This window comes from Actinoplanes sp. NPDC048988 (assembly GCF_043197815.1).
In the GTDB taxonomy this organism is placed as follows: domain Bacteria; phylum Actinomycetota; class Actinomycetes; order Mycobacteriales; family Micromonosporaceae; genus Actinoplanes.
Genome location: NZ_JBICTW010000010.1, coordinates 57,026 through 114,192 on the forward strand (window position 1 = coordinate 57,026; position 57,167 = coordinate 114,192).

Annotated in this window: 45 protein-coding genes (2 of these 45 running past the window's edge); 28 read left to right on the forward strand and 17 right to left on the reverse strand. The window is 72.5% G+C overall.

Going from position 1 to position 57,167, the window contains the following annotated elements; genetic code table 11:
- Positions 1–420, reverse strand: the beginning of a protein-coding gene (locus ACGFJ7_RS27995; protein WP_360255399.1) for an NmrA/HSCARG family protein. 465 nt of this gene lie to the left of the window's left edge; only the first 420 of its 885 coding nucleotides appear in the window; it begins with the start codon at positions 418–420; the stop codon falls past the left edge of the window.
- Positions 421–561: 141 nt separating this feature from the next.
- On the reverse strand, positions 562–2,421 hold the full coding sequence (locus tag ACGFJ7_RS28000; protein WP_360255397.1) for an MFS transporter: 1,860 nt from the start codon (positions 2,419–2,421) through the stop codon (positions 562–564).
- Between the two features lie 479 nt (positions 2,422–2,900).
- On the opposite strand from ACGFJ7_RS28000, the gene ACGFJ7_RS28005 reads away from it, so the two are divergent.
- The gene (locus tag ACGFJ7_RS28005; RefSeq protein WP_360255395.1) at positions 2,901–3,659 is read left to right on the forward strand and encodes an AfsR/SARP family transcriptional regulator; all 759 of its coding nucleotides are present in this window, start codon (positions 2,901–2,903) and stop codon (positions 3,657–3,659) included.
- Between the two features lie 34 nt (positions 3,660–3,693).
- Here the strand turns inward: ACGFJ7_RS28005 and ACGFJ7_RS28010 are convergent, their stop codons facing one another.
- From ACGFJ7_RS28010 to ACGFJ7_RS28020, 3 genes are read right to left on the reverse strand one after another with little or no spacing between them, the layout of a single operon-like run.
- A complete protein-coding gene (locus ACGFJ7_RS28010; protein WP_392644625.1) occupies positions 3,694–4,629 on the reverse strand; it encodes an acyltransferase domain-containing protein in 936 nt (311 codons plus the stop codon).
- Positions 4,626–5,624 carry a methyltransferase gene (locus tag ACGFJ7_RS28015; protein WP_360255391.1) on the reverse strand — a complete coding sequence of 333 codons (999 nt, stop codon included), beginning with the start codon at positions 5,622–5,624 and terminating at the stop codon, positions 4,626–4,628. The genes ACGFJ7_RS28010 and ACGFJ7_RS28015 overlap by 4 nt, the downstream gene beginning before the upstream one ends.
- Before the next feature lie 15 nt (positions 5,625–5,639).
- On the reverse strand, positions 5,640–6,098 hold the full coding sequence (locus ACGFJ7_RS28020) for an anthrone oxygenase family protein (RefSeq protein WP_360255388.1): 459 nt from the start codon (positions 6,096–6,098) through the stop codon (positions 5,640–5,642).
- Between the two features lie 138 nt (positions 6,099–6,236).
- On the opposite strand from ACGFJ7_RS28020, the gene ACGFJ7_RS28025 reads away from it, so the two are divergent.
- Genes ACGFJ7_RS28025 through ACGFJ7_RS28050 form a run of 6 tightly spaced genes read left to right on the forward strand, consistent with a single transcriptional unit; the run spans position 6,237 to position 17,399 of the window.
- Positions 6,237–7,859 carry an FAD-dependent monooxygenase gene (locus ACGFJ7_RS28025; RefSeq protein WP_392644627.1) on the forward strand — a complete coding sequence of 541 codons (1,623 nt, stop codon included), beginning with the start codon at positions 6,237–6,239 and terminating at the stop codon, positions 7,857–7,859.
- 16 nt (positions 7,860–7,875) lie between these two features.
- Positions 7,876–8,955: a methyltransferase gene (locus tag ACGFJ7_RS28030; RefSeq protein WP_360255382.1), complete on the forward strand. Its 1,080-nt coding sequence runs from the start codon at positions 7,876–7,878 to the stop codon at positions 8,953–8,955.
- Positions 8,952–10,136 carry a methionine adenosyltransferase gene (metK, locus tag ACGFJ7_RS28035; protein WP_360255380.1) on the forward strand — a complete coding sequence of 395 codons (1,185 nt, stop codon included), beginning with the start codon at positions 8,952–8,954 and terminating at the stop codon, positions 10,134–10,136. The genes ACGFJ7_RS28030 and metK overlap by 4 nt, the downstream gene beginning before the upstream one ends.
- A 15-nt stretch (positions 10,137–10,151) precedes the next feature.
- Positions 10,152–15,557 carry a carboxyl transferase domain-containing protein gene (locus ACGFJ7_RS28040; protein ID WP_392644629.1) on the forward strand — a complete coding sequence of 1,802 codons (5,406 nt, stop codon included), beginning with the start codon at positions 10,152–10,154 and terminating at the stop codon, positions 15,555–15,557.
- Positions 15,554–16,462 carry a carbohydrate kinase family protein gene (locus ACGFJ7_RS28045; protein ID WP_360255375.1) on the forward strand — a complete coding sequence of 303 codons (909 nt, stop codon included), beginning with the start codon at positions 15,554–15,556 and terminating at the stop codon, positions 16,460–16,462. The genes ACGFJ7_RS28040 and ACGFJ7_RS28045 overlap by 4 nt, the downstream gene beginning before the upstream one ends.
- Positions 16,455–17,399 (forward strand): methylenetetrahydrofolate reductase, encoded by a 945-nt coding sequence (locus ACGFJ7_RS28050; RefSeq protein ID WP_392644631.1) that lies wholly within the window; start codon positions 16,455–16,457, stop codon positions 17,397–17,399. Before ACGFJ7_RS28045 ends, ACGFJ7_RS28050 begins: the two co-directional genes overlap by 8 nt.
- A gap of 18 nt (positions 17,400–17,417) precedes the next feature.
- On the opposite strand, the gene ACGFJ7_RS28055 is transcribed toward ACGFJ7_RS28050, so the two are convergent.
- A complete protein-coding gene (locus ACGFJ7_RS28055) occupies positions 17,418–18,974 on the reverse strand; it encodes a Na+/H+ antiporter (protein ID WP_392644633.1) in 1,557 nt (518 codons plus the stop codon).
- Between ACGFJ7_RS28055 and ACGFJ7_RS28060 the strand changes: the two genes are divergently transcribed.
- The 4 genes from ACGFJ7_RS28060 to ACGFJ7_RS28075 all read left to right on the forward strand — a co-directional run bounded on the left by ACGFJ7_RS28060 (position 18,973) and on the right by ACGFJ7_RS28075 (position 21,706).
- Positions 18,973–19,098 carry a hypothetical protein gene (locus ACGFJ7_RS28060; RefSeq protein ID WP_360255367.1) on the forward strand — a complete coding sequence of 42 codons (126 nt, stop codon included), beginning with the start codon at positions 18,973–18,975 and terminating at the stop codon, positions 19,096–19,098. The genes ACGFJ7_RS28055 and ACGFJ7_RS28060 overlap by 2 nt on opposite strands.
- Before the next feature lie 193 nt (positions 19,099–19,291).
- Complete coding sequence (locus tag ACGFJ7_RS28065) at positions 19,292–20,860, forward strand: methyl-accepting chemotaxis protein (RefSeq protein WP_392644635.1); 1,569 nt, start codon at positions 19,292–19,294, stop codon at positions 20,858–20,860.
- A gap of 38 nt (positions 20,861–20,898) precedes the next feature.
- Positions 20,899–21,189, forward strand: coding sequence for a hypothetical protein (locus ACGFJ7_RS28070; RefSeq protein WP_360255363.1), 291 nt, complete (start codon positions 20,899–20,901; stop codon positions 21,187–21,189).
- Between the two features lies 1 nt (position 21,190).
- The gene (locus tag ACGFJ7_RS28075; protein WP_360255360.1) at positions 21,191–21,706 is read left to right on the forward strand and encodes a GAF domain-containing protein; all 516 of its coding nucleotides are present in this window, start codon (positions 21,191–21,193) and stop codon (positions 21,704–21,706) included.
- A gap of 19 nt (positions 21,707–21,725) precedes the next feature.
- Here ACGFJ7_RS28075 and ACGFJ7_RS28080 read toward each other — a convergent pair whose 3' ends face one another.
- Positions 21,726–25,385 (reverse strand): SpoIIE family protein phosphatase, encoded by a 3,660-nt coding sequence (locus tag ACGFJ7_RS28080; protein WP_360255358.1) that lies wholly within the window; start codon positions 25,383–25,385, stop codon positions 21,726–21,728.
- 120 nt (positions 25,386–25,505) lie between these two features.
- Between ACGFJ7_RS28080 and ACGFJ7_RS28085 the strand changes: the two genes are divergently transcribed.
- Positions 25,506–26,036, forward strand: a complete 531-nt coding sequence (locus ACGFJ7_RS28085) for a GNAT family N-acetyltransferase (RefSeq protein ID WP_392644850.1) — start codon at positions 25,506–25,508, stop codon at positions 26,034–26,036.
- A gap of 69 nt (positions 26,037–26,105) precedes the next feature.
- Here ACGFJ7_RS28085 and ACGFJ7_RS28090 read toward each other — a convergent pair whose 3' ends face one another.
- From ACGFJ7_RS28090 to ACGFJ7_RS28100, 3 genes are read right to left on the reverse strand one after another with little or no spacing between them, the layout of a single operon-like run.
- Positions 26,106–26,252 (reverse strand): hypothetical protein, encoded by a 147-nt coding sequence (locus tag ACGFJ7_RS28090; protein WP_392644637.1) that lies wholly within the window; start codon positions 26,250–26,252, stop codon positions 26,106–26,108.
- 47 nt (positions 26,253–26,299) lie between these two features.
- The gene (locus ACGFJ7_RS28095; protein ID WP_392644639.1) at positions 26,300–27,127 is read right to left on the reverse strand and encodes a hypothetical protein; all 828 of its coding nucleotides are present in this window, start codon (positions 27,125–27,127) and stop codon (positions 26,300–26,302) included.
- Positions 27,128–27,136: 9 nt separating this feature from the next.
- A complete protein-coding gene (locus ACGFJ7_RS28100) occupies positions 27,137–30,985 on the reverse strand; it encodes a hypothetical protein (protein ID WP_360255354.1) in 3,849 nt (1,282 codons plus the stop codon).
- A gap of 258 nt (positions 30,986–31,243) precedes the next feature.
- Between ACGFJ7_RS28100 and ACGFJ7_RS28105 the strand changes: the two genes are divergently transcribed.
- From ACGFJ7_RS28105 to ACGFJ7_RS28120, 4 genes are read left to right on the forward strand one after another with little or no spacing between them, the layout of a single operon-like run.
- The gene (locus tag ACGFJ7_RS28105) at positions 31,244–31,501 is read left to right on the forward strand and encodes a hypothetical protein (protein ID WP_392644641.1); all 258 of its coding nucleotides are present in this window, start codon (positions 31,244–31,246) and stop codon (positions 31,499–31,501) included.
- A complete protein-coding gene (locus ACGFJ7_RS28110; protein WP_392644643.1) occupies positions 31,498–33,954 on the forward strand; it encodes a vWA domain-containing protein in 2,457 nt (818 codons plus the stop codon). Before ACGFJ7_RS28105 ends, ACGFJ7_RS28110 begins: the two co-directional genes overlap by 4 nt.
- A 15-nt stretch (positions 33,955–33,969) precedes the next feature.
- Positions 33,970–37,155 (forward strand): tubulin-like doman-containing protein, encoded by a 3,186-nt coding sequence (locus ACGFJ7_RS28115; protein ID WP_392644644.1) that lies wholly within the window; start codon positions 33,970–33,972, stop codon positions 37,153–37,155.
- Entirely contained in the window at positions 37,152–39,944 is a 2,793-nt protein-coding gene (locus ACGFJ7_RS28120) for a hypothetical protein (protein WP_392644646.1), read from the forward strand. The genes ACGFJ7_RS28115 and ACGFJ7_RS28120 overlap by 4 nt, the downstream gene beginning before the upstream one ends.
- 11 nt (positions 39,945–39,955) lie before the next feature.
- On the opposite strand, the gene ACGFJ7_RS28125 is transcribed toward ACGFJ7_RS28120, so the two are convergent.
- Entirely contained in the window at positions 39,956–40,081 is a 126-nt protein-coding gene (locus ACGFJ7_RS28125) for a hypothetical protein (RefSeq protein ID WP_392644648.1), read from the reverse strand.
- A 106-nt stretch (positions 40,082–40,187) separates the two neighbouring features.
- Here ACGFJ7_RS28125 and ACGFJ7_RS28130 point away from each other — a divergent pair, with 106 nt between their 5' ends.
- Entirely contained in the window at positions 40,188–41,681 is a 1,494-nt protein-coding gene (locus ACGFJ7_RS28130; protein WP_392644649.1) for a PAS domain-containing protein, read from the forward strand.
- Here ACGFJ7_RS28130 and ACGFJ7_RS28135 read toward each other — a convergent pair.
- Positions 41,635–43,170, reverse strand: a complete 1,536-nt coding sequence (locus ACGFJ7_RS28135) for a GGDEF domain-containing protein (RefSeq protein ID WP_360255336.1) — start codon at positions 43,168–43,170, stop codon at positions 41,635–41,637. The genes ACGFJ7_RS28130 and ACGFJ7_RS28135 overlap by 47 nt on opposite strands.
- Before the next feature lie 131 nt (positions 43,171–43,301).
- Here ACGFJ7_RS28135 and nhaA point away from each other — a divergent pair, with 131 nt between their 5' ends.
- From nhaA to ACGFJ7_RS28155, 4 genes are all read left to right on the forward strand, one after another.
- A complete protein-coding gene (gene nhaA, locus ACGFJ7_RS28140) occupies positions 43,302–44,585 on the forward strand; it encodes a Na+/H+ antiporter NhaA (protein ID WP_392644651.1) in 1,284 nt (427 codons plus the stop codon).
- Positions 44,586–44,683: 98 nt separating this feature from the next.
- Positions 44,684–45,079, forward strand: coding sequence for a hypothetical protein (locus tag ACGFJ7_RS28145; protein ID WP_360255332.1), 396 nt, complete (start codon positions 44,684–44,686; stop codon positions 45,077–45,079).
- Between the two features lie 20 nt (positions 45,080–45,099).
- Positions 45,100–46,212 carry a histidine kinase gene (locus tag ACGFJ7_RS28150; protein WP_360255330.1) on the forward strand — a complete coding sequence of 371 codons (1,113 nt, stop codon included), beginning with the start codon at positions 45,100–45,102 and terminating at the stop codon, positions 46,210–46,212.
- The gene (locus tag ACGFJ7_RS28155; RefSeq protein ID WP_392644654.1) at positions 46,209–46,868 is read left to right on the forward strand and encodes a response regulator; all 660 of its coding nucleotides are present in this window, start codon (positions 46,209–46,211) and stop codon (positions 46,866–46,868) included. Before ACGFJ7_RS28150 ends, ACGFJ7_RS28155 begins: the two co-directional genes overlap by 4 nt.
- 9 nt (positions 46,869–46,877) lie before the next feature.
- Here ACGFJ7_RS28155 and ACGFJ7_RS28160 read toward each other — a convergent pair whose 3' ends face one another.
- Positions 46,878–47,531: a response regulator transcription factor gene (locus ACGFJ7_RS28160; protein WP_360255324.1), complete on the reverse strand. Its 654-nt coding sequence runs from the start codon at positions 47,529–47,531 to the stop codon at positions 46,878–46,880.
- Positions 47,528–48,622, reverse strand: a complete 1,095-nt coding sequence (locus tag ACGFJ7_RS28165; protein ID WP_392644852.1) for a sensor histidine kinase — start codon at positions 48,620–48,622, stop codon at positions 47,528–47,530. Before ACGFJ7_RS28165 ends, ACGFJ7_RS28160 begins: the two co-directional genes overlap by 4 nt.
- A 210-nt stretch (positions 48,623–48,832) precedes the next feature.
- Between ACGFJ7_RS28165 and ACGFJ7_RS28170 the strand changes: the two genes are divergently transcribed.
- Genes ACGFJ7_RS28170 through ACGFJ7_RS28190 form a run of 5 tightly spaced genes read left to right on the forward strand, consistent with a single transcriptional unit; the run spans position 48,833 to position 52,883 of the window.
- Positions 48,833–49,366: an RNA polymerase sigma factor gene (locus ACGFJ7_RS28170; RefSeq protein WP_360255513.1), complete on the forward strand. Its 534-nt coding sequence runs from the start codon at positions 48,833–48,835 to the stop codon at positions 49,364–49,366.
- Complete coding sequence (locus ACGFJ7_RS28175) at positions 49,363–50,160, forward strand: hypothetical protein (RefSeq protein ID WP_392644659.1); 798 nt, start codon at positions 49,363–49,365, stop codon at positions 50,158–50,160. Before ACGFJ7_RS28170 ends, ACGFJ7_RS28175 begins: the two co-directional genes overlap by 4 nt.
- Before the next feature lie 19 nt (positions 50,161–50,179).
- A complete protein-coding gene (locus ACGFJ7_RS28180) occupies positions 50,180–50,980 on the forward strand; it encodes an ABC transporter ATP-binding protein (RefSeq protein ID WP_360255320.1) in 801 nt (266 codons plus the stop codon).
- Positions 50,977–52,281, forward strand: coding sequence for a hypothetical protein (locus ACGFJ7_RS28185; RefSeq protein WP_360255317.1), 1,305 nt, complete (start codon positions 50,977–50,979; stop codon positions 52,279–52,281). Before ACGFJ7_RS28180 ends, ACGFJ7_RS28185 begins: the two co-directional genes overlap by 4 nt.
- Positions 52,278–52,883 (forward strand): hypothetical protein, encoded by a 606-nt coding sequence (locus ACGFJ7_RS28190; RefSeq protein WP_360255315.1) that lies wholly within the window; start codon positions 52,278–52,280, stop codon positions 52,881–52,883. The genes ACGFJ7_RS28185 and ACGFJ7_RS28190 overlap by 4 nt, the downstream gene beginning before the upstream one ends.
- Positions 52,884–52,886: 3 nt before the next feature.
- On the opposite strand, the gene ACGFJ7_RS28195 is transcribed toward ACGFJ7_RS28190, so the two are convergent.
- A complete protein-coding gene (locus ACGFJ7_RS28195) occupies positions 52,887–54,047 on the reverse strand; it encodes a PQQ-dependent sugar dehydrogenase (protein ID WP_392644662.1) in 1,161 nt (386 codons plus the stop codon).
- Positions 54,048–54,157: 110 nt separating this feature from the next.
- Between ACGFJ7_RS28195 and ACGFJ7_RS28200 the strand changes: the two genes are divergently transcribed.
- Entirely contained in the window at positions 54,158–54,973 is an 816-nt protein-coding gene (locus ACGFJ7_RS28200; protein WP_360255311.1) for an SAM-dependent methyltransferase, read from the forward strand.
- Here the strand turns inward: ACGFJ7_RS28200 and ACGFJ7_RS28205 are convergent, their stop codons facing one another.
- Complete coding sequence (locus ACGFJ7_RS28205) at positions 54,974–55,522, reverse strand: hypothetical protein (RefSeq protein WP_360255308.1); 549 nt, start codon at positions 55,520–55,522, stop codon at positions 54,974–54,976.
- A gap of 48 nt (positions 55,523–55,570) precedes the next feature.
- Positions 55,571–56,221: a lytic polysaccharide monooxygenase gene (locus tag ACGFJ7_RS28210; protein ID WP_360255306.1), complete on the reverse strand. Its 651-nt coding sequence runs from the start codon at positions 56,219–56,221 to the stop codon at positions 55,571–55,573.
- 186 nt (positions 56,222–56,407) lie between these two features.
- Here ACGFJ7_RS28210 and ACGFJ7_RS28215 point away from each other — a divergent pair, with 186 nt between their 5' ends.
- Positions 56,408–57,167, forward strand: the 5' portion of a protein-coding gene (locus ACGFJ7_RS28215; RefSeq protein ID WP_360255304.1) for a SigB/SigF/SigG family RNA polymerase sigma factor. Its footprint extends 29 nt past the window's final position; the window shows 760 of its 789 coding nt (coding positions 1–760); its start codon is at positions 56,408–56,410; its stop codon lies off the right edge, out of view.

Here is a 57,167-nt window from a genome sequence, read left to right on the forward strand (position 1 = left end):
GGTCCACGGCACGCCGAGGCCGCGCAGGTGCTGCTCGACCCGGTGCTTGCTGTCGAACCAGCTGATGCCGGTGCCCTTGTCCGCGTTCGCGGCCGAGCTGTAGACCAGATGCCGCACCCCGGCCGCCGCGGCCGCGTCGAGCAGGGTGATCGCCTGGCGGGTCTCGCCGTCGGGGCCGGCCTCGAGCGGCGTGCCCATCGCGAAGACCACGTCGACGCCGGCCAGGGCGCCGGGCAGCGAGGCCGGCTCGGTGAAGTCGCCGGTCACCAGCCGGGCTCCCCGGCCGGCCAGCTCCCGCGCCGGCGCCGAGTCGGGCTTGCGGGTGAGCGCGGTGACGGTGTGCCCGTCGGCGAGCAGCCGGCGGGCGACGGCGCCGCCCTGAAGCCCGGTGGCGCCGGTGACCAAGACGCTGAAAGCCATGCGTGTCTCCTCCATGAGTGTTTGGGTTTCACTGTGGTCGCCGCCGGTCGCGGCCCACTCGACGCCGGCTAGGGCCGCCGGAGATGCACCGGCACCCGTTCCGGGGGAATGGAACGGGTGCCGGCGGGCGGGGCGTACGAATCAGGTCTTGTTGTCGGTCTTCGTCCAGTCCTTGCCGGTCTCGGCCTCGGGCCGGCCGCTGTCGGCGGCGGCGCCGCCACCGCCCCAGTCGCTCTTCCCGGCGTTGTCGCCGCCGCCGCCCCAGTCGCCGCTGCCGGCTTTGTCGCCGCCCCAGTCGCCGCTTTGCGTGGTGTCGCCGCCGCCCCAGTCGCCGTCGCCGCCGCCCCAGCTCTGCGGCGCCGGCTTGGGCAGGACGAAGACGAGCAGCAGGCTGAGCACCACGGCGCCGAGCGAATAGGCGGCGCCGACCAGCACGGCGTGGGTGAAGTTGTCGGCCACGGCGGCGTCGGCCGCCTCGGTGAACGCGGCGCCGACCGGACCGGCCTCGGCCGGCGGGCAGCTCGCGGGCACGGCCGTCGGATCGTCGGCGTTGCCCCGGTCGACGAAGCACTGCTGGAACCCCGCGACGCCCTGCTGGACCGCGTCCGGGCTCAGCCCGGCCGCCGCCAGCTGCCGTTGCAGCTGCGGGGTCACCTGCTCGGCCGAGGTCGCCGCGTGGTTGCCGAGGGCGCCGAAGAACGCGACGCCGACGACGGCCAGGCCCAGCGCCATACCGAGCCGCTGGGCGGTGTTCAGCACGCCGCTGGCCGCGCCGGCGTCCTTCCAGTGCACGCCGGACAGCACGATGTCGACGTTGGGCGAGATGACCAGCCCGGAGCCGAGGCCGCTGACCAGCAGGGAGGGCACCAGGGCCCAGCCCGACACGTCGACGCCGGCGCTGTTGATGGTGACGATGAGGCCGATGATGCCGGCCGACACCAGGCCGGCGCCGAGCGCGATCACCCAGCGGCCCATCCGGGCCGAGAACCAGTCGGAGAACAGGCCGCCGGCGAACGAGCCGACGGCGAACGGCAGAAGCACCAGACCGGCGTAGAGCGCCGAGCGGGCCAGACCGAGCTGCAGGTAGAGGGAGAGCACGAACCAGAGGCTGATGAAGCCGGCGAAGTAGGCGAAGCCGATGCCGATGCCGGCGCTGAACGTGCGCCCGCGGAAGAGGTTCAGGTCGATCAGCGGTTCCCGGTCGCGCCGGGTACGGCTCCGCTCGTACAGGACGAACAGCACGAACACCGGCACCGACGCGGCCAGCATGATCCAGGCCCATCCCGGCCAGCCGGCGGCCCGTCCCTCGACCAGCGGGAAGCTGAGCAGGAAGATGGCCGAGCCGATCAGCAGGATGCCGAGCGGGTCGAGCGAGCCGCCCCGGCCGCGGGCCTCGCGCAGCCAGGCGGCGGCCATCGCGATCGTGATGATGCCGAGCGGCACGTTGATCAGGAAGATCGGCCGCCAGCCGAGATCCTGCACGTTCCACTCGATGAGCAGGCCGCCCAGCAGTGGGCCGAGCGCCACCGCGACGCCGCTGACGGCGCCGTAGAGACCGTACGCGCGGCCGCGCTCCTTCATCGGGAAGGCGACCTGGATGACCGCGAGGATCTGCGGGTTCATCAGGCCGGCCATGGCGCCCTGCAGCACCCGCCAGACGATGAGGCTGACCGGTCCCTGCGCCAGGCCGCACAGTGCGGAGGTGACCGTGAAGCCGATCAGCGAGAGCAGGAACAGCTTCTTGTAGCCGAAGCGGTCGCCGAGGCGGCCGCCGGGGATGAGCAGCAGGCCGTACGCCAGCGCGTAGCCGGTGATCACCCACTCGGCGGCGTCGTAGCTGGCCTCGAGGTCCCGCTGCAGCGGCGGGATCGCCACGTTCACGATGGTGCTGTCGATCAGGATGATCAGCGCCCCCGCGAGGACCGCGGCCAGCGCGTACCACCGGCGCGGGTCGGGTGGTGCGGTGTCGGTCTGCCAGCTGGTGGCCGTGTCGTCTGCCATGGGAACCGCCCGATTCTGAGCGTGCGTCTTAGTCCAGTGCGATTACTCGCGTAAGAGTAATCGCGGAGGCGACGCCGGGCAAGCGGATCGCCGCCCGGCCGCCCGTCGCCGCCCGGCCGGCGGGTTGCCATAAATGCACTGTCGTCGATGCGACAAATGAAAGATCCAAACTGGATCCAAAGTAGACATGTCGTAATAGCCGAATCCTGTCCAGTTTTCCGGCATGCGAAGCGGGAGCCGATTTCGTGGTCACTAAATATTCGTTTAATACGGACAATATGATCGTCATCACGTGACCTGCGATACAGGTGGAGGGTCCGGCGGCGTCACGGCGCATGATCACGCTCAGTCTTTGGCGTTGCGCCCTCGGTGATGCTCTGCGTACGGTGGCTGGGTGTTTTGTTCCAGCTGACGGCTATTCATATAGCCGTGTGCGAGCAGTAATACGCGAGTCACGCGACCGTAACAAGGAGACCCCAATGTGGGAATTGAAAGTCCTCGGTCCGCTCGAAATCCGCTTCGAGGGGCGGGCCTGCAGATTGACCGCGCCGAAGATGCGGGAGGTCTTCGCTCTCCTTCTGCTGCACCCGAACGAAACCGTCAGCGTTCCCGCGATAATTCGCGAGGTATGGGACGAGGACGTGCCGTCGAGCGCCGTGACGACAATTCAGACGTACGTCTATCACCTGCGTAAGCGCTTGCGGCAGACGGCGCCCCACGACGACGGCTGCCGGCTGCTCACGCAGCATCCCGGCTACACGCTGCGGGTCCCGGACGCCGCCCTCGACCTCACCGAGTTCACCCAGCTCGTGGCCCGCGGCCAGGCCGACGCCGAGCAGGGCCGGCACGCCGGCGCGGTCGAGCACCTGCGGCAGGCCCTGCGGCTGTGGCGTGGCCCCGCCCTCGACGACGTCAGCAAGGGGCGGCAGCTGGAGACCGACGTGGCCCGGCTCGAGGAGGAGCGGATCCGGGCCACCGAGCTGCTGGTCGCGGCCGAGATGCAGCTGGGACGGCATCGCGAGATCGTGCCCCAGCTGCAGACCCTGGTCTCCAGCTACCCGCTGAACGAGTGGTTCCACGAGCAGCTGATCATCGCGTTGCACCGCTCGTCGCGCCGGGGCGACGCCCTGCGCGCCTATCAGAACGCCCGCCGCATCCTCGACGAAGAGCTCGGGCTCGACCCCTCACCCCAGATGGAGCGCCTTCAGCTCGAGGTGCTCGCCGGATCCACACACTGAAAAGGCCGTGCCGGACCGTGGCGGCGGTCCGCGCTCAGCTGCTCGTCAGCAGCCGGCTCAACTGCCGTGTCACGTCGCCCTGGGCGGTGGACAGCGGCCGGCACTCGATCATCGGCACGTCGTTGTCCCGCATGAGCGTGGTCAGGGCCGCGCCGGGGCCCACGTCGACGTAGCGGCGCCTTTCGCCGGCGCCCAGCACGGCGGCCGTCTCGAGGAACCGGATGGGCGCGCGGATGGCGTGCCAGAGATCGGCCGGAACCGGGTGGTCCGTGCGCTCGCCGGCCAGCGCGCAGGAGAACCAGGGGATCCGCGGGCCGCGGACGCTGCCGTCGCTCGCGGCGGCGGACAGGAACGGCTCCCGGGCCGGATCGATCTGCCTCGAATGGAAGCCCCGGGTCACCGGCATCCGGACCGAGGCGTGACCGCGCTCGCCGAGCCACGCGGCGGCCGTGTCGAGCGCGTCCCGGCTGCCCGCCAGGACGAAGTGGCGTCGGCTGCGCAGCGCCACCTCCGGCCGCTGCGGCAGCGCGGTGAGCGGGCCGGCCAGCGCCTCGGGCGGGGCCAGGACGGCCATCATCCCGCCCGGGTCGCAGTGCTCGGCCAGCGCCCGGGTCTGTACCGCCAGGACGCGGCCGGCGTGCTCCAGCGACCACGCGCCGCTGAGGACCGCGGCCGCGAACTCGCCGAGGCTGATGGCCAGCACCGCCGTCGGCCGCACCCCGCGGTCGATCAGCATCATGGCCGAGGCGTACTGGGTGGCGAAGATGCCGAGATGGGTGACCGCCACGTCGTCGAACGGGGGCTGGGCCAGCAGCAGGTGGGGCAGGACCGAGCGGCCGCCCACCTGGCGCAGGCACACGTCCACGTGCTGCAGGTGAGCCCGGAACCGCTCGTCCGAGCGGAACAGGTCGCGCGCCATCGCCGGATACTGACTGCCCTGGCCCGAGAAGAGGAATACCGCGTCGGTCATCGAACGCACTCGAGGATCGTCGGCCCCGACGCGGTGGGGATCTCGCGGTCGAGCCGGAAACCGGCCTCGGCGGCCAGATCGCCGTACTCGTCGGCCGACCGTTCCCGGCCACCGACCAGCACCAGCATCCGCAGGTCCATCCGGGTCACCATGTCGGCGTCGAGCTGACCGGCGATGATCCGCTCCACGATGAGCAGGCGCCCGCCGGACGGCACGGCCTCGGCGCACCGGGCCAGAATGCGCCGGGCGTCGGCGTCGCTCCAGTCGTGCAGCACGTTGGACAGCACGTAGACGTCGTCGCCGGCGGGCAACTCGTCGAAGAAGCTCCCGGCCACCGTGGTCGACCGGTCGGCCAGGTCGCCGCCCAGGAACTCCTTGGCCGTGGCGATGGTCGCCGGCAGGTCGACCAGGGTGCCGTGCAGATGCGGCGCCTGCCGCAGGATGGCCGCCAGCAGCGCGCCGGAGCCGCCGCCGACGTCGACGACCCGCTTCGCCGCGCTCCAGTCACGCGCGGCCGCGACCTCCGAGAACCAGGGCGCGTGCGTGGTCATCAGGGCGTCGAACGAGTCGGACAGGTCCTGGTCGTCCATCAGGTCCTGCCAGAACGGCTTGCCGTAGAGCAGCGGGTAGCCGGGCCGGCCGGTGGTGACGACGTCGAGCAGCGTGCTGAACGTCCGGTCCAGGCGGCCGCCGATGCCGTTCATGGTCAGCCACGCGTGCCGGCCGGCCGGGTGGTCCGACCGCAGCGGTGCCGCCAGCTCGGTGAGGGCGAAGACGTCCAGGCCGGGCTCGGTGAACACGCCCCGGGCGGCCAGGTAGCGCAGCACCCGGGCCAGCGCGTCCGGGTCGACCTTGGCCGCGGCCGCCAGCTCGGCCACCGGGCGGGGGCCGCCGGCGAGAGCGTCCGCTATGCCCAGGGTGGCCGCCACCCGGATGGCCCACGGCGTGATCGCGTCGGCCAGGGCGGACAGGCGAGCGACGGGATTACCCTCCATGACGATTCCTCCGGTTCACAGGTTGATGACGGCCGCGACGGTGACGGCGAAACCCGCCACCCCGGACGCGGTGCGGACCAGGTGCCACTGCCGCCAGCGCGGGCGAGGGTCGCTCCAGGCCGGCGGCAACCGGTCCGGGTCGGCCTGGCGGACGGACGTGGCCAGCAGCGGCACGTTGCGCAGCTGTGACACCAGGGCCACGACGACCAGCAGGACGGCGCCCAGCGCGAACAGGACGCGCGCGGCCACCGGCTCGGCCAGCACGGCCAGCGCCAGGTCGGCCGCGGCCGCGCCGAGCACCAGGATCGGCATGGTCGGCTCGTAGCGCCGGTCGAAGCTCTGATGCACCCGGACATAGCTGGCCGCGGGCATGGCCGCGAACCCCGGCACGTTGGCCAACGCCACTCCGAACAGGACCCCCGCGGCCAGCCCGGCCGCGACGACGCCCAGCACGCTCAGCACCCAGATCCACATGAGGGCATCTTGGGCGCCGCGGGTGGAGCCCCGGTCGAGCCGGGCTAGGGCCGATCCGGGTCCATGCGTTCTCCAACGGGGCTCTAGCCGCCGTTGCGACGATGCGGACTTCCGAGTCTCCGCCGGAGAAGGAGTCGCATGGCTACCGAGGAAGTGCCGGTTCTCATCGTGGGCGGCGGCCCGGTCGGGCTGTCCGCCGCACTGTTCCTGTCCCGTCTCGGCATCACCCCGACGCTCGTCGAGCGCCGGTCGACCACCTCGCCGCTGACCCGGGCGACCGGGGTGCACGCGCGCAGCATGGAACTGTTCCGGATGGCCGGCCTGGCCGAGGAGATCCAGGCGACCGGCCTGCGGCTGGTGCCCCGGGCGGTCGCCGAGGGCCCGGACGCCGAACCCGGCGTGATCCCGCGGGTCATCCTCCGCTCCCGCTCACTGTCCGACCTGGACTCGGCGCAGGTGATGGAGGTCGGCGAGGAGTTCTCGTTCGACCTGAGCCCGGCCAAGCCGGTGTGGTGCGGGCAGGACCTGCTGGAACCGGTGATCCTGCGCGGAGCCCGCCGGCTCGGCGCCGACATCCGCTTCGACACCCGGATGACCGCGATGACGGACACCGGCGACGGCGTACGGGCCGATCTCACCGACACCCGCACCGGCGCCGTCACCACGGTGCGCGCGAAGTACGTCATCGCCGCCGACGGTGTGCAGAGCGGCATCCGGGAGTCGCTGGGCATCCGGCGCACCGGCAACGGCGTACTGCAGAAGATGGTGAGTGTCGTCTTCCGATCCGACATGAAACCGGTGGTGGGCGACCACAAGTTCATCCTGACCTTCATCGCCAACCAGAACGTGCAGGGAGTGGCGGTCTGCCTGGACGGCGCCGACCGGTGGATGTTCTGGACCGGATATCCGGTGGCCTCCGGGATCGAGCCGAGCCTGTTCAGCCGGGAGAAATGCACCGAGCTGGTGACCGCCGCGCTCGGCGTGGAACGGCCCATCGAGATCGAGGGCACCTTCCCGTGGGAGTCGGCGCACCTGATCGCCGAGCGGTTCCGGTCGGGCCGGGTCTTCCTGGCCGGCGACGCCGCGCACACCCATCCGCCGGACGGCAGCTTCGGTGCCAACGCCGGCATCCAGGACTCGCACAACCTGGCCTGGAAACTGGCCGCGGTGCTGCACGGCCGGGCGGGCGACGGCCTGCTCGACACCTACGACGCCGAGCGCCGCCCGGTCGGCCTGGCCACCGCCGACCAGGCCCTGCTGCGTGAGCGCAACCGGGCCACCGCCCACCGCGAGCCCGGCTTCCGCGACTTCCCCAACGTCATCCTGGGCTATCGCTACACCTCGGCCGCGGTGCTGCCGGACGAGGCGGACGCCGGTCGCGAGCTCGAGACGGTGCCGGTCGAGCTCGACCTCACGGGCCGCCCGGGCACCCGGGTGCCGCACCGCTGGCTGGTCGGCGCCGAGGGCCGGATCTCCACCCACGACCTGTGCGCCGACACCCTGGTCCTGCTCACCGACGCGGGCACGAACCGCTGGGACGAGGTGGCCGGCGGCGACCTGGTGCGCCACGTGCGGATCGGCGACGGCGGCGACTACCGGGCCGAGCGGTCGCCGTGGTGGGAGGCGTTCGGCATCGGCCCCGAGGGCGCCGTGCTGCTGCGCCCGGACGGGTTCGTGGGCTGGCGCGAGCCGGCCGCGCCGAAGAACCCGGCGGAACAAGTGGACGGCGCCGCCCGCGCCCTGCTCGATCGTCAGCCCTGACCAGAGGAGAAGGAAAATGGCAGTCACCCCTTTGCGTATCGGTCCCGAACCGCTGCCCGTCGGCGCCGGGCAGTCCCCGTTCGAGGCGGCCGGCACGGTCCGCCGTTTCGTGCAGCTGATGTGGTCCAGCGGGCTCGTGCAGGCCGCCACCGAGTTGCGCCTGGCCGACCGGATCGACGACGAGCCGGTCGCCCTGGACGAGCTGGCCCGGCGGACCGGCACCGACCCGGCGGCCCTGCTGCGGCTGATGCGGGCCCTGGTCGCGCACGGTTTCTTCGCGGCCGGCGACGATGGTTCCTTCCGGCACACCGAGTTCAGCCGGGCGCTGCGCGAGGACGCGCCGGGCAGCGTGCGGAACCTGACCCTGCTCGCCAACTCCGAGTGGAACTGGCGCGTGTGGGGAAGCGTGGCCGACGCCGTGCGTACCGGAGAAGCGGTTTTCCCCACCGCGTACGGCAAGGATCTCTACAGCTACTTCCGCGACGACAACCCGGAGGCGGCCACCGTCTTCAACCGGGCCATGTCCGAGTCGGGCAAGTGGACCACGGGGCCGATCGTCGAGGCGCTGAACCTCGACGGCGTGCGGACCGTGGCCGACGTCGGCGGCGGCCAGGGCGGACTGCTGGCCGGGGTGCTGGCCCAGCACCGCGAGCTCACCGGCACCCTGCTGGACAGCCCCGAGGTGCTGCGGCAGGCCGGGGAGAGCCTGCGCACCGGCGGCGAGCTGGCCGACCGGGTCACGCTGATCCCGGCCGACATCCGCGAGTCGGTGCCGGTCACGGCCGACCTCTATGTGATGCGCCAGGTCATGCACATCTGGGACGACGAGACGTGCCTGAAGATCCTGCGCAACTGCGCGGCGTCGGCCAAGGGCAAGGCCCGGATCGTGCTGGTCGAGCACGTGGTGACCGAGGGCGCCGAGCCCAACCCGACGTTCACCGCGCTGCTGGACGTGCTGATGATGCTGATCGGGCCGGGCAAGGAGCGCACCGAGCGTGATTTCGGGGCGCTGCTCGACGCGGCCGGCTTCGATCTGGTCGGGGTCACCCGCATCCACGCTCCGCTGGCGCTCGTCACCGGCGAGCTCCGGTCATGACGCGCCGCCTGTTCACCTCGGAGTCGGTCACCGAGGGCCACCCGGACAAGATCGCCGATCAGATCAGCGACGGTGTCCTCGACGCCCTGCTGCGGCAGGACCCGCGGAGCCGGGTCGCGGTGGAAACGCTGATCACGACCGGGCAGGTACATGTCGCGGGTGAGGTCACGACCCAGGCGTACGCCGACATCCCGAGCATCGTCCGGGACACCATCCTGCGGATCGGCTACGACTCGTCGAAGAAGGGCTTCGACGGGGCTTCCTGTGGGGTCAGCGTGTCGATCGGCTCCCAGTCGCCGGACATCGCGCAGGGCGTCGACAGCGCGCTGGAGCTGCGTGCGGGCGACAGCGAGCACGTGCTCGACTCCCAGGGCGCCGGCGATCAGGGCATGATGTTCGGCTTCGCCTGCTCCGAGACGCCCGAGCTGATGCCGCTGCCGATCGCGCTCGCCCACCGCCTGGCCCGCCGTCTGTCGCGGGTGCGCAAGGACGGCACGATTCCGTACCTGCGACCGGACGGCAAGACCCAGGTCACCATCGAGTACGACGGCTTCACGCCGGTGCGCCTGGACACGGTGGTCGTGTCGTCGCAGCACGCGGCCGACATCTCGCTGGAGTCGATGCTCACGCCCGACATTCGGGAGCACGTCATCGCGCCGGAGCTGGAAGGCCTCGACACCGACGGCTACCGCCTGCTGGTCAACCCGACCGGCCGCTTCGAGATCGGCGGGCCGATGGGCGACGCCGGCCTGACCGGCCGGAAAATCATCGTCGACACGTACGGCGGATACTCCCGGCACGGTGGTGGCGCGTTCTCCGGCAAGGATCCGTCCAAGGTGGACCGGTCGGCGGCGTACGCCATGCGGTGGGTCGCCAAGAACGTGGTCGCGGCGGGGCTGGCCGAGCGGTGCGAGACCCAGGTGGCGTACGCGATCGGCAAGGCCCACCCGGTGTCGCTGTTCGTCGAGACCTTCGGCACCGAGAACGTACCGGTCGAACGCATCGAGAAGGCCATCGACGAGGTGTTCGACCTTCGGCCGGCGGCCATCATCCGCGACCTGGACCTGCTGCGGCCGATCTACCAGCGGACCGCGGCCTACGGGCACTTCGGCCGGGAGCTTCCGGAACTGCTCTGGGAGAGCACCGACCGCGCCCAGGACCTGAAGAACGCCGCCGCCTGAGGGGGAGTGAAGCCGGTGTTCGAGCGCATCGCCATCGTCAACCGTGGTGAGGCCGCCATGCGGCTGATCCACGCCGTCCGTGAGCTGTCGGCGCGGACCTCGGCCGCCATCGAGGTCATCGCGCTCTACACGGACGTCGACCGGGCCGCCACGTTCGTCCGGGAGGCCGACGTCGCGTACGACCTCGGGCCCGCTTCGGCCCGGCCCTATCTCGACCTGAAGGTGCTCCGCCGAGCGCTCGTCGAGACCCGGGCCGACGCCGCGTGGGTCGGATGGGGGTTCGTGGCCGAGGACCCGGCGTTCGCCGAACTGTGCGAGCGTATCGGCGTCACCTTCGTCGGCCCGGGTCCGGAGGCGATGCGCCGGCTCGGCGACAAGATCGGCGCCAAGCTCCTGGCCGAACAGGCCGGCGTGCCGGTCGCGCCGTGGAGCCGCGGCCCGGTCGAGACGCTGGAGGAGGCGCTGGCCGCGGCGGCGCGGATCGGCTACCCGCTGATGCTCAAGGCCACGGCCGGTGGCGGCGGCCGGGGCATCCGGGTGGTCCGCGACGAGGCGGAGCTGTCGGAGGCGTACGAACGCACCAGTCAGGAAGCGGCCCGCGCCTTCGGCAGCGGCGTCGTCTTCCTGGAGCGGCTGGTGACCGGGGCCCGGCACGTCGAGGTCCAGGTGATCGCGGACGGGCAGGGCACGGCCTGGGCGCTCGGTGTCCGCGACTGCTCGGTGCAGCGGCGCAACCAGAAGGTGATCGAGGAGTCGGCCTCGCCGGTGCTCGGCGGCGACCAGGCCGCCGAGCTCAAGGCGTCGGCCGAGCGGCTGGCCCTGCGGGTCGGCTATCGGGGCGCGGCCACCGTGGAGTTCCTGTATCACCCGGGTACCCGGGCGTTCGCGTTCCTGGAGGTCAACACCCGCCTTCAGGTCGAGCACCCGATCACCGAGGCGACCACCGGCTTCGACCTCGTCCAGGCGCAGCTGCGCATCGCCGCCGGGGAACGGCTCGACGGCCGGCCGCCGGCCGAGCGAGGGCACGCCATCGAGGCCCGCCTCAACGCCGAGGACCCGGACCGCGATTTCGCGCCCTCACCCGGCCGGATCGTCCGGCTCGCCCTGCCGGCCGGCCCCGGCATCCGGGTCGACACCGGCGTCAGCGAGGGCGACGTCATCCCCGGCGACTTCGACTCGATGATCGCCAAGATCATCGCGTACGGGGCGGACCGGGACGAGGCCTTGGGCCGGCTCCGCCGCGCCATGGCGCAGACCACCGTGATCATCGACGGCGGCGCCACCAACAAGAGCTTCGTGCTCGACCTGCTCGACCAGCCGGAGGTGATCGGCGCCGGCGCCGACACCGGCTGGATCGACCGGGTCCGCGGCGAGGGCCGGCTGGTCTCCCGCCGGCACGCGGCGGTCGCGCTCATCGCGGCCGCCATCGGGGCGTACGAGGAACAGGAGCGCGCCGGCCGGGAACACCTGCTGTCCACCGCCGCCGGCGGGCGCCCGCAGGCCCGCCCGATCAGCGGCCGGCCCCTGGACCTGAAGCTGCGCGGCGCCGGATACCGGGTACTGGTGGAGCGCGCCGGCCCGCGGCGCTTCCGCGTCGGAGTCGGCGATCACCGGGCCGAGGCCGAGCTCGACCGGTTCGACCGCTACCGCGCGCACCTGCGGGTCGACGGCGTCCGCTACCGCGTGCTGGCCGCCACCGAGGGGCCCGCGCACACCGTCGAGGTCGACGGGGTGGCCCATCGGATCAGCCGGGACGAGGGCGGCGTCGTCCGCGCCCCGGGACCGGCCATCGTGGTCGCCGCGCCGGTCGCCGTGGGCGACGAGGTCGAGGCCGGCGCGCCCGTGCTGGTGCTCGAGAGCATGAAGATGGAGACGGTGCTGCGGGCGCCGTTCCCGGCCCGGGTCAAGGAGTGCGCCGTCGCGGTGGGCGGCCAGGTCGAGGCCGGCGCGCCGCTGCTGCGGCTGGAACCGACCGGCGAGGCCACCGCCGACGTGGGGGAGGCCGCCGAGCTCGACCTGCCCGCCCCGGCGACGTCCGGCGACCCTCTCCGGCGGGGTGGGGACGACCTTCGCGGGCGGCTGCTCGGCTACGACGCCGGCCCGCACGACGAAGCGGCCTACCTGACGGCGCGGGCGGCCGCGACCGCCGACGACCGGCGCCCGCTGGCCGAGGAGGCGGAGTTGCTGGGGGTCTTCGCCGATCTCGCCGAACTGAGCCGCGACCGCCGGGCCGGCGAGCACTTCCACACCTACCTGCAGAGCCTCGACGTCGACCGGGCCGGGCTGCCACCGTCGTTCCAGGACCGGCTGGCCGCGGTGCTCGCGCATTACGGCGTCGCCGGTCTCGACCGCACGCCGGAGCTCGAGGCGGCGGTGTTCCGCGTCTTCCTGGCCCGGCGGCGCGCCGCGGACGGCGCCGCCGTGGCGGCTCTCCTGCTGCGGGCCTGGCTGAGCGACCCGCCGCCGGACACGGCCCTGCGCGAGCCGGTCGGCGCGGTGCTGGAGCGCCTGGTGACGGTCGCCCGGATCCCGTTCCCGGCCATCGCCGACCTGGCCCGCGGCGTGGTGTTCGCGTGGTTCGCCCAGCCGCTGCTGCGCCGCAACCGCGCCCACGTCTACGCCGAGATCCGCGGTCACCTGCGCCACCTGGACGCCCGCCCGGACGCGCCGGACCGCGCCGCCCGCGTCGCGGCCATGGTCGCCAGCACCGAACCGCTGGTCCGGGTGCTCGGCCAGCGGCTCGCCCGCCGCGACGCGGGCCACGAGGTGATGCTCGAGGTGCTCACCCGCCGCTACTACGGCAACAAGGGCCTGACCGGGGTACGCCGGCGGGAGGCCGCCGGCTGCGCGTACGTGGTGGCCGACCGGGCCGGCACCAGCGTGATCACCACCGCGGTGCGGTTCGACCGGCTGGACGCCGCGATACGCGGCCTCGCCGAGCTCGCCGGCGACACGGACGCGGCGCACGCCGACGTGTACGTGGCCTGGGAGGGGCAACCGGCCGACCTCGACGAGGCCGCGGCCCGGCTCGAGGAGACGATCGGCCGGCACCGGCTGCCGGCCTCGCTGCGCCGGATCACGGCCACGATCGCCGGCCGGCGCGGCGCGGTGACCCATCACCACTTCACCTTCCGCCCCGGCGGCGGCCGCCGCCTCACCGAGGACCGCCTGATCCGCGGCCTGCACCCGTTCATCGCCCAGCGGATGCGGCTGTCCCGGCTCAGCGCGTTCGACCTGACCCGGCTGCCGTCGGCCGACGAGGAGGTCTACCTCTTCCGGGGCGTGGCCCGCGACAACCCGGCTGACGATCGCCTGATCGCGTTCGCCCAGGTTCGCGACCTGACCCCGCTGCGCGACGCCGACCGCCGGCTGGCCGCCCTGCCCACCGTCGAGGACACCGTCGGCGCCTGCCTCGACTCGATCCGCCGCGCCCGGGACCGGCGCCCGTCGGCGGCGCGCCTGCCCACCAACCACATCGTGGTCTACGTGTGGCCGCCGAGCGACCTCACCCGAGCCGAGGTCGAGACCATCGCCGCCCGCGTGCTGCCGGCCGCGGCCGGCGCCGACCTCGAGGAGATCCTGCTCATCGGCCGGCATCACGACCCGGCGACCGGTGAGCTGGAACCGGTCGCGGTCCGGGTACGGTTCGACGCCACCGGCGAGCCGCAGCTCTCCCTCGGGCCGCCGCCCGCCGAGCCGGTGCGGCCCCTCGACGACTACCGGCTCAAGGTGCTGCGCTCGCGCAGCCGGGGCGCCGTGTACCCGTACGAGCTGATCGGTCTTCTCACCGGCCCGGCGGGCCGCTTCACCGAGTACGACCTCGACGAGTACGGCGTCCTGGTGCCGGTCGAACGGCCGAGGGGACGCAACACCGCCGCCGTCGTCACCGGCGTGGTGACCACCCCGACCGCGCGGCATCCGGACGGCGTGACCCGGATGGTCCTGCTGGGTGACCCGACCAAGGCGCTCGGCGCGCTGTCCGAGGCCGAGTGTTCCCGGGTGATCGCCGCCCTCGACCTGGCCGAGTGGATGCGGGTGCCGGTGGAGTGGTTCGCGCTGTCGGCCGGGGCACGCATCTCGATGACCTCCGGCACCGAGAACATGGACTGGGTCGCGGCGGCGCTCAAGCGCATCGTCGAGTTCACCCAGGCCGGCGGCGAGATCAACGTCGTGGTGGCCGGCATCAACGTGGGCGCCCAGCCGTACTGGAACGCCGAGGCGACCATGCTCATGCACACCAAGGGCATCCTGGTCATGACGCCCGAGTCGGCCATGGTCCTCACCGGCAAACGGTCGCTGGACTTCTCCGGCGGTGTGTCGGCCGAGGACAACTTCGGCATCGGCGGCTACGACCGGGTGATGGGGCCCAACGGTCAGGCGCAGTACTTCGCGCCCACGATCTCCGCCGCCCGCGACGTGCTCATGGCCCACTACGAGCACACCTATGTCGCGCCGGGGGAGACCACGCCCCGCCGAGCCGTGACCGAGGACCCGCCCGGCCGCGACATCTCCGCTTTCCCGCACGCGGCCGAGGGCAGCGACTTCAGCACCGTCGGCCAGATCTTCTCGGCCGAGCACAACCCCGACCGCAAGAAGCCCTTCGACATCCGTACGGTCATGCGGGCGCTGTCCGATCAGGACCGGCCCGTCCTGGAACGCTGGTCGGGCATGGCCGACGCCGACACCGCCGTGGTGCAGGACGCCCACCTCGGCGGTCTCCCGGTCTGCCTGCTCGGTATCGAGTCGCGCCCGCTGCCCCGCCGGGGCTTCCCGCCCACCGACGGACCGGACAGCTGGACCGCCGGCACCCTCTTCCCCCAGTCGTCGAAGAAGGCCGCGCGAGCGATAAACGCCGCCTCCGGCAATCGGCCGCTGGTGGTGCTGGCCAACCTGTCCGGCTTCGACGGATCGCCCGAGTCGATGCGCAAATGGCAATTGGAGTACGGGGCGGAGATCGGCCGGGCCATCGTCAACTTCCGCGGCCCGATCGTCTTCGTCGTCGTCTCCCGCTATCACGGCGGCGCCTTCGTGGTCTTCTCCAAGGCGCTCAACCCGGCCATGACCGTGCTGGCGCTGGAGGGATCGTTCGCCTCGGTCCTCGGCGGGGCGCCGGCCGCCGCCGTGGTCTTCTCCGGCGAGGTCGACCGGCGCACCGGCGCCGACCCTCGCGTGGCCGAACTCCAGTCCCGCGTCACCGCGGCCACCGGCACCGAACGCGCCGCCCTCAACGCGCGCCTGGCCGAGACCCGATCCGCCGTCCGCGCGGAGAAACTCGGCGAGGTGGCGGCCGAGTTCGACCGCCGGCACGACATCCGCCGCGCCGTCGAGGTCGGCTCGGTCGACGCCGTCATCAGCCCCGCCGAACTGCGTCCCCGGGTGATCCGGGCGATCGAGTCGTCGCTGAAGGGAACCGCCGCATGATCCTCGTCAGTGGCTCCATCGCCACCGATCACCTCCTGACGTTCCCCGGCAGCTTCGCCGAGCAGATCCTGCCCGAGAGCCTGTCCGCCATCTCGCTGTCCTTCCTGGCCGACGAGCTGACGGTGCACCGGGGCGGGGTCGCCGCCAACATCGCGTACGGCATCGCCCGGCTGGGCGAGCGGGCCGTGCTGGTCGGCGCGGTCGGGGCCGACTTCGACGTCGACTATCGCGGCTGGCTCGAACGCAGCGGCGTGAACTGCGCCGGGGTCCTGACGAGCACGACGGCGCACACCGCCCGGTTCGTCTGCACCACCGACCGGGAACTGTGCCAGATCGCCACCTTCTATCCGGGCGCGATGAGCGAGAGCGCGAACATCGACCTGGCCGCGGTCGGTGACCGGCACCCGCCGGCACTGGTCCTCATCGGCCCCGACATGCCCGGCGCGATGCTCCGGCACGCCGCGGTGTGCCGGAGCCGGGGCTGGCCGTTCGCCGCCGACCCCTCGCAGCAACTGGCCGCCATGACGGGCGCGGAGATCCGGGAGTTCATCACCGGCGCCGCCTACCTGTTCACCAACGAGTACGAGTACGACCTGCTCCTCGACAAGACCGGCCTGTCCGGCCGTCAGCTCACCGAGATCGTCGGCCTGGCCGTCACGACCCTGGGGGCCAAGGGGGTACGCCTCACCGACCGCCAGGGGACGTCGACGGTTCCCGCCGTGCCGGTCGACCGCGTCGTCGACCCGACCGGCGGCGGAGACGCCTTCCGGGCCGGGTTCCTCAGCGGCACGGCCCGGGGCCTGAGCCCGGTCGCCGCGGCCGAGCTGGGATGCCGGGTGGCCGCGCGGTGCCTCGAGCGGGCAGGAACGCAGACGTACGACCCGCGGGGGCTGGCCCATGTCTGAGACGGTCGCCGCCCGTACGGCGTTGCGGACCGCGCTCCGCCTTCGGCAGTCCGGCGTGCTGCTGTTCAGCCTCACCCCACCGAGGCGCGGCGAGAGCACGGACCGGATCAGGGAGATCGCCGCCGTGACCCTGCGGCGCCTCGACGCCCTCGACCTCGACGGCCTGATCCTCTACGACCTCGACGACGAGGCCGACCGCAATCCCGCCGAGCGGCCCTTCCCGTACCTGCCGACGCTCGACCCGGGCCGCTACCACGCGGAGTACCTGCACGGATGGGACCGGGAAGCGATCATCTACCGGTGCGTCGGCAAGTACGGCGAGCGCGAGCTGCGGACGTGGCTGGCCGGCGTCGACCCGAGCCAGGTGCTGAGCGTCTTCGTCGGCCCGTCCTCCGGCGACAAGGAGGTCCGCACCGGCCTGCGGCGCGCCCACGAGCTGCGCCGGGAGGTCAACCCCGGCCTGGTGACGGGCGCGGTCGTGATCAGTGAACGCCACGCCCGCCGCCAGGACGAACACCGGCGCATGCTGACCAAGCAGGAGCTGGGTTGCGACTTCTTCGTGTCCCAGGTCGTCTACGACATCGCCGCCACCAAGAACCTCATCTCCGACTACGCCCACGAATGCCGCACCCGCGGCCTCGACCCCCGCCCGGTGATCTTCACGTTGTCGTTGTGCGGATCGCCGCGAACCCTGGAATTCCTCAGCTGGCTGGGCGTCGAGGTGCCCCGCTGGCTCCAGCAGTCGATCCGCCACGCCGGCGACCCGCTGGGCGAGTCCTTCCGGCAGGTACGGCACATCGCCCGCGACCTCACCGGCTTCTGCGACCACCTCGGCGTGCCCCACGGCTTCAACATCGAGAGCGTGTCCATCCGCAAAGCGGAGATCGAAGCCGCCACCGAGCTGACCGCGGAAGTGGCCGCCCTGCTCAACCGCTAGGGGACCGGCCAGGGGGAATCACTCGACGAGATCGTGGCCGGAGAGGCGCAGGTCTTCGATGTCGAGTCTGGCCTGTACTCGTCGCAGGACGGTGTCGTCGATGTGGCCTTCGTCGCGCAGGCGGAGCACTGTCTCGCGTTTGCGGGCGATCAGGGCTCGTCGCAGCGAGGTCTCGTTGCCGGTGTCGTCCTGATCCTGCAGCACCCTGAGGTGGCGTTCGTACTCGTGCCGCAGTTCGTCGGTCACCTGCGGATCGGTGTTCAGTTCGGCGGCGAGCTCGGGCAGGACGGCCAGGGCCTCCCGCATGGCGGTCGTGTCGGCGAGGCGGCGTTCCCGCTCGACGGAGGTGTCGTCGGGCAGGCGCGCCCACCGTACGACCACCGGCAGCAGCGGCGCCTGCAGCACCAGCGTGACCACGATGACGCCGGCCGTCACGAACACGATGGTGTCGCGGCCGGGGAACGGCTCTGAAGAGGCGAGGGTGGCCGGCACCGCCAGCGCGGCGGCCAGGGAGACGGCGCCCCGGAAACCGGCGACCGCGCTGACCACGCGGGCCCGGTTGCTGATGCGGCGCCGCCGCTGCTGGGGGCGGCGGTCCACCGCCCGGATCGTGTACGCGGAGACGAACAGGAAGGCCAGCCGCGCGGCGAACATGACCGCCGACACGACGACCACCGCGGCCGTTCCGCGCCACAGGTCGACGCTGGTGAGACCGCGTACGGCCTCGTGCACCTCGATGCCGACGAGCACGAACAGCGCGCCGTTGAGCACGAAGGTGGCCAGCGACCAGAACGCCACGGACTGGCTGCGGGTCTCGGCATCGACCACTCGCGGTCCGGCCTGGCTCATCACCAGGCCGCAGATGACGACGGCGACCACGCCGGAGGCCTCGATGGTCTCGGCGAGCAGGAACGCGGTGAAGGGGATGACAAGCATGGCGACGTTGCCGAGCATGGGGTCGGTGAGGGCGCGGCGCAGCCGTACGCCGGCCCAGGCGGTGAGCAAGCCGGCCAGCACTCCGCCGCCGTAGGCGAGCAGCAGCAGCCACGACACGTGCGGGGTGGTCAGGTGTTCCTCGCCCACGGTGATGCCGACGGCGAGGGCGTAGATGACCAGGGCGGTGCCGTCGTTGATGAGGCTTTCCGCGCGCAGCAGGGTGACGTTGCGGCGCGGCAGCCGGCGGGCCAGCACGCCGACGGCGGTGGCGTCGGTCGGGGCCAGGGCCGCGCCGAGCACCCAGGCCGGGCCCCACGGCAGGCCCAGTGCGTGTGCGGCCGTGGCCACCGCGGCCGCCGTGACCAGCACGAGAACGGTTCCCATGAGGATGATGCCGCGCAGGTCCCGGCGGATCTCCCGCAAGGAGGTGGTCAGGCTTTCCCAGTACAGCAGGCCGGGCAGGAAGAGCAGCAGGACCGTTTCCGGCGGCAGATGCACCTCGCGCAGCGCCGGTACGAAGCCGAGCAGGACGCCGCACGCCAACAGCAGGACCGGCGGAGCCAGGCGCAGCCGGCCGGCGAGCGCGCCGGACCCCAGGATCGCGGCGCCCAGCACCACTACGACGACGAGGGCGAGCATGGCGGACCTCCCGGTCAGCGGTTGGCGTACTCCGGCCGCGGCGCGGGCGGTGCTGTCCCCCGCGTACCCGGGCGATGAGGGTGACAACCAGCAGCGGCGCGATCGCGAACAGGACGAGGCGTGACGGCCCTCGGCCGGCGAACCGAGCGAATGCGCCGACACGTTAAGCAACCGTGCGAGAACGCCGAAACGGATGATGGGGGACGAGCGCGAGATGTTCGCAGGTCTGTGTTGCGGCGGGGGAGCGGAGTCGGATGACCACGGTTGTACATGCCTTGCCGGTGGTGCGGGAACCCGGACGCCGGCGTTTCGCTGATGTGAGTGTCAGAGTCAAGATCCTGGCAGCGGTCCTCATCGCCGCCATGGTCGCCGTTCTCGTGGGCTGGCTCGGGTTGAGCGCCCTGAGCGCGGTGAGCTCATCGGCTCAGGGCATATACACCAACAACGTCTCCAGCGTCCAGGCGATCGGCAACATCCGTGCCTCCCTGTACGCCGCCCGCCTCGACCTGGCCAACCAGCTGGTCAGCCCCGACGACGCGAGCATGAGCAAGTACGAGTCGGCGTTCGCGGCCGACGTGGAAGCCTTCGACGACGCTCTCGCCGCCTACCAGGCCAGCGGCCCGGCCGGTGACGCGAGCCTCGTCGCCGGCGTGCAACAGCAATGGCGGGCCTATGTCAGCGTCGCCGAGTCCAAGCTCCTGCCGGCCGGCCGGCGCAACGACACGGCGCAGTGGCGCACCGTCCGGGACGACGAGGTCTCGCCGCTGATGAAGCAGGTGACGCAGGCGCTGGCGACCCTGTCCGAGGCCGAATCCGACGCGGCCCGCGCGTCGGCGGAGTCGGCGCAGTCGAAGTACAACCGCAGCCGTTACCAGGCGCTGGCCCTGATCGCGCTCGGTGTGCTGGTCGCCGTGGCCGTGGGCGTGTTCGTGTCCAAGAACATCGTGGGCTCGCTCCAGCGGGTCAAAACGGTCTGCGACAGCCTGGCCGAAGGCGACCTGACCCGGACCGCCGGTTTGACGGCACGGGACGAGCCGGGCTTGATGGCCCAGTCGCTCGACACCGCGACCGCCCGTCTGCGCGACACGGTCGGAACGATCAGCGGCTCGGCGGCCACCCTCTCCGCGGCCTCGGAGGAGCTGTCCACGGTCAGCGCCCAGTTGGAGGCCGGCGCCGGGGACGCGGCCGCGCGGGCCCGGCAGGCATCGGCCTCCACCGAGGACGTCAACGCCGGCGTGCAGACCATCGCGGCCGGGGCCGAGCAGATGAGCGCCTCGATCGCCGAGATCGCGTCCAACGCGGCCCGGGCGGCCGAGGTCGCTCAGCAGGGCATGCAGGTCGCCGAACGGACGAACGCCGAGGTGGCGGGCCTCGGCGCGGCCAGCGCCGAGATCGGCGAGGTGGTCCGGCTGATCACCGCCATCGCCGAGCAGACCAATCTGCTGGCCCTGAACGCCACCATCGAAGCCGCCCGCGCCGGTGAACTCGGCAAGGGTTTCGCCGTCGTCGCCGGCGAAGTCAAGGAACTGGCTCAGCAGACCGCCCAGGCGACGGAGCAGATCACCGCGCGGATCGGCGCGATCCAGTCCTCCACCGGCTCCGCCACCCAGGCCATCGCGGAGATCACCGAGGTGATCGCCCAGATCGGCGACTACACCACCACGATCGCCTCGGCGGTCGAGGAACAGACCGCGACGACCGGTGAGATGAGCCGATCGGTCGCCGACGCGGCCAGCGGCAGCGGAGACGTCGCCCGGACGGTGTCCGGCGTCGCCGAGGTCGCCATGGCCACGGCCGAGGGCGCCAAGGCCACCCAGCAGGCGGCCGGGGACCTGACCAGACTGGCCGGCGAGCTCACGATGCTGGTCAACGGCTTCCGGCACTGAGCCGATCGACCGCCACGACCTTCGAGGGGTTGGGACAGATGTCCGGAGTTGATCAAGCGGCGGTGCCGTACGGGTTGCACCAGCCGACTCTCGCCGACGCGCAGCAGGCGGTACACCGGGTCCACGGGCCCGACGGTTCCGCCGTCTGGGCCGACCTGCTGGCGTCGTGCCGGCTGTCCGGCCGGGAGACCGACGGCCCGGCCCTGGCCCGTCTGATCGAAGCCATGATCGTCGCCGATCCGGTCACTCAGCTCTGCGGCCAGGCGCTGCGTATCCGCGTCGCCACCCACGAGCATCTGTCCGCCGCCTACACCATCACCAGGAGCTGAAGTGGACACCGCCTCTCTCGACGACCTGTTCGGCCGGCTCGGCACACCGCGGCGGATGCGAAGCCTCGCCGGGTACAACCTGTTCGCTCCCCAGTTGGCGGCCGAGCTCGACCCGGTGTGCGCGCGCTCGGCGCAGCGGCTCGGCGCGCCGGTGTCGCTGATCTCGATCATCCTCGACTCGGCGCAGTACATCATCGGCAGCACCGGCCTGGAAGGCTGGATCAACCAGGTGCAGGGGATGCCCGCCGAATGGTCCGTGTGCACGCACACCGTGCTCGCGGGCGCGCCGTACTGCGTCGCCGACGCCACCACCGACGTGCGGCACGAGCGCAACCCGCTGATCGGGATGACCGGCCTGCGGAGCTATGCCGGCGTACCGTTGCAGGGCGACGACGGCGAATACCTGGGTGCGCACTGCGTGCTGGACACCGCCGCCCGCACGTTCGGCGAGAACGACCTCGAGGTGCTGCGCGACGGCGCCGCGGAAGCCATGCGCGTACTGCGCGAGCGCTCCTGAGGGCGGAACCAGCACCCGGTCACTGGCGTGCGGGGAGCCAGCGGCGTTCGATCGTGACGGTGGTCCCGGTGGCTGTCGAGACGACCCGTACGTCGCCGTAGGCGCTCATCAGCATGGCGCCGCGGCCGCGGTCGCGGACCACCGGACGGGCCCGCCAGCCGCCGAAGTCCCGCACCACGATGCGGATGGTGCCGTCCACGAGCCGGAACTCGACCTCCACCTCGCGGCGGCTGGGCTGTTGGGCGTGTTCCACCGCGTTGTTCACCGCCTCGGTCGCGGCCACCTGGAGGTCGTACAGCAGATCCGAATCGATCTCGTGGCCGCCCAGAGCGGCGCGCAGGTCGCCGCGCAGCATGCTCGCGGCCGACGGTTCCAGCGGGTACACCCACGTGGCCTGCCGGTCCGGCACGGCGGGCACCACCTGTGCGGCCGCGGCCCGATGCCGGCGAAGAACGACCGCCGCGATGTCGTCGCGTTGCGGCTGGGGCACGCCGGCCAGCACCGCGTCGAGGACCGCGGTGGTGGACGCGCCCGCCGCGTACGTCTCCCGGCTGCGCCGTCGTACCCGCTCGAGGCCGACGTCGATCGAGTCCGGGAAGTTCTCGACCAGGCCGTCGGTGTAGAGCAGCATCTGGGAGCCGGGCGGCAGGCACCCGTCGTTCTGCCGGTACGACGCCCGGCGCAGCCCGAGCGGTGGCCCCACGGCCCCGGGCATCACCAGGCTGTCCGGCCCGGTCCCGGAGTACACCGGGGTGGGATGGCCGGCGCTGCACCAGGCGAAGTCGCCGGTGGCCGGGCGCAGGCGCAGCACGAACAGGGTGGCCAGCAACGGCGTACCGAGGCGGTTGAGCAGGGCGGCCACCCGCGTGACGACGGCCGCCGGCGCGGGGTCCTCGACCGCGTACGCCCGGACCGCGTTGCGCACCTGACCGGTCATCACCGCGGCGCCCAGCCCGTGTCCGGCGACGTCGCCGATGCTGATCACGGCGTCGCCGTCCGGCAGCACCACGACGTCGTACCAGTCCCCGCCGACCCGCCCGGCAGCCGGCCGGTAGGCCGCTTGCAGCTCCCAGCCGTCCAGCGTGGGCAGGTTCTCCGGCAGGGTGCTCTGTTGCAGGGTCAGCACGAGCTGGCGGTCGTGTTCCAGCTGCCAGCCGGTCTGCGCCAGCGAGGCGAGCATGTTCGCCATCGGCACGAGCAGGCCCTGTTCCTGGTCGCTGGGCCGGCGCGCCGCGTCGATCAGCACGGTGAGCGCGCCGATCTGTTCGCCGTCCCGGCCGTGGATCGCCGCCTGGACGGTGCCGGACCCGTCGGCCGGCAGCTCCTTGCCGCCCGAGGTGAACCGCAGTGGGGGACGCTCGTCGCCGCCGGTGAGCACGACCTCGGCCGCGGTGCCCTCGAGCAGGGCCCGCGCCTGCTCGGTGACGGCCTGGAAGGCCTCCTCCAGGGCGCGGCCGGACGCGATGACCGCCGCGGTGTCGGCGAGCGCGGACAGCTGCCGGGTGTGCGCGGCCCGAATCTTCGCCAGGCGCAGGGTGCTGCGGACGCGCGCCACCAGTTCGGCCGCCGTGAACGGCTTGACCACGTAGTCGTCGGCGCCGGCCTCCAAGCCCTCCACGCCGGACTCGTCGCCGGCCCGGGCCGACAGCATGATCACCGGGAGCGCTCGGGTCGACTCGTCGGCCCGCACCGCCCTGACCAGCGCGAACCCGTCCATGCGGGGCATCATGACGTCGGTGAGCAGCAGGTCCGGCGGGAACCGGCGGATCGATTCCAGGGCCGCCCGCCCGTCCGCCACCAGTTCCACCTGCCAGCGCTCACCGCTGAGCAGACGTTCCAGGTAGGCGCGCATGTCGCTGTTGTCGTCCGCGACGAGGATCCGGGCGCCGGCCGCATCGCCCGGGGCCGCCGGGGCGGCGCCGGGGACGTCGAGCCAGCCGGCCGCCTCACTGGCCGCCGCCCGCGCGCCCGCCATGTCCGGAAGGGTTTCGGCGGTCGCGGCCGCGACCAGCGGCACGGTCACCGTGAACGTGGAGCCGGCGCCGGGCACGCTGTCGACTGTCGCGTCGCCGCCCTGCAGCCGGGCCAGCTCGCGGACCAGCGCCAGGCCGATCCCGCTGCCCTCGTGACTGCGGGACTGCGCACCCCGCACCCGGTGAAAACGGTCGAACAGGTGGGGCAGGTCCTCGGCGGCGACGCCGATGCCGGTGTCCGACACAGTCAGCCGGGCCGTGGCGGCGCCGGCCTCCAGCCGCACCCGGATCTCGCCGACGAAGGTGAACTTCAGCGCGTTCGACAGCAGGTTGGTGACGATCTTCTCCCAGTTCTGCGGATCGACGGCCACCGTGTGCGGCAGCGGCGGGCAGTCCACCACCAGGCGCAGGCCGGCGCGTTCGACGGCGGCGCGGAAGACGCCGGCGAGCTCGGCGGTGTAGTGAGCCAGGTCGATCGGACGGGGCCGGTGATCGGGCCGTCCGGCCTCGACGCTGGAGAACGTCAGCAGGTTGTTCACCAGCGAGAGCAGGCGGTCGGCGCTGCGCAGGGCGATCTCGAGCCGGCCCCGCTGGGCCGCGCCGAGCGGCTCGCTCTCGTCGGCGAGGGCGTCCGTCAACGGGCCCATCATCAGAGTCAGTGGTGTACGGAACTCGTGGCTCACGTTGGTGAAGAAGTCGGTCTTGACCCGGTTCAGCTCGGCCAGGGCGGCGGCGCGGTCGCGTTCCTCCTGGTACGCCTGCGCGTTGCGCACCGCGACGGCCACCTGCTGGGCCAGCAGTTCGAAGAAGGACCGGTACGTCTCGTCCAAGCCCCGGCTGGGGCTGACCCCGGCCAGCAGCACGCCCAGCGGCTGGGACCGCTCGGCCCCCGGTAGGGGGAGCGCCACCGCGGTGCGGACCGGATCGTCCCAGGCGCCGCCGGTCACCGTCAGCCGATCGGTGACATCCGCGACGTCGACGGCCTCGCCGCCGGCCGCGACATGCAGTTTCCAGACGTCGTCGGCCGGATCCACGGTGTGCGGCAGCGCGTCGTCCGCTCCGACCGCCGCGGCCCGGCTCAGCCGGGCGCCCTCGCGCAGGTAGATGGCGGCGAACGGCACGTCGAGCAGGTGCTCGCCGATCACCGCGCAGAGCCGCGTGCAGACCTGCCCGACATCCGCCGCCCGGCCGCCGGCCGGGCCGGCCAGGTCACGCAGCAGCCGCAGGCGCCGCTCGCCGACCACCTGGTCGGTGACCTCGCTGCAGACCGCGAGGATGCCCGCGGTGGTTCCGTCGTCGTCGCGGGCGGGCGCGTGGGAGACGCTGAAGTACGCCTCCTCGCGGTAGCCCGATCGGTCCAGCGCCAGTTGCAGCGCCGGCACCCAGCTGGCGACGCCGGTCGCCTCGGCGTCGGCTATCAACGGCTCCAGGACGTCCCAGCCCTCGGCCAGGGTGACCCGGACGTCGCCGCCGAGCGCGTCCGGGTGCTTGTCGCCGATCAACGCGGAGTACGCGTCGTTGTAGAGCTGCGTGTAGTTGGGCCCCCACAGCAGCAGCATCGGGTACCGGGACGAGAGCACGATACGGACGGCCGCCCGCATACTCTGCGACCAGGTCTCCACCGGTCCCACATCGGTGGCCGCCCAGTCGAGCCGGCTCATCAGCCGCCCCGTGGCCCCGCCGCCGGCGAAGAGGTCATCCGTCACGGGGCAACGCTACCCACTTCGTGGTTGTCTTCCACGGACCGGGTTTCGGAAGAGCCTCCGGCGGTTCCGGCGGTAAAGGCGTTGACGGGGGCCGGCGAAGAGCCCGATGGTTCCGTGGTGATGATTCGACGGGAACTACCCGATGATGCCGAGGCGATCCGGGCGGTCACCGCCGCCGCGTTCCGGGGCGTCGCGCACAGCGCGCCGCCGGTCGAGCCGGGCGGAGATCCGGGGGAGGCGACGCTGGTCTCGCGGTTGCGCGACGACGCCGGTTGGATCCCGCAGCTGTCGTTGGTCGCGGTCGAGGACGACGTCGTGGTCGGCCACGTGGTCGCCACCCGGGCCCACGTCGACGGCCGGCCGGCTCTCGGTCTCGGACCCCTGAGCGTCGTCCCGCACAGGCAGCGAGCCGGCGTCGGCACCGCTCTGATGCACGCCGTTCTGGGCGCGGCCGACGCGCTCGGCGAGCCCCTGGTCGCGCTGCTGGGCAACCCCGCCTTCTACAGTCGTTTCGGCTTCGTCCCCTCGGCATCGACGGGCATAGTCGCGCCGGACCCGTCGTGGGGCGACTACTTCCAGGTCAGGATTCTCAGCCAGTACGACGGTACGACCGGCCGCTTCTCCTACGCCGGCCCGTTCGACCGGCTCTGAGCGAGGGTGCGCCTCGATGTGGTCAGGCCCGCGGAGCCAGTCCGGCATCAGGGCGAAGCGACCCCAGGCTCAGAGCAGGGAAGGGTACGCGTACTGGTTCGCCATGCAGACCGGTTCCGTCACGTCCAGGGCGGCCCGCAAGCGGCCCCGGCCGAGTTCCGGCAGCAGGGCCGCGAGGGACGCCCGGTCGACCAGATGTCGCGTGGCGCCGGTCAACGGCACCGGTCCGCGGCGGGCCGGGGTGCCCAGTCGCGGCGGAGGAATCAGAGGTAGGGCCGCAGGGTGTCCGCTACCTGGGCGCATCGCAGGTACGGGACGACCTTGTGGAACTGGAACACGCCGATCGGTGCCTCCAGGTCCTCGTCTATTCCGTCGAAGGAGCGGGCCAGCCAGCGCGGCACCGCGATCAGGTCGCCCGGGTCGGCGATGTTGACCCAGCGCCGTACGCCCGGTGGCCGGCTGCCCCGGCCGTCGGCCGGTTCGGGGTCGAGCCGCTGGAAGATGACCGGTGGGAGGCCGAGGGGCGAGCCGAGGGTGAGGAGGAGGTCGACCTTGAGGTCCGGGTTCTGCCACAGCGCCTCGTACGCGACGACCGAGCCCAGCGAGTGCGCGATGAGCACCGACGGGCGTTCCCGCCGCAGCGCGCCGGCGACCCGGTCCCGGGCGGCCTGGCGCGGGGCCGGGTCGCGCCCGTCGAAGTAAACCTTGATCTCCTTGAGGAACACTGTCACGAATGCTCCGGTCAGCCGCTCGTCGAGGTGCCATCGGGTGGCCATGCCGCTGATGATCTGCCGTACCGGCTTCAGCATCCGCCCCTGACCGACCTCGGCCCGCGGGCTCAGCGCCGCGTCCCACTCCCGCAGCCACTCCTGCTCCTCGGCGTCGAGGGTGTCCGGGTCCGGTGCGCCGTGCCCGTACGCGACCCGCAGGCAGGAGGCGTAGTAGGCCACGTGGATATCGGCGGCTGCCGCGTCGCCGAGGGAATGCGCCAGCGCGCCGCTCCAGGTCCGGCTGTGATGCCGTACGGCCTCCTCGTCGGTTTTCCCGGCCAGGTGGTTCCAGACTCCGTGCACGCCGACGATTCCCGGCATCGTGCCTCCTCAGTTCGGTCTTGTCAGCTCGAGGACGAGGACTTCCGTGGCCGCCTCGACGACCACCCAGGCCCCGTCCCCCGGTCGGGGGTGGACCGTCAGATGCCGTATCGGACCGGGAACCTCGATCCGGTCGATCTCCCGCCGGGCGCGCAGGTCGACGAGGCCGACAGCGCCGTCGCGGTAGCCCAGAACGACCACCTCGGGGTCGCCGGGCAGCGGCGCCAGCCCGGCCGGCCGGCCGTCCCGGATCGTGATCCGGTGGGGTGCTCCCGCTTCCGGCTCGTGCACCAGCAGGCGGCCGGACTCCTCAGCCGTCACGACGACGACCCGCCCGTCGACCACGGTGACCACCGGGTCATGGCTTGCGGGCGTGCGGTCCACCGGCATCGGCAAGCCGATCGCGGGCGTGGGTACGGCGGTGCCGGTCCGCGCGTCCACGACGGAGGTACGCCCGTCCGCGCCGGTCCGCCGCAGAAGCAGTAGCGGGCCGGCGCGCAGCCAGTCCATCCGGGGATCGCCGTAGTCGCCCTCGGCCTCGGCTTCCGTCACCGCGCCCCGGCTGAGGCGGCCGATGCGCGTGCCACCCTCTCCTGTGACGGCCACGAACAGTTCCGCGCCTTCGGCGTCGACGGCGAAGGAAGGCCGGGCCGGTACGGGTGCCTCTCCGCGTCCCGGCACGGCGACCAGCGCGCCGATCCGCGCCCGGCCGGCCAGTTCCACCGTTGAGCGGCGGCCGGTGTCCAGGTCGGCGCCGGTCACTCGGCGTCCCTCGCTGGCCACGATCGTCACGGGTCCGGCCGGGCCGGAGACGCAGTCGAGGTGCTCGATCGGCCGGGTCCCGGTTGTGATCAGCCGGGGCAGCACGTGATTCTCGGTCGGGTTCCAGGTGAGCAGGTCCGCGCCGGCCGCCATCACCACCAGCGGATCGTCACCCTGCCGGACGACGCGGACCCGGCCGACCCGGCGGGCCAGCGGCACCATGGCGACCTGCTGGCCGTCGGCGATCCGGTAGGTGCGGACGGTGAACCCTCCGTCCACCACCACGAGGTACGTGTTCCCTTCGGCTTCCACCACGGTGGCGTCCGTACCGGACAGGCTCGGCAGAACACGCTTCCCCGTTTCCAGCGCCCACACGTCGACGTGGTTGTTGACGTTCCGCGTCATCGCGAGCACCCGGGTCCCGTCGCCGGTCAGGGCCAGGCCCGACACCGGGGGTCCGCAGTCCAGGGGTTCGGCGAAGACGTCCCCCGTGGCGGTCCAGCACTCGAGCATGTGCCGGTCGGTGACCGCGGCGATCACCAGATCGTCCGCCCGCCGGTGGACCGCCACCCGGCTTACCGCCCCGAATCGGGCGGTGCCGAAGCCGGTCGTCGTACCCGTCGCCGCCGACCGGACCTGAACAGTGCGCCCGGTCGCGCTGACCAGCAGCCGGTCGGGGCCGGAGCCGCCGGCCGACAGGGCGGTCACGTCGCGCCTGGGGCCCGGTACCACCTGGCCGGAGCCGGCGTCGTACGTGACGGCCTGCCCGGCCTCGACGGTGACCAGAAGGAGCGCGTCGAGGCCGGGTTCGTGGCCGCCGTCCGGCCGGGACGTGCCGGCGATCCACCGGGGGCGCCAGGTCAGGGGAGGCTCGGCGGGCAGTTCGGCCAGGCCGCGGGCGAGGTCGGCGGCACCGTGCCGCGCGGCCACGACGGCGAGCTCGAACCGGGCGCTTTCCCGGGCTTCGACCAGATCGAGCTCCCGCGCCCGGCGGGCCACCGCTGTCGCCGCCGCGACGGGTTCGGCCGGCGTCAGCCGCGCGTCCAGGATCTGGCCGGCGTTCTCGATGAGGAAGGCGGCGTTGCCGAGGAGCTCGGGGAGCCGGCCGGCCGCGGCCGCGTGGTCGAGCACGTACCGGCGGGCGTAGTCGGTGGTGTATCGCCACGCCTGTGCCCCACCGGGTTCGCCGACCGCGCGGTAGATCCCGTCCAGGACGGTCGGCGCGTCGGCGTCGGTGCGGAGGGCGCCGGCCAGCGCGGGATGGCGCAGCCGGTAGACCCGGCCGTCGGTGGTGGGGGAGATCGTGAGGTAGCGGCGCAGGTCGTGCAGTACGGCGGCGACGCGCTCGGGGGTGAGCGGTTGCGTGCCGGGCGTCCGGCCCGCCGCCAGCGCGATCGCCACGTACCGGAGAACGGCGATCGGCATGCCGTCACCCTCGGCCCAGGCGAGGGCGGTCGCGACCGGCCGAGCCCAGGAGCTGGCCGCCCTTTCCAGTTCCAGCGCCCACACCACCGTCATCGCCCGCGAGAGCGGGGCCTCGGACCCGTCCGCGGCCGCCCGGCCGAGGACGGCGGCCGCCAGATAGGCGCCGAACCGATCCGCCGGCGGGGATGCGGCGGTCAGGGCGCCGGCGGCTTCGCGGGCGAACGCCGACCAGCGCGGGCCGGCGCGGCCTTCCCGCGCGCCCAGAAGTTCGAGGTAGGCGAGGAGGTCGTCCGGGTCCACCGCGTCGAGGCCGGTGGTGTCGACGGCGACCGGGAAGGAGCCGGGGAGGACGTGGGCGCCGATCAGCAGCCGGCAGGCCGGCCCGCCCGCGGTGGTGCGACCGGCCACCAGGGGCTGGAGCAGCCGCGCGTGGACGGCGGCCGGGTCGACCGCCTGGTCGAGACCGTCGAGGACCAGGGTGACCGGCCGGGCCCGGCCGAGAACGGTGTTGACGAGAGCTTCGGCCCGCCCGCCGAAGGTGTGGTGAACCAGCTGCCGGCCGATCGCGTCCACCGCCTGCGGCAGGTCCGAGCCGGCCAGGTCGACCGCGACGAGTTCCGCCGTCTCGGGCACGGCGACGGCCGGGTCCACGCCGAGCGCGGCCCGCAGGTCCCGGTTGGCGTGGCGGACGACCTGGGCGAGCAGCGTGGAGACGCCCGCTCCGGGTTCGCCGGTGACCAGATGGACCGGCGCCGCGGTGGGGTCGGCGAGCCAGGCGCCGAGGCGCGCCATGGCGGCGGCGCGGCCGGTGAAAAGGCCGTCGACGTCGCCGGCTTTTCCCGAAACGGGGTTGCCCGAAAGGAGGAAGGGCCGCAGGTCGGACGATGGTGGGCGGACGACTCCGCGTACCGGAAAGAATGGCAGAAGACGAGTCGCGCCGAGCGATACCGGAGTGGTGACGACATGCTGCGGATCGGCGCGGTCGCTCTTTTCCAATTCGGTGATCTTCTTGACCAGTTCGTGGGTCAGCACGTCCAGCGGGAGAATTCCGTCGGCGTCGTACGGATCGAATTCCGCCAGATTCGCGGCACCGGCCAAAACGTCGGCCAAGGCCTCGGTGAAGCGGGCGTTGTAGGCCTTCTGGTCGCTCGCGGCGGCGCAGATCGCGTAGGCCTTGCCGTCCGATCGGCCGCCGGTGCGCCACTGTCTCGCGACCGCCCGACCGGCAAAGCACAGGTCGAGCAGGAACAGCGCGTACGGGCGGTCGCGAGGTGAGGCGAAGCGGCCGGTGGACGCCTCGGCGCGTTCGAGCCACCGGCCCGCGTCGGCGTTGAAGTCGCGCACGCCGTCCTCGCCCAGGACGTAGTAGCCGCCGTTGTGCCCGTCGGGCTCGCCGTGTGTGAGGACGTGGACGAGCACCACGTCGTCGGCGCCGTGCTCGTCGAGCAGCTTCTCGACGGTGCGGGCAATCCCCGCGCCGGTGTGGTCGTCGGGCTCGCGGATCGCGTAGCCGAACCGCGTGAGCTGCTCGCGTAGCCGGCGCACCCGGCCGGCGAACGGCAGCGACTCGAGGGCGAGCGGGTGGAGTTCGCCGTGCTCGTCCAGCCTTTCGGCGAAGTTCTCGACGTGGACGAGCAACGCCGTCCGGCGGCCGCCACCCTGTCCGCTCATCGGCGCAATGATCCTGCCGCGCCCGTCCGGATTGGTTCACCCGTTCGGACAGTGCGGAAAGCCTTCCGTCCTAACTCGACCAGGCGATTGACCCCTATGAGTGAATTTCTGTAGGGTCCCGCAGGTCGGCACCGACAGTCTACCGTCGCCACCACGGCAATTGCCGATATCGAAGGCATTCACTAATGGGTGAAATTGATGATCGATGAAAGCACAACGCACCCTCCCCACGCGCCGACATTCGTCGCCTGGTCGTCATTGATCATCGCTATTCTGCTGGCCTACCAATTCCGGGGAACGCAGTACACCGTCTGGCACTGGTGTGGCTGGGCGCTCGGCGGCGTCCTGACCATCGTGTGCCTGGGCTGGTACCGCCTGGTCGATCAGCGGCGCCGCCAGCGGACCGACTACTCCCGTCCGCTGCACAGCGGCCGGGCCGTCGTCGCCGCCGCCGGACTCGGCGCCGTCGTCGGTCTGGTGCACGCCTACCAGGTGGCGCAGTGGTACTTCGGATGAGGGCATGCCGGTTGCTGCTCGTGGGCCTTCTGGCCACGGTCGCCGCCGGCTTGGGGGTGCCCGGCCCGGCCGTCGCCGCGGTCCCGGGCGGGCTGGCCGGCCTCGCCTCGTGCCTGCAGAGCCGTCCCGTCCTGCACGTGCTCATGGTCTTCGACACCTCGGGCAGCATCCCGTACACCGACCCCCAGAACCGGCGGCTGACCGCGGCCGACATCGCGCTCGGCCAGCTCGACCAACTGGGCCGCCCCGGCCAGCCGGGAAGGGCACCCATCGACGTCTCCGTCCGGTGGGCCGTGTTCAACACCGGCTTTCAGGCGCTGGGGGACTGGCACCGGCCCGATCCGGCGTCGCGCGCCGCCGACCGCGCCGCCCTCCGGAACGCGCCCCTCACCGGCGACACCGACTACGTCATCGCGCTTCGGGAGTCGCGCCGGTTGCTGGCCGAGCGCGCCGCCCAGGACACCGCCGACGTCCCGCCCTGTCAGATGCTGGTGTGGTTCACCGACGGCAAGTTCGAGCCCATCGACGACAAGCAGCCCGGTTTCGCCGAGCGGGTGGCCGAGGGCAAAGACCAGTTGTGCCGTGGCGGCGGCGTCATGGACCAGTTGCGGCAGGACGGCGTCAACGTGATCACCGTCGGGCTGGTGAAGGGGGAGGACAAGCCGGACGAGGAGTTCTTGCGCCGGATCAGCGGGGTCCGGCCGGGATGCGGAACCCCGGCCACCGACGCGGCCGGGCAGTATCTGCGCGCGACCGACGAGAAGGACCTCGCCAAGATCTTCTTCGGGATCGGCGACCCGCCCGCGAATCCGCCGATCAAGTGCGAGCCGGTGCGGCTCGGCTGCACGTTCGACCTGGAAGAGGGCCTGAGCGGTTTCACCGTTCTGATCGAGCCGGGTGCGCCCGGCGTGCGGGTCGCGCTCGATCCGCCGGCCGGCGCGGTAGCGCCGTTGCCCGGCCCCGGCCGGGACACTCCCGTCGCGGTGGGTGGGGCGCGGCTCACCTGGCAGTGGTACGGCGACGACGGGAATTCGCTGGTCATCGTGCGGGGCGCGCTGCCGTCCGGCGATCCGTCGTGGGCCGGCCGCTGGACGGTGCGGCTGCTCGGCGCCGGCGCGGCGGGCGTCACCGGCTCGATCCACCTGTTCAGCGATCAGCTGCCCAGGATCGAGGGCACACCTCATTTCGTACGGAACCGGCCCTGGACCTTCGACATCCGCACCCGGCCCTCCGACGTGCGACTTCCGGCCGGCCCGCCCGGCGCCCGGCCACCCGAGCTCGCCGTCAGCGTGGCCTCGCCCTCCGACGACAAGAAGCCCATTGCCGTACGGGACGTGCGGCGTCAGGCGGGTGACCGATGGACGGCGACCTTCACCGCGCCCGGCGACTGGCACGGCAGTCAGGTCGAGGTGCGCCTGAGGCTGGACGTCCGGACCAAGGCCGGGTTCCCGATCGGGCCACCGGAGATCGTCGTGCCGGTCCCGGTCACGTCCAGCGTGACCGTCGTAGCACCGCGGTTCGCGGCTTTGCACGGATCGGACAGCCGCCAGGCCGCGCTCACATTCACCGCCGGCGACGCCGAGCGGTGCGTGTGGATCGACCGCGGCGGACTGGACCTGGCGACGGTGGCGGATGTCGGGCCGGTCGCCGTGCGGGCCGAGGGATCCGGCCGCGACCGGAGCAATTGCCTCCGCGTCGCCGCCGGCCGGACCGCGACGATCGATCTCACCGCGAGCTTCACCGAGAAGCGCGGGTGGACGGGGACGGTCAAGGGCGAGCTGACGGTACGCAGTGCCGGCTCGTCGGGCCCGGACGACGAACTGCTCGTGCCGGTCCGGCTCAACGTGGGGCCGGGCGGCGTCGCCCCGGAACCTCCGGTTTGGCTCGCGCTGCTCTGCATGCTGGTGATGACCGCACTGCCACTCGCCGGGTTCGCCCTCTTCAACGCTCTGGCGCTGACCCGGGTCGACGGACGCGAACGGCAGGCGGCCCGCTACCGGCTGCGGGCGAGCTGGCGGCCGGGCACCGACCGGGTCGAGCTGAGCGAGGACGGCCGGCCCTGGCGGCCGACCGGTGACGACTTCCGGCCGGTGACGGCGAGCCGGCGGTCGTTCCGGGTCGGCTCCATAGAGTTCCGCGCCCGCGTGCCCTGGCGGCACCCGTTCCACGTGGCGCGGACCGGGCCGGTCGCCGGCGACCGGCACGTCGAGACCCGCCCGGTCGGCGGGCCCTCCGAGCCGGACTTCAACTGCGTGGCCGTCGCCGGCCGCGCCGCCGCGCCGGAGCCCGCGAGCGCCGACGTGGAGGTCCCCCTCGATGTCGCCGTCGTGCTCGACGTCCACGACCGGGTCACACCCCAGCGCATCACCCAAATCGTGGAGCAGGCGGCCGACGCCGCGCGGAACCTGCTTCCCCGGCAACGCACCGAATCCGATCCCGAGTCCCGGGCCTAGACCACTGGAGCGATCATGGTCCAACGCTTTTTGTTCATCGGTGTCGGCGGTTCCGGCGGCGACACCCTGCGCTACCTGCATCAGGAGTTGCTGACCCGGCTCAACCGGATCGGCATCTCCGAGATGCCCACCGGATGGCAGTTCCTGCACATCGACGCGGCCGTGGTCAGCGAGGAGTCGCCCGAACTGCCCGCCCTTCCCATCGCGTCCTACCGCTCGCTGGTCGCCCCGAACCTCACCTACGGCACGGTGACCCGGGCCCTCGAACGGCTCAACGACCCGGCCGCGCTCGAACGGGCCTGGCTGCCCGAGGCCCACGAGGTGCACGTCGCGGTGCAGCACGGCGCCGGCCAGTTCCGGGCGATCGGCCGGGCCCTCACGCTGTACGCGAAGGTGCGGATCCGCGACGCCGTCGCGGCCGCGGTGAACCGCCTGGAAGGCAACGACGCCGAGCTGAGCCTCACCCGCGTCCAGGAGGCGATGCGCGGCGAGACGGCCCGGGCCGCCAACGTCGCCCCGCCGGCCGTGGTCGTGGTGTCCTCGCTGGCCGGCGGCACCGGCGCCGGCGCCTTCCTGGACGTCTGCGACGTGCTGCACGACCTGGGCCGGCAGTGGGCGGCGGACTCCGCGGCCGTGCTCTACGCGCCGGACGTGTTCCACAGCCTGAGCCAGGACAAACGCCAGGGGGTCCAGGCGAACGCCCTGGCCGCCGTCTCCGAGCTCGCGGCCGCACACTGGAACACGATGGGCGACGGCGAGCGCGCCGACGGGCAACTGCTGCGCCGGCCGGGCGAGCCGGCCCGGCGGGGACCGGCCCGGTCGTTCCTGATCGGCTCGGGCAACGAGGTGCTGCCGTTCGAGGAGCAGAAGGAGGTGTTCGCGTCCGTCGCCCGGACACTGACCGCGTGGGCCATGAGCCCCTCGATCCAGCAGCAGTACCTCGCGTACGTCTGGGGCAACTGGCAGCAGGCCGCCACCGGCGCCGACCCGATGGGCCTGGTGCAGGGCAACGTGGAGGCGCCGTTCTCGTCCCTCGGCTACGCCAGCGTCGGCCTCGGCCGGGAGCTGTTCCACGTGTACGCGTCGCAGTGCGTCGGGCGCCTGGCGGCCGAGCGGCTGCTGTACGGCGCGGGCGGCGTCGCCGCCGACGACCCGGCGCACATCGACCGGGACACGCGCATCCAGCGCCGGTGGCCGAGCTTCCTGACGGCCCTGCAACTGGACAGCCCGGGCGAACGGACCGCCGGCGCGTTCCTCGAGCGGCTGGCCCCGCCCCGGCGCGGCGCGGTGAGCAAGGAGTGCGACGCGATCCAGCAGCAGTACCGGGACAAGATGTACTCGCTGCCCGAGTGGCGGAGCATCCTGCGGGCCCGGATCGACGAACGGCGCGAGCGTTTCGTCAAGGAGCAGGAGGAGCAGATCGTCGAGAACGCGCACCAGTGGACGGCCGAGATCCAGAAGCGGCTGCTGCGCGAGGTCGAGGAGATCCTGCTGACCGACGGCCTCCCGGTGGCGCTGGGGCTCGTCGAACGGGTCGGGCGGCTGATCGACGACGACCTGATCCTGCGCCTGGAGGGGGAGGCCATGCAGGACACCACGCGCGCCGAGCGGTACGGCGAGGAGATCAACGACGCCCTGGGCGAGGAGGCGCGGGGCATGTTCCGGCGCCGTACGAACACCTTCCCGGTCACCAGCCTGCGGGTGGACAACGCGCTCGCCGCCGGCGCCGAGGCGGCGTTCGGCCGGGCCGGCGACGCGCAGGCCCGCCGGACGGCCGCCGAGCTGCTGGGCGATCTGCGCCGCTATCTGCTCCAGCCGTTCGAGCGTGCCCTCGCCGACGGTCTGACGATGCTGCGCCGGGACGCCCTCAGCGTCCCCGGCGGCAAGGTGTCGATGATCGGCCAATGGCCTTCGGAGCCGTCGTACGCCGTACCGGCCTCTCTGCATCCGCGCCCCAACCAGTTCCTCGTCGACCCCGTCGCCAGCTACCCGGCCGAGCTGGCCCGGCTGCTGCAGGACACCGCGGCCAACGCCGAGGATCCCTACTACTTCGCGGTGAAGCAGGTGATCCTGGGCAGTGGCCCGATGGTCACCGGCCGGGCGGGCACCGACGCGGCCCGGTCGCTGATCGTCGCGTCCCGCAACTGGCAGCCCGAGCTGGCCCGGGTCTGGAGCGAGAACCGCCAGATGGAGCAGACGGCGGTCTTCGAGGTACGCATCACCGGCGAGGACCTCCTGACCCGCGCCCGGCGCTGGTGCGGCGACGACCAGATCGCCGTCGGCGCCTACATCCACCAGTCGCTGCAGGACGCGCTGGGCCGCAACACCCCGTCACTCGAGGAGCGGGAGCGGCTGGCCCGCTTCGAGTCCTCCTTCGCCTCGGCGATCCGCGCGTCGGCCCCGCTGGTCCGGCTCGATCCCGGATTCCAGGCGCTGGCCGGCGGTGAGAACGCGCCCGCGCAGCAACCACTGATCACGGCCATCCCGCTGGTCGAGGGCACCGAGGCCTACCGGACCGCGCTCAGCGTGCTGACCAACGTCGGCAACTTCCCGGCCGAGCTGGCCGCACGCCGGTTCGACGAGGCCGGACCGGCGGAGATCGAGATGACCACGTTCCTCGACCGGCCGTACCACCACGCCGCTTTCGAGTCGCTGACCCGGCCGATCCTGGAGGACTGGGAGGCGCACCGGCGGATCGGCCGGGAGTCGGTCTTCTCGCACTGGCGCCGCGCCCGGCCGCTGCCGGAGGCGGTGCCGGTCGACCCCGGCACCCGGCTGCGCATCGTCCGCGGTTTCTTCGTGGCCTTCGTCGACGACATCATCGAGGTGGACGCCCGGGGGCGCCGGGTCACTGTCAAGTACGGCGACAAGCTCGCGTTCCCGGAGCCCCTGCTCGGCCCGCCCGTGTCCCCGAGCGACCCGTTCGACTGCCTCGCCGCGCTGCTGGAGTCGATGTCACTGGCGCTCGTCGCCGCCACCAACAACGACGAGCCGCTGATGGCCTACCGGGTGCTGACCATGCTGGGCGACAACGCCGGCACCGCCTCGAGCACGGCCCAGCAGGACTTCCGGACCCTGCTCGGCGAGGCGGAGCAGAGGTACCCGCTGGAGAGCCCGGTGCGCCGCGAACGCGCCTGGGAGATCCGCCGTGACATCCACCGCGCCCTCGGCAGCCTGATCCGGCCCGCGGAGGGACGATGACCACGCCACCCGGCAGCGACGTCGCCGTGATCCTCGCCGTGACGCCGGACGACGGCGAGATCGTCCGGGTGGTCGAGGACTGGACCGCCGCCGGCCTGCTGCGCACCTCGCTCCTGGTCACCGACGACGTGCTGAACGGCCCGGTGCCGGCCTTCGACGAGCTCCCGGTGCGGCGGATCTCGCCGTCCGGGACCGTGGAGGAGAAGCTGCTGGACAGCATCGGCACCCGCACGCTGCGGCTGGTGCGGTTCGTGGCGGTCCGGCCCGTACCGGCCGAGCCTGAGCCCGGCGGCGGCGACAAGCTCAACGAGATCCTCGAGGTGATCGCGCCCAGCCTGTCGTACCGGACCCGGCTGATCCGGGTCAACCTCGTCGTCCCGCGCGGCGGCCCGGCGCTGCCGGTGCCCGCGCTGCTGGAACCCCGGTGGGACGTCAACGTCGTCGTCTCGGCGGAGGACCGGCCGCACGACGACGCCATAGATTTCAAGGTGACCCGGGCCGCCGCGTTCCCGCCGCACGCGGCGCTCGCCTGCGCGACGGCGGGCGGGCTCTGGGAGCATCAGCCCGCCGCGCCGTTCGACACCGCCGACGCGACCCGGGTCGCCGGGAATCACCGCCGCATCGTGGTGGCCCGCAGCACGGTGCGGCTGGTCGACAACCGCGATCTGAGCGAGCGGGTGATCAACAAGGTGGTGCGGGCCGACACCACGGCGCTGCTCGACCCCGAGCTCGTCGACCGCGGCGACCGTCTGGTCCGCAGCTCCGCGCGGACCGTCGAGGCGGTGGCGACGGCCTTCCGGCAGAACATCGGCGAGCACCCGTTCGACTTCCACCCGCTCCCCGAGCCCGAACGGGAGCCGCGCCGGCCGCGGCGCACCGGATCGGCCGTGACCCGCGCCTTCCGGCAGCTCGTGCGGCGCCGGACGGAGGCGATCAGCGTACCGACCCGCGATCTGACCGAGCCGGTCGTCGAGTGGCTGACGAAGTCGCGGCCCGACATCACCGACCAGGCCGACTCGTGGAACCTCACCCAGCTCCCGCCCACGCCGTGGCGGGTCCACGAGATCGCCCTGTCCGCTCCGGACCTGCTGCCCAAGCGGGCGCCGGCGCCCGCGTTCGCCTGGCGGCCGCTGCGGCAGATGTGCTTCGGCCTGATCGATGCCGGCGAGCAGCCCGACGAGGTTCAGGCGGTCGTCGGGGGACGGCGGCCGGTGGTGTCGAACGCACGCTGGATCGTGCCCTCGCCGGTCGAGACGTTCGAGTTCAAGGAAGAAGAGATCAAGGCGCTCAGCGCGGTCGGCCGGCGCTGCGGCGACGTACGCGCCACCGACCTGAACGCCTCCCGGCACGTGCGCCGCCGGCTGGCCGAGGCGGTCAGCAAGGCCGAGACCACAGGCGACGAACCGCCGGAGACGGCCCAGAGCCGGCTCGCCGTGCTGCGGGCCTGCCAGGCCCGGTTCGTCGAATGGGACGACCGGGAACGGGCGCAGTCGCTCATCGGCCTTCTGAGCGAGCACGTCAGCAAGCAACTGGGGATCGCTCGCAAGGACCTCGACCGGCGGGCCGCGCAGTACAACGGGACCAACACCGAGCGGCGGCGTCTGCAGGGCGAGCTGAACAAGTCGTTCGCCGAGGTACGCAAGAACCGGTGGGTGGGCCCGTCGGCCGGCGTGCTGTCGGCCGCCGCCGTGGCCTGCGCCCTGCTGTTCCCGCTGGGTGTCGCCGGCGTGGTGGCCCTGCTGGCGCTGATCGCGGCCGGCTGGTGGGGCGGGCGGATGGCCGGATACCTCGCCCGGGAGGTACGCCTGGAGAACGAGCTCGCCGCCGTCGAGGAGCAGCGGCGAGCCATCGTCGCGGCGGTGGAGCGCTGGCCCACCGAAGCGGACCGGCTCGCCTCGGTCTACGACGTCCTGACCGACTGGGGCGAGATCATCGGCTGGATGGCGCACAAGCCGTTCGGCCGGGGCGAAGAACCCGAGACCAAGCTCGGGCTCGACACCGGGCAGCTGCCGCAGGCCTTCCAGTTCAGCGTCGCGGACGACGACGCGACCGTCGACCGGGTCATCCAGCACACCCTGCGGGACACCTTCGGCCGGGGCTGGCTGATGCACCTGTACGTGGCGGTCATGGAGCGCGCCATGGGCGGCACACTGGACGCCGAGAGCACCGAGAACAACCCCGACTACGCGCCGGCGGTGGTCAGCCCGGAGGACGACCCGACCGCGACCGGGCCGGCCGGGCACGCGCCGGCCTCCGAGCCGTTCGGTGAGTACGCCGACGTCTACCAGAACTCGGGGGCCTTCAACGCCCGGACCCGGCTGATCGGGCACTTCCGGGCCAGCCGCTGCGGTGCCGAGGCCCGGCGGATGACGAGCTCCCGCATCCGCGAGGGGATCCGGCGGGTGCCGGTCACGGAACTGGCCGAGAAGGTGACGGTCCACCGGGACGGAGAGCAGACGGAGGTGGTGCCGATGACCGAGTTCCTTCAGGGCGCGCTGCCCCGGCCGAACGGCGACCTGGTGTGCCCGCAGCTGGCCGCGTCCACCTTCACCCTCGAGGGCAAGATGCGCGAACGGGCCAGCGTGGAGCAGGTCCAGCTCTGGAAACCGGAGACGGTGCCGGTCCCCGGGGACGAGAACCCGGACAGTCGCGTCGTGGTCGTCCCGGACGTCAGCACGGCGGCCGGCAGCGGGGCCGGCGGCCATCTGCTCCAGGTGACCCGGCTCGACCTGTCACCCGACTGCGAGCCCGGCGACATCGTGCTCTTCGCGTCCCCGGACCAGCCCTGAGGGCGCACCACCTAGGCGTGGAACACCTGGTCACCGTACGCGATGCCGTCCGGGGTCCAGGTGATCCGCCCGGCGCACGGGCCGAAGTCCCTGGCCGCGTTCCGCAAAGGCGGCTTGGCCAGACCTTTGCCCAACACCTCTCACGTCGTGTGCGCTGTGACCGATCTGCGTCTGTGCTGGAAGGTGCACTGGTGCGAGCGGGAGGACACAGACTTGTTGGATCAGACGGCTGCCATGGATGAGATGCTGGCTGAGCTCACGAGCCAGGTCGAGGCGTACGAGCGTGGGTCGGCCACGGCGCAGTACAGCCCGGACGGGCGGATTCTGCGGGCCAACGAGGCCTTCGCCGAGCTGGTGGGTTTCGGGGTGGATGAGCTCGTGGGTACCGAGCACCGGTCGTTCGTGTCGCCCGAGGTGGCCGGGTCGGTGGACTACGCCGAACTGTGGGAGCGGCTGCGGTCCGGCAGTGACCTCGTGGCGGAGTTCCGGCTGGTCTGGCAGGGCACCGGGGACCGGTGGATCCGGTCCAGCTGGGTGCCGGTGAAGAACCGCGCCGGGCAGGTGGTCAAGGTGATCGAGCACGCTCTCGACGTGACCGAGGGCAAGCGGGCCACGGCCGACGCGCAGGGCAAGATTCAGGCGATCTCGCGGTCCCAGGCGGTGATCGAGTTCGACCTCGACGGGCACGTCCTGGACGCGAACGAGAACTTCCTGGCCGTGGTCGGGTACCGGGCGGACGAGGTGATCGGGCGGCACCACCGGATGTTCGTGTCGGCCGAGACGGCGGAGTCGGCCGAGTACGCCGAGTTCTGGCGGCGCCTGCGGCAGGGCGAGTTCGTCTCCGGCGAGTTCCACCGCTACGGCAAGGACGGGCGGGACGTCTGGCTCCAGGCCACGTACAACCCGATCCTCGGTCTTGACGGCAAGCCGTGGAAGGTGGTCAAGTTCGCCAGCGACGTGACCGAGGCCAAGGCCCGCAACGCCGACTTCGAGGGCAAGGTCACCGCGATCCGGCGGTCCCAGGCGGTGATCGAGTTCGATCTCGCGGGCACCGTGCTGGAGGCCAACGACATGTTTTTGGAGCTGATGGGCTACCGCCTGGAGGAGATCCGCGGGCGGCACCACCGGATGTTCGTCGCCGACGACGAGGCGGCCGGCCCGGAGTACCGGTCCTTCTGGGAGATGCTGGCGCGCGGGGAGTTCCACTCCGCCGAGTACCGGCGCATCGCCAAGGACGGCAGCGAGGTGTGGATCCGGGCGACGTACAACCCGATCCTCGACGCCGACGGCAAGCCGGTGAAGGTGGTCAAGTTCGCCAACGACGTCACCGCCGAGAAGCGGCGCAACGCCGAGTTCGCCGGGCGGCTGGCCGCGATCGGCCGGTCCCAGGCGGTGATCGAGTTCGACCTGGACGGGCGGATCGTCACGGCGAACGAGAACTTCCTGACCACGGTCGGGTACACGCTGGAGGAGATCGTCGGCCGGCACCACTCGATGTTCTGCACCGACGAGTACGCCGCCTCCGGCGAGTACCGGGATCTGTGGGCCGGGCTACGCGCCGGTGAGTTCCGTTCCGGCCGGTTCCACCGGCTCGGCAAGGACGGCCGGGACGTCTGGATCCAGTCCAGCTACAACCCGATCCTGGACCTGTCCGGGCGGCCGGTGAAGGTCATCAAGTACGCCTACGACGTCACCGAGCAGGTCCGGCTGGAACAGCGGCTGAGCGTGCCGGCGTAGCGGCTTCCCACAGCCGTACGCGGTCGCGGCCCGACCGTTTGGCCTCGTAGAGAGCCTGGTCGGCGCGTTCGACGAGCATGCTGTCGGTGCCGTGCCGGCTGGTGGCGACGCCGAGGGAAGCGGTGACGGACACGGGTCCGGTGGTCAGGCGCACCGGTTGGGCGGCGACCTGCCGCCGGATCCGTTCGGCGACGCCGGTCGCTTCCGCTTCGGGCGTGTCCGGCAGGAGCACGACGAACTCCTCGCCACCCCACCGGGCCACCAGGTCGCCCGGGCGGAGGGCGGCCGCGATCCGGGCCGCCGCTTCGCGCAGCACCACGTCGCCCTGGAGATGGCCGTACGTGTCGTTGACACTCTTGAAATGGTCGAGGTCGACGACGAGCAGGGCGGCCGGATGCAGGGCGCCGCCGGCCTGCCGGGCGGCCAGTTCCTCCGTGAAGTACCGCCGGTTGTGCAGGCCGGTGAGGCTGTCGGTGACGGCGAGCCGTTGCTGTTCCTCGACGGCCTGGCGTAGCTGCTCGGCGAGGGCCGTACGGTCGGCGGTGAACAGGTACTGCCGGAAGAGCACGCCGATGAACAGGACGCCGCTGATCGCCAGGGTGGTGGTGTCGACGTTGCCGGTGCGCGCCTTCTGCGAGGCCAGCAGGGTGAACACCGCGGCGCTGGAGAGCAGTACGGGCGTGAGGTTCAGGCCACGGTCGAACGAACGGGGCTCGGCGGGCGGCTCGGGCTGGCGGATCGCCACGATAGCGGCGACGAAGTTGCACACGATTCCCACCGAGAAGGCGGCGTCGAGCCAGCCGCCGCTGTCGTACTCGGTGTTGACGCTGACATAGGTGTACGCGAGGTCGCAGACCGCGTTGATCCCGCAGGAGATCCCGACCAGGCGTACGGCCAGCGGAATGCGGGTGTGCCCGCCGGCGCCGATGATGAGCACGCAGCAGATCATGGCGGTGTCCAGCACCGGGTAGGTGAGGTTGATCAGGTCGGTGAGGTTCAGGTCGGCCGACAGCTGGGGCCGGATCACGGTGTGCCAGGCCGCCGCGCCCACACCGAGCACGATGATGGCGGTGTCGACCAGGCCGCGCAGGCGCCGGAGCGCGCTGGCGCCGCCGAAGCCGACCAGGACGGCGACCAGCGTCACCGCCGAGGCGGTCAGATAGCCGACGTCCGCGAGCAGCGGCTGGGTGAAGTCATCGCCGGCCAGGTAGTCGTAGCCCGACCACACGCCTTCGCCGAGCAGCTGGGCCGTGTAGGCGATGGTGAGCAGGGACCAGAACGTCCGGTGCCTTCCGGTGAGCCGCCGGGCGGCGACCAGGGCCACGGCGACACTGCCGGCCAGGGGTACGAGATAGAGGATGTCGCCGACGAACAGGCGCCCGGACTCCGAGTCCTTGGTCGCGGCGATGAGAACGAAGTAGCCCACCAGCCACGTGGCGGCCAGGAGGACCCACCGGCGGCAGACACGATCGGGGAAGGTGCGAGACATCGCTAGCCTGATCGGACGCCGGGTCCCCCACCTGAGGGGTTGAGGCTCAGCTCGGCCGGTAAGGTCGGTGGTGGTGTGCCGGGAAGTCTGGTCGGCGGTGGAGTGACCCGACCCCGCGAAAGGGACTTTCTGTGACACGATCGCCCAATCCTTCCCCCCGTATTCTCGGCCGTGGCTCGTGGCCGGAGGCGAAGCGGATCGCCGACATCCTGCGTAAGGAGACGATCGGGGGCGCTCTGCTGCTGGCCGGCGCGGTGGTCGCGCTGATCTGGGCGAACTCGCCGTGGGCGGGGGGCTACGAGGCGCTGCTGGACTTCACCGTGGGCCCGGCGGCTCTGCACCTCGATCTGTCGCTGAGCAAGTGGGCGGCCGACGGGCTGTTGGCGATCTTCTTCTTCGTGGCCGGGCTGGAGCTCAAACGCGAGTTCGTCGCGGGCGATCTGCGCGATCCGCGGCGGGCGGCGGTGCCGGTGGCGGCGGCGTTCGGCGGCGTCGCGGTGCCCGCTTTGATTTACGTGCTGGTCAACGCGGGGGGAGCCACCGAGGGGTGGGCGGTCCCGACGGCCACCGACATCGCGTTCGCGCTGGCCGTGCTCGCGGTCGTGGGCCGGTGCCTGCCGTCGGCGTTGCGTACCTTCCTGCTCACCTTGGCCGTGGTGGACGATCTGCTGGCGATCGTGATCATCGCGATCTTCTACACCGATCACCTGTCGGTGTGGCCGTTGCTGGGCATGCTGGTGCCGCTGGCGCTGTTCACGGTGCTGGTGCAGCGCCGGGTCCGGGCGTGGTGGCTGCTGTTGCCGCTGGCCTTCGCCACCTGGGCGCTGATGCACGCCTCCGGGGTGCACGCCACCGTGGCCGGGGTGCTGCTCGGCTTCGCCGTGCCGGTGCTGCGCCGCGACGGGGGCGACGGGCCGGGACTGGCCGAGCACTTCGAGCACCGTTTCCGGCCGTTGTCGGCCGGCGTCGCGGTGCCGATCTTCGCGTTGATGTCGGCCGGGGTGGCGATCGGCGGGTTCGACGGCCTGTCCTCGGCGCTGACCGATCCGGTGGCGGTCGGTGTCATGGCCGGCCTGGTCCTCGGTAAACCGATCGGCATCGTGGCCGCGACGTGGCTGACGGCTCGCTTCACCCGGGCGCGGATCGACGCGGGTCTGGCCTGGATCGACGTGATGGGCCTGGCTGTGCTGGCGGGTATCGGCTTCACCGTCTCCCTGCTGATCGGGGAGCTGGCCTTCGGCGCCGGCACCGAGCGCGACGCCCACGTGAAGGTGGCCGTGCTGGCCGGTTCACTCGCCGCGGCCCTGCTCGCGACGGTGATCCTGCGGATGCGCAACCGCACCTACCGCCGGATCTACGAGGCCGAGCGGGTCGACCGCGACCGCGACGATGTTCCCGACGTCTACCAGAACTGAGGAGGCGGACCGCCGCGGCCGCTGATCACCCGATGTTGACGCCGGGCGTCGACATCGGCCCGATGTGCGCGGTGGCCCGCGAGCCTAGCGTCGCGGTCATGAATCTTCGGCTCGCCGTCGTCCTGGGACTCCTCGGGCTGGTCCGCCCCGTCCTGAGCATCGTCGGGGCGTACGACTCCGGTCCGCTCGCCAAGCCGGTCGGCCCCTTGCTGATCACCGGGCTGATCGCCGTGGTCTGGGTGATGGCCGCTGTGGTGCGCCGGGTGCCGAACCCGGTGGCCACCCTCGCCCTGGCCGGCGTGGCCTACGCGGTGGCGGCCATCCTGCTGAACTGGTCGCTGCAGCCCTTCTTGGCGTCGGCCGAGACGATCCCGCTGCCGGGGTACGCCGGGATGCTGATCTTCAACGCGCTGCAGGGAGCGGTGCTCGGCGGCCTGGCCTGGCTGGTGTCGCGGGCGATGGCGGGCCGAGCCGGGGACCGTGCGCAGGGGTGAGCCGGCACTATCCTGCGGTCATGGTCTGGGGCCGACGACGGGTCGACGCCGTGCTGGGGTCCGCCACGGCGGCGATCGTCGCCACGGCCGTCACCGCGAACGTCCGCGGCGACGGAACCCCTCCGGTCGCGTACGTGTTCGCCGTCGGGTTCGGCGCCCTCATGCTGGTCCGCCGGCCGTACCCGGTGCTCACCCTGACGGCGTCCGGGCTGGGCCTGCTCGGCTACTACGCCATCGGGTTGCCGCCGATCGGGCTCGCGTTGCCGGTCGGCGCGGCCCTGTACTCGGCGGCCGAGGCCGGGAAGCTGCGCTGGGCGGTGACCGCGGCGGCCACCCTGGTCGTGGTCTCGTCGGTGGCGCGCAGCTTCGGTGGGGAGGCGCCCGGCTACCTGTACGCCTACGAGCTGCCGACCACGGTGGCGGTGATGGCGGCCGCGATCCTGCTGGGTGATGTGGTCCGTACCCGGCGGTTGTGGCGCGCCGAGGTGGCCGCCGGCCTCGCCCGGGAGGCCGGCCGGCGGGCCCAGGAGGAGCGGCTGGCGCTGGCCCGCGACCTGCACGACGTGCTGGGACACACGGTCTCGGTGGTCACGCTGCACGCCGACGTCGCGGCCGAGGCGCTCGACGACAACCATCCGGACGCCGCCCGGCAGGCGATCCGGCGGATCCGGCAGGCGAGCGCCGGGGCCGGCCGGGAGCTGCGCGGCACGCTGGCCGCCCTCCGCGACCGGCCGCCCACGGCGGAAACGCCCGGTGACGCGCCGATCGGCGCGCTGGCCCGGCTCGACGAACTGATCGCCGGCGCGCCGGTCGAGGTGGTGGTCGAGGGTGACGTCCGGCCGCTGCCGCAGGTGGTGGACGCCACGGCGTACCGCATCGTCCAGGAGGCCCTGACCAACGCCCGCCGTCACGCGGCCGGCCGGGCCGTGCGGCTCTCGATCTCCTACACGCCCGGCGCGGTGGCCCTGCGGATAGTCAACGAGGTCGCCGGCACCACCACGGCCGGCGCCGGGCACGGGCTGAACGGCATGCGGGAACGGGCCACCCTGCTCGGCGGCACGTTGCGGGCCGGCGCCGCCCCCGACGGCACGTTTCTGGTCACCGCCACCCTGCCCGCCGAGCCGGCCGGATGACCATCCGCGTCCTTCTCGCCGACGACCAGGAGCTGGTCCGGGCCGGCCTCCGCGCGCTGATCGAACGCGACCCGGAGCTCAGCGTCGTGGGGGAGGCCGCCGACGGCGCCGAGGCGGTGGCGCTGGCCGCCGCCGAGCGGCCGGACGTGGTGCTCATGGACCTGCGCATGCCACGGGTCGACGGGATCGAGGCGACCCGCCGCATCGTCGCCGACCCGGCACTGGCGGCGGTGCGGGTGGTGGCGCTGACCACCTATGGGACGGACGAGCACGTGTTCGCCGCCATCCGGGCCGGTGCGGCCGGTTTCCTGCTCAAGGACTGCGGCCCGGAGGAACTGCGCCGCGCGGTACGCGTCGTGGCCGCCGGCGAGGCCCTGCTCTCGCCCACGGTGACCCAGCGGGTGATGGACGCCGCCGTCGGCGCGGGCCCGGCCGGGGTGGACACCACGCCGCTGGCGGCCCTGACCGACCGCGAACGCGACGTGCTGGTCGAGGTGGCACACGGCCGGGCCAACAACGAGATCGCCGAGTCACTGCACCTGAGCCAGGCGACCGTACGCACCTACGTCAGCCGCCTGCTCACCAAGCTGGCCGTCCGTGACCGCGCCCAACTGGTCGTGGTCGCCTACCGCACCGGCCTGGTCCGGCCACGCTGACGCCGGCCGTCAGGTGACCAGGCCGTGGCGGTAGGCGTAGACGACGGCCTGGACGCGGTCGCGGAGGCCGAGCTTGGTGAGGATGCGGGAGACGTACGTCTTGACCGTCTCGTGGCTGATCACCATGGTGGCGGCTATCTCGCTGTTGGACAGGCCGTCGGCGAGCAGGCGCAGCACCTGAAGTTCGCGGGCGCTCAGTGGCACGTCGCCCGGTGCCGCGTCGCCCGGCGGGCGGATCCGGGCCGCGTACCGGCCGACCAGCTGGCGGGTCACCTCGGGGGCGAGCAGCGCGGCGCCCGCCGCGACCGTGCGGATGCCGTGCAGCAGCTGGGCCGGTGGGGCGTCCTTGAGCAGGAAGCCGCTGGCGCCGGCGCGCAGCGCGCGGTAGACGTACTCGTCGATGTTGAACGTCGTCACGACCAGCACCTTCACCGGGTGGGCGACGTCCGCGCCGGCCAGCTGGGCGGTGGCCTGGATGCCGTCGAGGCCGGGCATCCGGACGTCCATCACCACCACGTCCGGGTTGCGCTCGCGGGCGAGGCGGACCGCCGCGTGGCCGTCGCCGCACTCGCCGACCACCTCGAGGTCGGGCTGGGCGCCGATGATGGTGGCGAAGCCGGTGCGGATCAGCGGCTGGTCGTCGCAGACCAGGACCCGGATCACGACGTGGCCCCGACCGGGATCCGGGCCGTCACCACGAATCCGCCGCCGGGCTCGGGGCCGGCGGCGAAGTCGCCGCCGAGGGTGCCGACCCGGTCGCGCAGGCCGCGGAGCCCGCGCCCGCCGCCGGCGGGGGCCGTCGTGCCGACCCCGGAGCCGTCGGTGCTGACCCGCACGTCGACCTCCCCGGGGCCGTAGCGGACCGCGACCGTGGTCCGCGCGCCGTGGTCGTACTTCAGCGCGTTCGTCAGCGCCTCCTGCGCCACCCGGTAGATCGTGGCCTCGGCGCCGCCGGGGGTGCCCTGCTCGAGAAGTTCCACCGGCTGGCCGGCCCGGCGGGTCTGCTCGACCAGCGCCCGCAGCTCGCCGCCGTGCCCGGGGTTCAGGACGTCGAGCAGATGCCGCAGGTCGGTGATCGCCTGCCGCCCGGTGTCGCTGACGGCGGCCAGCGTCTCGTCGAGGCGGTCCGGCGCCGCGGTCAGGTAACGCGCGGCCTCGGTCTGCACCACCATCGCGGTCACGTGGTGGGTCACCACATCGTGCAGTTCGCGGGCGATCCGGGTTCGTTCGGCCGCGCGCGCCGCCTCTTCGGCGTGCCGGGTGCGTTCGGTCTCGGCGAGCCGGTTGACGCGCAGGGCCGAGCCGATGCCCCAGAAGGCCGCCAGCGACACGTAGAACAGCACCACGTCGGCCGCCCCCACCCGGCCGATCCGGTCCAGCGCGGCCATCAGCACGGCGAATCCGGCCGACGCGGCGACCATGGTGGCCCGCCGGCGGCGCTGTGCGTGCGCGCCCGCGCTGACCAGGGCGACGGCCAGTGCGGTGCCGCCGACCGTGTGATAGCCGAGGAGCTGGTCGAACGCGAACCCGGCGAACACGAGGGCCAGCGCGGCGGTGGGCCACCGCCGGCGTACCGCCAGCGGCAGGCACTCGACGGCCACTACCAGCACACCCACCAGGCCGAACGGCCGCTCGGGGACGAGGTCGGCCAGCCGGGTGCCGTGCTGGTGCCAGGCGGGCACGAGGGCGATGGCGGTGAGGGACACGGCGAGGGGCAGGTCGCGGACCGTGACATCCAGCCGGCGGGGGCTCATCACTCGGCGAGTGTAGGGACGGTAGGGGCGGCGACCAACCGCACGAGAAAGCGCATGCCGGAAAACTACGGAGCCGTACGCTCGAAATCGTCACCGGGGAGTGGACAGTTCGCTGTAGCTCGGGTGGGGGACACGCGCATGAGTGACCCAGGTCACAGCCGCGACCGCACCGAGGGGGATGAGACTGACGTCTTGCTTGGTGTGAGACGAATTCTGGACGAGGCCGAACTCGTCCGCCGCACCGCCGCCGGTGACCGGCGCGCCTTCGACGAGCTGTACCGGCGGACGTCGCCGTGGCTTCTCGCCCGGCTGCGCCGCCGCTGCGCCGACGACGACGTGGTCGCGGACGTCATGCAGGAGACCTACCTCGCCGTCTGGCGGGCCGCGGGCAGCTTCGCCGGGCAGGCCACCTCGGGCAGCGCGGCCGGCTGGCTCTGGACGATCGCGGCCCACCGCCTGGTCGACGCGTTCCGCCGGCGGGCCCGCCAGGCGCAGCTGCCGGCCGTGCCGCTGGCCGAGACGGTCGCCCCGGCCGCCGAGGACGAGGTGCTGGCGGGCTGGGTCGGCCACGAGCTGGAGCAGGCGCTGCTCGAGCTGCCGCCGGAGGCCCGCGAGGTCCTGCGCGCCATGGTGCTCGACGGATTCTCGGTGCGCGAGACGTCCGTCCTGCTGGGCGTGCCCGAGAACACCGTCAAGTCCCGGGCCCGGCGGGCCCGGATCGCCCTGCGGGAGGCCCTCTCATGACCCATCCGAGCCTGGCCGTGATCGCCCGCTACGCCGACCGGGAGGCCGCCCTCGACGAGGTCACCGCCTGGTCGGTCGAGGTGCACCTGGAGAGCTGCGCCGACTGCCGGTCGCTGATGGCCGGTTACGCCACCGACGACACGCGGGCACTGCTCGACCGGATCGCCGTCGGCGTCGACCGGGGGATCGCGACCGGACCGGCTCCCGCCCCGCGACGGCGCTGGGCGCCGGCCCGCCACCGCTGGCTGGTCTGGCACCTGGTCCCGTGGCTCACCATGACGGTGGCGGTGCTGGCCTGCGCCGCGCTGCTCCAGGCGGTGCAGCCGGCCTTCCCGTCGCTGGTGGCCCTGCTGGCGCCGGTGGCGCCGCTGCCCGGGGTGGCGGTGGCGTGGAGCCGCCGGCACGACCCGGCCTGGGAGCTGATCGCCGGCACGCCCCGGTCCGGGCTGGCCATGCTGTTGCGGCGGACCGCGGCGGTGCTGGCCGTGGTCGTGCCGGCTCTCGCCCTGGCCAGCAGCCACACCGGCGTCTCGCTGGCCGTGACCCTGCTGCCCTGCCTGGCCTTCACGGCCGCCACGATCGCTGTGGGCGCGTACGCGGGGGTGCGCCGGGCCGCCGTCGTACTCGGCGCCGCTTGGACGCTGGCCGTGATCCTGCCGACCGTGGTGACCGCCGACATGCCCGTGGTGCTTCAGCCCGGCAGCTCTCTCGGCTGGGTGCTGCTGACCCTCGCCCTGTGCGGCTTCGCCGCGATCCAGGCCCCGACCTTCCGCCGGCTGTCCAGCCGTAACTGATTCGCTGAGGAGCAACGACATGCGTACGGTGAGCGCGGCCGAGACGGCCCCCACCCTCCACCCCTGGGCCATTCACACCGAGGACCTTCGGGTACGCGCGGGCCGGCACCTCGCCGTCAACGGGCTCGACCTGACCCTCGGCACCGGCGTGCACGGCCTGCTCGGCCCGAACGGCGCCGGCAAGACCACCCTGATGCGCGCGCTGGCCACCGTGCTGAAGCCGGCCGGCGGACGGCTGCGGCTGCTTGGCGAGCCGGTCGACGGCCGGGCCGACCTGCGCCAGGTCCGCCGCCGGCTGGGATATCTGCCGCAGCAGTTCGGTTTCTATCCCCGGTTCACGCTGCGCGAGTTCGTCGAGTACATGGCCTGGCTCAAGGAGATGCCGAAGACCGCGATCCCCGGTGCCACGCAGCGGGCCATCGAACGGGTCGGCCTCGAGGCCAAGGCCGGCGCCCGGATGAAGACCCTGTCCGGCGGCATGCTCCGCCGGGCCGGCATCGCGCAGGCCATCGTCAACGACCCGGCCGTGCTGCTGCTCGACGAGCCCACCGTCGGCCTCGACCCCGAGCAGCGTCTCGACTTCCGCGAGCTGCTGCGCGACGTGGGGGTGGACAGCTGCGTGCTGGTCTCCACCCACCTGGTCGAGGACGTGGTGGCCGCCTGCACCGACGTGGTGCTGGTCAACGAGGGCCGGCTGGTCCACCAGGGCACGCCGGACGACCTGATCGCCCAGGGCGGCCCGGGCGACCCGGGTGACAGCCCGGCCGAGCGCGGCTACTCGGCGCTGCTGCGCCGCGACCGGGCGGTGAGCGCCCGGTGAGCCACGTCTTCGGCATCGAGCTGCGCCGCTCGGCGGCGCTCGGATCGGCCCTGGCGCTGGCCGTGGTCGGCATTCTGCTGCTGGTTCTGGACGCCGGGGCGGGCTTCGGTACCGGGTGGATGCAGCTGGCCATGACGCAGCGGCTCTTCCTGGCCGTGCTGTGGCCGCTGGCGCTGGCCGCCGGCGCCTGGCAGGGCCGCCGCGAGCACCGCACGCGGGTCGGTGAGCTGCTGGCCAGCACCCCGCGCCCGGCGGCGCAGCGGGTGCTGCCCACCCTGGGCGCGATGGCGGTCGGGGTGGTCGCCGGCTACCTGCTGATGGGCGTCGCCGGCGGGCTGTGGATCGCCCGGAGCGCCGAGTACTTCCCGGCCCGGTTCTTCGTCGTCACCGCCGTGGGCGGGCTGGCGCTGGTCGCGGCGGTCTGGGCCGGGGTGGCGGTCGGCCGCCTCCTGCCGTGGCGGGGTGTGGCGCCGGCGCTCGGCCTGGCCGGCCTCGGGCTGCTGCTGACCATCCCGGCCATGACCCGGCCGCGCGGCTGGCTGGCCCTGGTCTTCTCGCCGATCTACGAGATGAACATGCCCGGTTCGTACGCCGATGTGCCGTCCCGGGTCAGCGGGGCGCAGGCCGTCTGGCTGGCCGCGCTGGCCGGCGCGGCCGTGGTCCTGCTCACGTCCACCGGCTGGCGGGCCCGTACGGCGGCCCTGCTGCCCCTCGCGGCCGGGGCGGTGCTGGCCATCGTCGTGATGCCGCACCAGAACCGGATCGTCACCGACGCGGTCGACCCGGTCGCCCAGGAGCTCGTCTGCACCGACGGCACACCCCGGGTATGCGTGGCCCGGGTTCACGCCGGGCGGATCGACGATGTCGCCGGTCCGGCCCGCGAGGGCCTGAAGGTGCTGGCGAAGCTTCCCGGCGCCCCGACCGGGGTGAACGAGAACACCACGACCTACCGGGCGGAGACGTACCCGGAGTTCCGGGCGGACACCGTGCTGATCAGCGTGGGGGCCGGCGAGGACCGGGCCGAGGTCTTCGACGACGTGGTGAGCGGGGCGTTCGACGGCCCGCCCGCGTGCGAGAACGGCCCGGCGCCGGCCGAACGCCTGGCGGCCGCGCACTGGCTGCTGGGCACGAAGCCGGCGATCGACGGGTACGAGGCGGACTATCTCGGCGAGGCGGTGCGGCTCTGGCAGGGACTGCGGCAACTGCCCGAGACCGAGGCGGTGGCCCGCGTTCAGGCGGTGCGCCAGGCCGCGGTGACGTGCACGGCCGCCGAGGGACTGCTGACCGGGGGCAGGCAATGAGATGGCTCGCGCTGTACCTGCGCTCCCGGCGGGTTCCGGTGGCGGTCGCCGCGGCCGTCGCCTGCTTCCTCGGACTGTGGGCGCTCGGGCTGGCGCTCGCCGACACTCCCGAGATGGGCGAGCAGATGGTCGTCCTGACCGTCATGCTGCTGATCGTCTGCCTGACGGCGACCTTCGGCGGCCCCGACGACGAGCTGGAACGCACCGCCGCGTTCGCGTGGCTGCCGCGCCGGGCGGCCCATCTGCTCGCGGCCGGCCTGCTCGTGACGGTGCTGCTGCTGGCCACGCTGGCGACCGGGGCCCGGTTCGGCCCGGCCGAGCTGGTGGCCCGGGACACGGCCGGGCTGCTCGGCCTGACCGCCCTGGGCGCCGCGACGCTCGGCACCGCCCGCGCCTGGTTCCTGCCGCTGGTCTGGACGATGGCCGCGGTTCTGTTCCCCCGCTCGGCGCCGGTCGCCGGTGAGGTCCTGACCTGGCCGGCGCAGCCACCGTCGAGCACTGCCGCGACCGTGACGGCGGTGCTGTTCGCGCTGGGCGGCCTGGTCGCCTACGCGGCCCGCGGTCCGGCCCCGCGGTCACCGGCCGAGGCCGCCCAGCAGTGAGGCTCAGGCGCCGGCGTCGATCCGTACCCGGCTCAGCCATCCCGGGTAGTCGCTGAGGACGTACAGCTCGCCGTCGACGTCGGTGCCGAAGGCGGTCGGCTGGGTGGGGAAGGTGCCGATCGTGGCGGACTCGTAGCCTCCGCCGGGCTTGGGGCGCACCGCGAACGCGAGGGTCGAGCAGTAGTCGCTCGCGATGTAGGTGCCCCGGGCCTCGGGGGTGCGGGATCCCCGGTACACCACGCCGCCGGTCACCGAGCAGCTCTCGGTCATGTAGTGCTCGTACTCGAAGACCGGGTCGACGTACCGTACGCCGGCCTTGCACTGCTCCTGGTCGAAGACCGGAGTGCCCTCCTTGCAGGACCAGCCGAGGTTGGATCCGCCCTGCCAGGGGCGGATGTGGTCGATCTCCTCGACCAGGCCCTGGCCGACGTCGCCGATCCACAGCGAGTTGTCGACGTCGATGGAAAAGCGCCACGGGTTGCGCAGCCCGTACAGCCAGATCTCGGGCCGGGCGCCCGGCTTCCGCACGAACGGGTTGCCGGCGGGCACGCAGTAGGGTTTCGGCCCGCAGGCGCGGTTGACGTCGATCCGCACGATCTTGCCGAGCAGGGTGCCGAGGTCCTGGCCGGACTTGAACGGGTCGTTGGCGTGGCCGCCGTCGCCGGTGGACCAGTAGAGGAGTCCGTCGCGGCCGAAGGCCACCTGGCCGCCGTTGTGGTTGCCGTACTCGGCGTGCTCCTGGGTGAGCAGGACCTGGCGCCGCTCCGGGGCGCCGAGGGGCAGCCGGGCCAGGGTGAGGGTGCCGGAGGGCAGGCTGGTGTACGACACGTACAGCATCCCGGTCCGCGTGAAGTCCGGCGCGGGCGTGATGCCGAGCAGGCCGCGCTCGTTGTCCGACGTGTCGACCTGGGCCGTCAGGTCGAGCACCGGGTCGGGCGCCAGGCCGGTGTCGGGATGGTAGGCGCGGACGGTGCCCGCCTTCTCGGCGATCAGCATCCGGCCGTCGGGCAGCCCGGTGATCGCGATCGGGCGCCGCAGGCCGGAGGCCACCTGCTCGGACGTCACGGTCAGCTCGGCGAGGGGCGCCGGGCGGGTGTGCGACACGGCGGCCGCGGACGGGACCAGTACGAGCAGACCGGCCAGCAGGGTGACCATGCGCGACATGTTCGACTCCTAACCGATTGGGAGCGCTCCCACGTTACATTGAGAATCGTCAATATTTCAAGGGCGGGCTACGATCGGCGGCCTGACGTCACGGATGACAGGGGACCTTGGTGAGCACCGACAGCCCGGACATTTCTGAGCGCCTCGATGTGACCAGGCCGCACCCGGCGCGCCGGTACGACTACTGGCTCGGCGGCAAGGACAACTTCCAGGCCGACCGGGACGCCGCCGAGGCGATCGCGGCCGTCTTCCCGCACATCCGCACCGCGGCCCGCGAGAACCGCGCGTTCATGCAGCGGGCGGTGCGCTTCCTGACGGCCGAGGCGGGCGTCCGGCAGTTCCTCGACATCGGTACCGGCCTGCCCACCAACGAGAACGTGCACGACGTCGCGCAGGGCATCGCGCCCGAGTCACGGATCGTCTACGTCGACAACGATCCGCTGGTGCTCGTGCACGCGCGGGCCCTGCTGACCAGCTCCCGCGAGGGCGCCACAGCCTACATCGACGCCGACGCCCGAAACCCGGAGAAGATCCTGTCCGACCCGGCCCTGCGCGACACGCTGGACTTCTCCCAGCCGGTCGCGCTGCTGCTGGTGGCGCTGCTGCACTTCGTCGAGGAGCACGAGAACCCGTACGACATCGTCAAGCAGTTGGTCTCGGCCCTGCCCGCCGGTAGCTATCTCGTGCTGTCGCACGCCACCTTCGACCCGCTCGACGAGGCGACGATCGCGGCCATGAACGCGGTGAACAAGAACATCAAGCCGGTGTTCTCGCCGCGCTCGCTGGCCGCCGTCACCCGCTTCTTCGACGGCCTCGACCTGCTGGAACCGGGGATCGTCTCGGTCTCCGACTGGCGGCCGGGTCCCGGCCCCCGGCCCACGCCGGCCGAGGCCACCGGGTACGGGGCGGTCGCGCGGACGAGGTGACTACCCGGCCGCGTCGTCGTAACGGCGGCGCAGCTCGGTCATCTCGTCCGGGGTCAGCGCCTCCTTCTGGGCCAGTTCGGCGTACGGGCCGGGGAACATCTGGCGCAGCCGGTCGACGAAGCGGACGTCCTCGGTGGCCTCGACCGGCTGGATGCCGGGCGGGTCGGTGGCCATGTCGACGATCACCGGGCCGGCCAGCTTGACCGCCACGTCCCAGGGGCTCTTCCGTTCGGCCACCCCGCAGAGGTGGAAGCCGTAGACCGTACGGACCTCGGCCAGTTCCGTGGCTCCGGCGGGCTCGAAGCCGTACAGGTGAACCCCGCAGATCACCGGCGCGGTCCCCGGTGTGGTGGCGTGGCCGGCGTGGTGGTGCTGACCGGGGTCGGACTTCTCGAGCGTGACGCGCATCCGGTCGGTGATCTGCGTGCGCAGATCGGGCGGCTCGGCCTCCGAGCCGGGCGAGTGGACCAGGGCGGCCGCGCCGGCCGAAACCGCGAGCAGGATCGCCGCCACCCCGGTGTAACGGTTGCGGTACCAGTGCGAAGACATGTCGGCCCTTCACCGGCCCGGGCCGCCGACGGCCCGGGCCGGAGTCGATCAGGTGAAGTTCACGTCGCTGCACCACATGTAGGCCTGGTCGAGGTGCGAGGCCTGCCAGATGACGAAGACGATGTGGTGCCCGGTGTAGCCGGACGTCGAGACGTTGAACGAGATGTTCTGCGCCGGGGCGTACCGGCCGGTCTGCGTGATGAAGTCGAGGTTGCCCCAGCCGAGGCGCTGGGTGGCCGGGTTGAACCCCTGCTTGCTCACGTAGACGCGGAAGTAGTCGGCGCCGTGACTGGCCTGGTCGTACAGCTGGACGGCGAAGTTGCGGCCGAGGTTGGTCTGCCGCCAGGCGCCGGGCTGGTTGAGGCTGTCGTTGCGGGCCAGGCCGTTGCTGCAGAGCTGGCCGTCCGGCGTACGGGCCTGAAACTGCCCGCCCAGGCCGTCCCGGAGCGCGCTCATCCAGTTCCACATGGTGTCCGGGTTGGCCTGGAAGGCCTGCCAGCACATGGGGTCCTGCTGTTGCATGGCCGGGTTCATGTGCTGGCTGCCCCAGGCCTGCCAGCACTGGTAGGCGCGGGTGGCCGGGCTCACGATCGTGCCGTGTGCCTGGGCTGTGCCGGCCCAGGACAGCGTGCTGATCAGCGTGGCGAGAACCACGGCGAGCACCCGGAGGGGATGACGGGGGTTCGCGGGTGGACGCACGGTATGCCTCCATTCGTCGGTGATCGGATGATGGGAGCGCTCCCAATGAGAGTTGCACCAAACTGTCCAAATATCAACCGACGTCTATGACATGTGTATCTCCTCATCCGTTCGGCTAGCGCATGGTCGTCTGAAGGGATAGGTTGGCCGAGGCGGCGGGGACCGCACGTTCGGCAGGAGACCCTGATGAAGGTTTCGGCTGTCTCAGCACACCGCACCCATATCGACGTCGACCGCGACCAGGCCAGTGCTCTGATCACCACGTTCGCGACCACCCCGGCCGGTGATCCGGCGCGCGGGCGGCTACGCCAGAGAGTCATCGAGGCGTGGCTTCCGCTCGCTCAACACCTCTCGCGCCGCTACGTCGGCCGTGGTGAACCCACCGACGATCTGGTGCAGGTCGCGCTCGTCGGCCTGATCAAAGCGGTCGACCGGTACGACATCTCGCACGGCACCGACTTCGCCGCGTTCGCCATCCCCACCATCCTCGGCGAGATCAAGCGACATTTCCGCGACCGGTCGTGGGCCATCCGAGTGCCCCGCCGGTTGCAGGAACTACGGATCGCCATCAGCGCCGCCAACGGCACGCTGACCCACGACCTGGGGCGGCCCCCGACGGTCGCCGACGTCGCCGCTCACCTGGGCGTGAGCGAGGAGGACGTGCTGGAGGGACTGGAGGGAGCCCGGGCCTACAGCACCACCAGCCTGTCGACCCCGGTCGGGGAGGACCACTCCCAGGAGCTGGCCGACACCATCGGAACCGAGGACCACGGCTACGAACTGGCCGAGCTGCGGATCGCCCTCGGCCCGGCCCTGGCCAGCCTGGACGAGCGCGAACAACAGCTGCTGTCGCTGCGCTTCTACGGCAACCGCACCCAGGCCGAGATCGCCGAGCAGATCGGCGTCTCCCAGATGCACGTCTCCCGCCTGCTGGCCAAGTCCCTCA

Bases quoted from the DNA above. Each gene is read 5' to 3' on its own strand.
- ACGFJ7_RS28100 (WP_360255354.1), bottom strand. From the start codon at position 30,985: ATGAGCGGACAGGGTGGCGGCCGCCGGACGGCGTTGCTCGTCCACGTC.
- metK (WP_360255380.1), top strand. From the start codon at position 8,952: ATGACGCGCCGCCTGTTCACCTCGGAGTCGGTCACCGAGGGCCACCCG.
- ACGFJ7_RS28050 (WP_392644631.1), top strand. From the start codon at position 16,455: ATGTCTGAGACGGTCGCCGCCCGTACGGCGTTGCGGACCGCGCTCCGC.
- ACGFJ7_RS28150 (WP_360255330.1), top strand. From the start codon at position 45,100: ATGGTCTGGGGCCGACGACGGGTCGACGCCGTGCTGGGGTCCGCCACG.
- ACGFJ7_RS28045 (WP_360255375.1), top strand. From the start codon at position 15,554: ATGATCCTCGTCAGTGGCTCCATCGCCACCGATCACCTCCTGACGTTC.
- ACGFJ7_RS28110 (WP_392644643.1), top strand. From the start codon at position 31,498: ATGAGGGCATGCCGGTTGCTGCTCGTGGGCCTTCTGGCCACGGTCGCC.
- ACGFJ7_RS28130 (WP_392644649.1), top strand. From the start codon at position 40,188: ATGCTGGCTGAGCTCACGAGCCAGGTCGAGGCGTACGAGCGTGGGTCG.
- ACGFJ7_RS28060 (WP_360255367.1), top strand. From the start codon at position 18,973: ATGGCGGACCTCCCGGTCAGCGGTTGGCGTACTCCGGCCGCGGCGCGG.
- ACGFJ7_RS28055 (WP_392644633.1), bottom strand. From the start codon at position 18,974: ATGCTCGCCCTCGTCGTCGTAGTGGTGCTGGGCGCCGCGATCCTGGGG.
- ACGFJ7_RS28135 (WP_360255336.1), bottom strand. From the start codon at position 43,170: ATGTCTCGCACCTTCCCCGATCGTGTCTGCCGCCGGTGGGTCCTCCTG.
- ACGFJ7_RS28070 (WP_360255363.1), top strand. From the start codon at position 20,899: ATGTCCGGAGTTGATCAAGCGGCGGTGCCGTACGGGTTGCACCAGCCG.
- ACGFJ7_RS28175 (WP_392644659.1), top strand. From the start codon at position 49,363: ATGACCCATCCGAGCCTGGCCGTGATCGCCCGCTACGCCGACCGGGAG.
- ACGFJ7_RS28030 (WP_360255382.1), top strand. From the start codon at position 7,876: ATGGCAGTCACCCCTTTGCGTATCGGTCCCGAACCGCTGCCCGTCGGC.
- ACGFJ7_RS28010 (WP_392644625.1), bottom strand. From the start codon at position 4,629: ATGACCGACGCGGTATTCCTCTTCTCGGGCCAGGGCAGTCAGTATCCG.
- ACGFJ7_RS28195 (WP_392644662.1), bottom strand. From the start codon at position 54,047: ATGTCGCGCATGGTCACCCTGCTGGCCGGTCTGCTCGTACTGGTCCCG.
- ACGFJ7_RS28155 (WP_392644654.1), top strand. From the start codon at position 46,209: ATGACCATCCGCGTCCTTCTCGCCGACGACCAGGAGCTGGTCCGGGCC.
- ACGFJ7_RS28005 (WP_360255395.1), top strand. From the start codon at position 2,901: ATGTGGGAATTGAAAGTCCTCGGTCCGCTCGAAATCCGCTTCGAGGGG.
- ACGFJ7_RS28190 (WP_360255315.1), top strand. From the start codon at position 52,278: ATGAGATGGCTCGCGCTGTACCTGCGCTCCCGGCGGGTTCCGGTGGCG.
- ACGFJ7_RS28180 (WP_360255320.1), top strand. From the start codon at position 50,180: ATGCGTACGGTGAGCGCGGCCGAGACGGCCCCCACCCTCCACCCCTGG.
- ACGFJ7_RS28145 (WP_360255332.1), top strand. From the start codon at position 44,684: ATGAATCTTCGGCTCGCCGTCGTCCTGGGACTCCTCGGGCTGGTCCGC.
- ACGFJ7_RS28120 (WP_392644646.1), top strand. From the start codon at position 37,152: ATGACCACGCCACCCGGCAGCGACGTCGCCGTGATCCTCGCCGTGACG.
- ACGFJ7_RS28085 (WP_392644850.1), top strand. From the start codon at position 25,506: ATGATTCGACGGGAACTACCCGATGATGCCGAGGCGATCCGGGCGGTC.
- ACGFJ7_RS28095 (WP_392644639.1), bottom strand. From the start codon at position 27,127: ATGCCGGGAATCGTCGGCGTGCACGGAGTCTGGAACCACCTGGCCGGG.
- ACGFJ7_RS28165 (WP_392644852.1), bottom strand. From the start codon at position 48,622: ATGAGCCCCCGCCGGCTGGATGTCACGGTCCGCGACCTGCCCCTCGCC.
- ACGFJ7_RS28025 (WP_392644627.1), top strand. From the start codon at position 6,237: ATGGCTACCGAGGAAGTGCCGGTTCTCATCGTGGGCGGCGGCCCGGTC.
- ACGFJ7_RS28015 (WP_360255391.1), bottom strand. From the start codon at position 5,624: ATGGAGGGTAATCCCGTCGCTCGCCTGTCCGCCCTGGCCGACGCGATC.
- ACGFJ7_RS28000 (WP_360255397.1), bottom strand. From the start codon at position 2,421: ATGGCAGACGACACGGCCACCAGCTGGCAGACCGACACCGCACCACCC.
- ACGFJ7_RS28020 (WP_360255388.1), bottom strand. From the start codon at position 6,098: ATGTGGATCTGGGTGCTGAGCGTGCTGGGCGTCGTCGCGGCCGGGCTG.
- ACGFJ7_RS28115 (WP_392644644.1), top strand. From the start codon at position 33,970: ATGGTCCAACGCTTTTTGTTCATCGGTGTCGGCGGTTCCGGCGGCGAC.
- ACGFJ7_RS28205 (WP_360255308.1), bottom strand. From the start codon at position 55,522: ATGTCTTCGCACTGGTACCGCAACCGTTACACCGGGGTGGCGGCGATC.